This window comes from Stenotrophomonas sp. GW821-FHT01H02A (assembly GCF_059422145.1).
On the sequence record NZ_JBWKWI010000011.1, the window covers coordinates 57,144 to 102,722 of the forward strand.

The following is a 45,579-nucleotide window of genomic DNA, read 5'->3' on the forward strand; positions in this document are numbered from 1 at the left end:
CGCATGGGATCGTCTACGAGCCGTGGCACTGGTGCTGGCGCCGGCCCGGCTGACGCTCAATCCTGCGAACGGTTGGTCGTCGCTTTCGGATCCACCGTGAAATCGGCGATCCGCCACAGGTACAGGCTCGCATAGGTCCGGAACGGCCCCCACTTCTCGCCGCGGGCGAGCAGCTGCTTCGGGGTCGGCATCAGCTCGGCCCTGTCCACGCGCTGGGCGCCCTTGCGCACGCCGAGGTCATCCACCGGCAGGATGTCCGGGCGGCCCAGCCGGAACATCAGCATCATCTCCACCGTCCAGCGGCCGATGCCGCGGATCGGCACCAGGGCCTCGATGATCGCGTCGTGGTCCATCACCGACATCCGGCGAAGATCCGGGATTTCCCCGGCCGCCTCGCGCCTCGCCAGGTCGCGCAGGGCCAGTGACTTGTTGCCGGACACCCCGCACACCCGCAGCCCGGGATCGTCGATCCGCGACAGCGTATCGGCGTGCAGCCGGGTGCTGCCGATCGCCGTCTCCACCCGCCCGACGATGGTCGAGGCGGCCTTGCCGCTGAGCTGCTGGAACAGGATCGCCCGCGCCAGCGCATCGACCGGATCGAAGGTCTTCGCCCAGCCAGGCTGCGCCTCGATCGGGCCGAGCCGCTTCATCCAGGCACCCAGCCGCCGGTCGCGGCGGCTCAGCCAGTCGTGCGCCTCATCGACATCGAAACCGCGGCGGTAACGGGGCATGTCAGCGCCTCAGCGCATTCAGGCCGTAGGCCAGCCAGCCGACCATCAACGCGGTGCCACCCACCGGTGCCAACTGCGTGCCGAGCTTCCACAGCGCGCCGGCCACCAGGCTGCCGGAGAACAGCAGCGTGCCGATCAGCAGGACATACAGGGCCAGTCGCCCCAGCGTGTTCTGCTGGGTCGGGCCAAGCAGCGCCAGGGCCACGCCATGCCCGAACGCATACAACGCCGCCGTGGTCACGTGCGACTGCGCCAGCGGATCGGCGATGCCATGCGAGGCATAGGCGGACAGGCCGACCGCCGTGGCTGCCAGCAGGCCGCCCAGGCCGGCCAGCAGGGAGGGTTTGCGCGTGCGTCGTTCCAGATTGAGCATGCTTGCGTCCTTCAGACAGTGCCCCGCTGCCGGAGCCCAAAAAAAACGCGCCGCAGGAAGCGGCGCGTTTCAGGTCGTGCGTTACATCACGGCAACCGTCGGCTTACTTGACGGCCCAGTAGATGTCGTACGTGCCTTCCGGAGTGAACGACTTGTCCACGCCATCCTTCCAGGACTCGTACGGACGATCGATCACTTCGTTGCCGCCGGTCACCGACCATGCACGCAGGGCGTTGCGGGCGATGTCCAGGCCGGCCATGTGGCCGGTGTACGCCGCGTGGGCCGAACGGTGCGGAGCGACATGCACGTACTTGACCGGTGCACCACCGTCGATCTTCACCGTCAGGGCTTCGGCGGTCGCGCCTTCAGCACCCTTCTTCTTGACCGGCTGGGCCACGTCGAAGGCGTACTTCTCGGCGCCGAAATCGGTGGTGATGATGCGGAACGGACCGGCGGCTTCGAGGTTGTTGGCCTCCATCACGCGCTTGATCCACTCCTGGTTGTCCTTGATGGACTTGGTGATGGTCTCCTGGCCGCGGTCCACGTTGCCGGCGGTGACGACCAGCAGGTCTTCGGCCGGGACGTCCACGATGGCCAGATCGGTCAGCGGGGCTTCCGCGGTGCGGTAGTCCACGTTCGGCACGGTGGCCAGCATGTTGGCCATGCGCGACAGACCCAGCTTCAGGTCGTCACCGGCGTGACGGCTGACGTACAGGCCAGCGTAACGACCGAACAGGTTGAAACCGTACTTGACGCTGTAGTCCTGCGTGATCTTGACGTTGCGGCCACCCTTGCCGGTCGGCTCGAGGGTGAAGTTGGTCACCTTGTCGTGGCCCTTGCTCTGGTCCTCGATGGCGATGGCAACGTGCTTGTTCTGCTCGGACTCGGTGATCACCCAGCTACCCTGGCCCAAGGAACCTTCCTTGGAGGTGTAGTCCAGGCGTGCGCCGACGCCGGCAGCCGGGCCGGAGTGCTTCAGTTCAACGGCGGGATCGCGCAGCAAGAGCGGGTTCCAGTCCTTGAAGCGGCGCAGGCTGTTGACCGTGTCGAACACGATCGTCATCTTGCGGTTGGTCTCGATGCTTTCGGAAATATGGCGCTCGCCCGGCAGACATACGCCAATGATGACGAACAGGCCAGCCACGATCCCCAAGGCGATCAGGAACTCGATAATACGGGTCATTCAGGAGTCTCCGGGGCCGATCCCACGGCCGGGTTGATTGAAGCGAAGCGCCAATCCTAGCAGGCTTCGCCGGTGTTGTTGATCAGGGTTGGCACACCGGTTTCCATGTCGGCAGCGGTTTTGCATAGACAAGGAGCGGAAAGATAACGCATCGCGCGTGTCAGCACGTAGCGGATGGACAATATTTCTTTGCCGGATTCGGCCATCGGGCCCGGAAACAGCCCTGCATCGCTTGCGCGGCAAGGGTTTCACGAAATTCAGCAAATACCGCCGGGCCGGCGGTCGCCCGAAGGCATCCGCCGGTCGGGGCGGCTCAGACCAGTTGCAGTTCGAAGGCCTTGAGCACGGCCCGGGTGCGGTCGCGTACGCCCAGCTTGGACAGGATGTTGGACACGTGGTTCTTGATGGTGCCCTCGGCCACGCCCAATGAATTGGCGATCTCCTTGTTGGAGAAGCCGCTCGCCATCAGCCGCAGGATCTCCGTCTCGCGGTCGGTCAACGGGTCCGGCCGGTCCAGGCTGACGAACTCGTTGCGCATGTGCTCCAGCCCGGACAACAGGCGCTGGGTGACCGCCGGCTGGACCAGCGAACCGCCATCGGCCACGGTCCGGATCGCCCCCACCAGCTGGTCCAGGGTCACATCCTTGAGCAGATAGCCCTTGGCGCCGGCCTTGAGCCCGGCCAGCACCAGCTGGTCATCATCGAAGGTGGTCAGGATGATGGTCGGCGGCAGCTGGTTCAGCCGCGACAGCATCTGCAGCGCCTCCAGCCCGGACATCACCGGCATGCGCATGTCCATCAGGACCACGTCCGGACGGACCTGTGGAACCACCTCCACTGCCTGGCGGCCATCGGCGGCCTCGGCGACCACCTCGATGCCGTCATCAAGCGCCAGCAGTGAGCGGATCCCCTGCCGCACCAGGGTTTGGTCGTCGACCAGGCAGACGCGAATCATCAACGCACTCCTTCAATGACAGCGGTCAGCATCAATACTGGCACGCCGGGTACCGAGGCACGAAGGCGGAAGCCCTGTCCCCGGCGGGTTTCGATCTGCAGCTCACCACCGCATTGTTGCAGGCGCTCGCGCATCCCGCGCAGCCCGTTGCCGACCACGATGCCGTCGGCACCGACCCCATCATCATGCGCTTCCAGCACCACGATGCCCGGCGGCTCGCGCCGGACCTTGATCCACAGGTTGCGGGCGCCGGCGTGGCGCACCGCATTGGTGATGATTTCCTGGGTGCAGCGCAGCAGCACATGGGCCCGCTCGGGGTCTTCCACGCTCAGCGGCTCATCGATGTCCAGGTGGATCGCCAGCGAGGGGACCTGCTCGGTCAGCGGGCGCAGGGCGGCGGCCAGGTCGATCGCCCCGCTGTCACGCAGCTGGCTGACCGCCTCGCGCACGTCGGTCAGCAGCAGCTTGGCCAGGGTGTGGGCCTGGTGCACATGCTCCTGCGCCTGGCCCTCGGTGATGTGGCCGGCCACTTCCAGATTGAGGCTGAGCGCAGTCAGGTGGTGGCCGAGCAGGTCGTGCAGCTCGCGGGAGATCCGGGTGCGCTCGTTGACCCGGGCGCTCTCGGCAAGCAGCACGCGGGTGGCGCGCAGCTCGGTATTGAGCCGCCGCTGCTCCTCGCGGGCATCGGTCTGCTGGCGCGCGACCAGGCTGGTCACGAAGATGAACATGGAGAAGCCGCCGTACAGCAGCGACTGCATCACCGCTTCGAACAGCGAGAAATTGAGGATCAGGTAGTAGACCGGCAACACCGCCAGCTGGCTCAGCAGCAGCCAGATCACGCCACCGCGCACCGGCAGCATCCACGGGATGACCCCGGCCGCGACCATCATCAGGATGCTGCCCAGTCCCGACCCGCTCAGGTAGCTCACGCCGAGCGCCGAGGCGGTCAGCAGCACCAGCATGACCCGGTCGTACCAGCGCGAGTGACCGCCGTTGCGCAGCCCGCGGGTCAGCCAGAAGTAGCCGGCGCCGAAGGCCAGGTACGCGGCGAACAGCCACAGCGCCCAGGCATCGACGCCACCGCCGCGGCGCAGCAGCGCTTCGTACTGCGAATAAACCAGAGGAAGTCCGACCATGACCCAGGTGAACAGGCCGGCCAGTCGCAGTACTCGGGTGTGGCTGAGGTATCCCAACATGGACGCATAGTAGGCTGAACCTGTTCCCCTGCACTCCCACAGAAGTCATGCCTGTCGGCTCGCGGGGGGAAGCCACCCATGCAATAATCGGACCGAGGGCCCCTCGATGGGCCAACCGCGTTACCCCACGGAGTCACAATGTCGATTGTCATCCGCGACGTGCGCGAGCACGAGCTCGATTCCGTCCTGGCCCTGAACAACAATGCCGGCCTGGCCATCCTGCCGTTGGATGCCGCCCGCCTGCGTCTGTTCTATGAAACCGCTGAATATTTCCGCGTCGCCGAGCGCGACGGCAACCTGGCCGGCTTCCTGATCGGCTTCGGCAGCGACAGCCAGCACGACAGCAGCAATTTCGCCTGGTTCAAGCAGCAGCTGGACACCAAATTCTTCTATATCGACCGCATCGTGGTCGCCAGTCGCCGGCGCGGCGGTGGCGTCGGGCGTGCGTTCTATGCCGATGCGCAGAGCTATGCCGAGCTGCGCTACCCGCAGCTGACCTGCGAAGTGTTCCTGGACCATGGCGCCGATGCCGCCCTGCTCTTCCACGGCAGCTTCGGCTTCCGCGAGGTCGGGCAGAACAACATGGCCCACGTGGACGTGCGCGCCAGCATGCTGCTCAAGGACCTGTGCAGTTACCAGTGGGTGCACGACACCTACGGCGACCAGCTGCCGGATGTGCCCTGGGTGGGCCATCGCCGCGAGCCGCTGCGCGTCCAACGGCCGACGGGGACCTGATCGGTGGCAGCGAACATGGATTTTGAACAGGCCGGTGAACTGAAGATCGGCCAGGTCGGCATCGCCAATCTGCGCATCCGCACCCTCGACGTCGAACGCCTCACCCGTGAAATGCAGGAACGCGTCGCGCGTGCGCCGAAGCTGTTCGGGCGTGCCGCGGTGATCCTGGATTTCGGCGGGCTCAGCAGGATGCCGGACGTGGCCACCGCCAAGGCACTGCTGGACGGCCTGCGCAAGGCCGGCGTGCTGCCGGTTGCACTGGCCTACGGCACCACGGAAACCGACCTGCTCTCGCAGCAGCTGGGGCTGCCGCTGCTGGCCAAGTTCCGCGCCCAGTACGAGCGCGCCGAGGCCGAGCCAGTGGCCGCCGCCCCGGCGCCAGTCGCCGAGCCGCCGCGTCGTGCGCGCGCCGCGGCTGCGGTACCTGCCGCCCCTGCACCCACTGCCGTCGCCACCGGTGGCGCTCCCCAGCCGGGCCGCATGCAGACCAGCAACGTCCGCTCGGGCCAGCAGCTGTATGCGGAAAACTGCGACCTGACGGTCATGGCCACCGTCGGCGCCGGCGCCGAAGTGATCGCCGACGGCAGCATCCATATCTACGGTACGCTGCGGGGCCGTGCCCTGGCAGGTGCCCAAGGCAACACCACGGCGCGTATCTTCTGCCGTGAATTCCACGCTGAACTGGTCGCCATTGCCGGCCATTACAAGGTACTGGACGATGTCCCGGACTCCCTGCGCGGCAAGGCCGTGCAGGTGTGGCTAGAACAGGACCAGATCAAGATCGCTGCGCTGGACTGACGCAGCCCCCAAACAGAAGAATCAGGAGAAATCCTTTGGCTGAAATCATCGTAGTCACCTCCGGCAAGGGCGGCGTCGGCAAGACCACCAGCAGCGCCAGCCTGGCCTGTGGGCTGGCACGTCGTGGCAAAAAGGTGGCCGTGATCGACTTCGACGTCGGCCTGCGCAACCTGGACCTGATCATGGGCTGCGAGCGCCGCGTGGTGTACGACTTCGTCAATGTCGTGCACGGTGAAGCGACCCTCAAGCAGGCCCTGATCAAGGACAAGCGCTTCGACAACCTGTACGTGCTGGCTGCCTCGCAGACCCGCGACAAGGACGCGCTGACCCAGGAAGGCGTGCGCAAGGTGCTCGACGATCTGGTCGCCGACGGCTTCGAATACATCATCTGCGACTCCCCGGCCGGCATCGAGAAGGGCGCGTTCCTGGCGATGTACTACGCCGACCGTGCGGTCGTGGTGGTGAACCCGGAAGTGTCCTCGGTGCGCGACTCGGACCGCATCATCGGCCTGCTCGATTCGAAGACCCACAAGGCCGAATCCGGCAAGAACGTGCCGGCCTTCCTGCTGCTCACGCGCTACAGCCCGGTGCGGGTGGAAAGCGGCGAGATGCTCAGCATCACCGACGTGGAAGAAGTGCTCGGCCTGAAGGCCATTGGCGTGGTGCCCGAATCGGGCGACGTGCTCAATGCCTCCAACAAGGGTGAGCCGGTCATTCTGGACCCCGAATCGGCGGCGGGCCAGGCATACGAAGATGCGGTTGGCCGCATCCTTGGCGAAGAGCGTCCGATGCGCTTCACCACCGTGGAGAAGAAAGGCTTCTTCAGCAAGCTGTTCGGAGGGTAAGCATGGGACTGTTCGATTTCCTGAACCGAAAGAAGACCACTGCCGAAACGGCCAAGAACCGCCTGCAGATCATCATCGCGCAGGAACGCAGCCATCGCGGCGGCCCGGACTACCTGCCCCTGCTGCAGCGCGAGCTGCTGGAAGTGATCAAGAAGTACGTCAACATCGATGCTGATGCGGTCAAGGTCGATCTGGTCAAGGACGGCGAGCACGACGTGCTCGATATCTCCGTTGCCTTGCCGGAAGGCCCGCAGCAGCCCTGATCGACAGCGCCCCTTCCACCCGGAAGGGGCGGTTGAGCGACACCCCATGAACGACGCTGTCCCCACCGCCGAGCCGCAGGTCACCCGCGTCGGCGATATCCGCTTCGACGAGGCCCATGCCCTGCTCGCCGCCCACGATCTGCGCCTGCACCGCGTGGCCGATGGCGCGCCGATTCCGGGCAGCTATTGGGGCGAACCCGAGGCAGGGATCATCGGCAGCGATGTGTATGTCCGCGATGACACCCCCGTGCACTCGATGCTGCACGAGGCCTGCCACCTGATCGTGCTGCCGCCGGAGCGGCGTGCGCTGGTGCACACCGATGCCACCGATTCGGTGCCGGAAGAAGACGCCACCTGTTACCTGCAGATCGTGCTGGCCGGGCAACTGCCGGGTGTAGGCAGCGCGCGGTTAATGGCCGACATGGATGCGTGGGGGTATACGTATCGGTTGGGGTCTACCAGGGCGTGGTTCGAGCAGGATGCGGAAGATGCCAGAGCGTGGCTGGTCGAACGCGGCCTTCTTGCTGCGTAAATCCGTACGCGCGGTCAGTCCCGGGCGCGTGGCGACGCGCCAATCACATCGGCGCCTGGGGGTTCACTTGGCGCGGTTCGAGCAGGACGGTGAAGATGCACCTGCCTGGTTGATTTAGCGTAGGTTGCTTCTGCCGTAGAGCCGACCGTTGGTCGGCTGTCGTGCGCTGTGACGCGACGTTACCGCTGCCGACCAACGGTCGGCTCTACCCCGCCATCGCGCGCAGCGTGATGCCCACGATGTAGGCCAGGTACGTGCCCGTCGCGTAGCCCATCGTGCCCAGCAGCACGCCGACCGGTGCCAGCGAGGGATGGAATGCCGCCGCGACCACGGGCGCCGAGGCCGGCCCACCGATGTTGGATTGCGAGCCGATCGCGAAGTAGAAGAACGGCACCTTCAGCGCGCGCGCCAGCGCCCACAGCAGCACGATGTGCATTGCGATCCAGATCAGGCCGAGCAGGAACAGCCACGGGCGGTCCAGCAACGCCAGCAGGTCCATCTGCATGCCGATGCAGGCGATCAGGAAGTACAGCAGCAGCGAACCCAGCTTGGAGGCACCGGCGCCTTCCAGGTTGCGCGCCCGGGTGAAGCTCAATGCCAGCCCGCAGGTGGTCGAGATCACCACCACCCACACGAACGGCGCGTCCAGGCTGAACTGCGAGACCCAGGCGACGTGGCCCTTGAACCACGCCGACAGCGGGCCGGCGATCGCGTGCGACAGTCCCACCACACCGAACGCGACGGCGACGATCAGCATCAGGTCGGTCAGGCTGGCCACGCGCTCGTGCTGTGCCTGGAAGGCCTGGATGCGCAGCTTGAGCGCATCGATGCCCGAGGTATCGGCACCACTGCGCGCGTCGATCTTCGCCGAACGCCCGGCCATGAAGATCAGCACGGCCATCCACACATAACCGACACCGACATCGACCACCGCGAACTGCCCGAAGGTGGTCGCGTTGACGTCGAACACTTCGCGCATCGCCAGCATGTTGGCGCCGCCGCCGATCCAGCTGCCGGCCAGTGCGGCCATGCCGGCCCAGGTATCGCCGGCGACGGTGGCCGGGTGCAGCCACTTCATCAACTGGAACGCGACCACTGCGCCGATCATGATGCTCAGCGAAGCGCCCAGGTACATCACGATCAGTTTCGGGCCCAGCCGCAGGATGCCCTTGATGTCCACCGCCAGGGTAAGCAGCACCAGCGCAGCGGGCAGCAGGATGTCGCGGGCGACCGGGTTGTAGAGATGGGTGTTCTGGCCATCGATCAGGCCGACGGTGTTGTACACGCCGGGAATCAGGTAGCACAGCAGCAAGGCTGGCACGTAGGTGTAGAAGCGTTTCCACAGCCCCTGCTCGCGCGAGGCGGTCCAGAACACGGCGCCGAGGGTGGCGGCGATCAGGCCGAAGACGACGATGTCGTTCTGGATCAGGGCGGGTGCTTTCACGGGTGTGGAGTGCCTGGACGATGGGCGTGCGATTCGGCACGTTTCGGGAAACAATCACCGGCGACGATGGCCGGTGACACCACAGCCAACGAAACCCGGTGCCATGCAGAAGCGCCGCCCCTGGGGGCGGCGCTTCAAACCGGCTTACTCGCCGATGTGCTGTTTCAGCCAGCCGTTGACGGTGTCGTGCCACTGCACGCTGTTCTGCGGCTTGAGCACCCAGTGGTTCTCGTCCGGGAAGTACAGGAACTTGGACTCGATGCCCTGGCGCCGTGCGGCAGTGAACGCGGCCAGGCCCTGCTCCACCGGAATGCGGTAGTCGAGCTGGCCATGCACGATCAGGATCGGCTTCTTCCAGTCCGATACGTGGTTGACCGGATTGAACTTCTCGTAGTTGGCGGCCTTCTCGTAGGGCGTGCCACCCTGCTCCCACTCGGTGAACCACAGCTCTTCGGTGGCATAACCCATCATGCGCTGATCGAACACGCCGTCATGGTTGACCAGGCACTTCCACGGCTCGTTCCAGTTGCCGGCGATCCAGTTGACCATGAAACCGCCATAGCTGGCGCCCAGCGCGCACGCCTTGTCGCCATTGAGGAACGGGTACTGCTTCTGTGCCGCCGCCCAGCCCTTCTGCAGATCTTCCAGCGGGCGATCACCCCAGTGCTGGCTGATCGCATCGGTGAAGGCCTGGCCGTAACCGGTGGAGCCGTGGAAGTCGATCATGACCACCGCGTAGCCCTGGCCGGCATAGGTCTGCGGGTTCCAGCGGTAGCTCCAGCCGTTGCCGAAGCTGCCCTGCGGGCCGCCGTGGATCAGGAACGCGACCGGGTAGCGCTTGCCTTCCTGGTAGTTGTACGGCTTGACCACGTAACCGTGCACGGTCTCGTTGTTCCAGCCCTTGAACTGGAACTGCTCGTAATCACCGAAGGCGACGTCCGGCAGCATCTCACCGGCGCTCGGGGTGATCTCGCGCGGGTTCGCGCCGTCGAAAGCGGCCACGACGATCTGGTCGCCGCTCTTGAGGCTGTTCTTGGTGTACGCCAGGGTCGTGCCGGCGATCACCGGCGAACCGATGCTGCCACCGTCGACCACCACCTCGGCCTCGCCGGTGGCGATGTCGACGGCGAACAGGCGGTGCTCGCCCATGTCATCGGCGCTGGTGTAGATCAGGGTGCCGTCACCGGACAGCACGATCTCGCCGGCCGAACGATCCCACTTGGGTGCGATCTCGCGGGTCTTGCCGGTGGCCACGTCCATCGCCATCAGGCCGAAACGGTCCGCTTCGAAGCCCGGGCGCTTCATGGCGCGGTAGTACAGGGTCTTGCCGTCGGCGCTGAACACCGGGCCGGCATCCCAGGCCGGGTTGGACGCGGTCAGGTTGACCGGTGCCTGCTTGCCCTCGGCGTCCAGGCGGTACAGGTCGAAGTTGGTCGACCACGGCTCCTGCTTGCCGGCTACGCGGATCGCGGCGACCACGGTCTTGCCGTCCGGCGCCCAGGTGAAGTCATCGTTGCCACCGAACGGCTTGGACGGCGCATCGCCGGCCAGGGTCGCGCTGATCGCCGAGGCGCCCTTCACCGCGGCGGCCTTGGCGGCCGGCAGCGGCGCCACGAACAGGGTGTTGCGGCGGCCGTCGGCCCAGGTGTCCCAATGGCGCACGAACAGGTTGTCGAACACCTCGCCGGTGTTCTTGCGCGCCTTGTGGGCGTCCAGCTTCTTGCTGGTGCAGGCCAGGTCCGAACCGCAGTCCTGGAACACGCCGCTGCTGAAGGCCACGCGGTCGCCCTGCGGGGAGACGTGGAAGCTGTCCACATCGACCGGGAAGTCAGTCAGCTGGCGCGGGGTGCCGCCGGTGGTCGGCTGCGCATACAGCTGCTGGCTGCCGTTCTTGGCGCTCAGGAAGTACACGGTCTGGCCATCGGCCGACAGCGCGGCGGAATTGACGTTCCAGCCGGCCGGGGTCAGCGGCTTGGGCGGGGCCAGGTCACGCGTGCGCAGGTTGCGGATATACAGGCCGGTGCTGGCCTTGCTGTCGGTGCCGACCACGCGCTTGGCGAAAATGACGTTGCCGCCATCGGCGGTGAGCAGCGGGCTGGAGACCCGATCGAGCGCGATCATGTCGCGCACATCCAGGCCACGCGTGGCCGCCAGCGAGGGCATCGCGGTCAGCAGGCACAACGGCAGCAGGGCGTAACGAAGTTTCATCGGGGTCTCCGCGGAACGGCAAAACGCCGATGTTAGGGCCGCAAGGGCCGCACATGCAAAGGCCATCGGTCATGCCGGCGCTTCGGCTGAGGGCAGAAACGACAAACCCCGCCAAGGCGGGGCGTGTCGTGACCCGGATCGGGGTCGTTCTTGCTTAGACCGACCCCACGGCGCGCTTGCCGGTGCGATAGATCAGCCAACCGACCAGGAACAGCACGACCAGACCGATCCACTGTGCGCCCGGCAGGTGGAACGGCAGCGCCAGCACGTCGGCGCGGCTGCTGATCACGATCGGGATCGCGATGGCGATGCCCATCAGGGCTTCACCGGTGATCAGGCCCGCGGCGAACAGCACGCCCGGCTTGTGCACGCGGTCGCGGCCTTCTTCATCGTCGCCCCGCACCTTGTGGAAACGCTCTACCAGGTAGGCGATCAGGCCGCCCAGGAAGATCGGCACCATCAGCTCCAGCGGCAGGTAGATACCGATCGCGGCCGCCAGCACCGGCACGCGGAAGCGGGCATTGCGCGACTTCAGCCAGCTGTCGAAGGCGATGATCGCCGCGCCCACCACGGCGCCGATGCCGATGAAGGTCCACGGCAGCTCGCCACCGAACAGGCCCTTGGCCACCGAGGCCATGAGGTTGGCCTGCGGTGCGGCCAGCGCGTTGGGATGCAGCTCGGACTTGACGCCGATGCCGTAGGCGGTCGCCAGCAGGTTCAGCACCGGGGCCATGATCAGTGCGCACGAGAACGCACCGATGCCCAGCATCAGCTGCTGCTTCCACGGGGTGGCGCCGACGATGTAGCCGGCTTTCAGATCCTGCAGGTTGTCACCGCCGACCGCGGCCGCACAGCACACCACCGCACCGATCATGATCGCGGCCACCGCACCCAGCGGGGCGCCGCCGATGCCGACCGGGGTCAGGCCGTCCTTGCCGAGCAGCAGCACCAGCACCGCCGAGGCGAACAGGATGGTGGAGATGGTGATGCCCGAGACCGGGTTGTTGGAGGAACCGATCAGGCCGGCCAGGTAGGCCGAGACCGAGACGAACAGGAAGCCGGCCACGATCATGATGAGGGTCATCGGGATCGAGACGTGCCACTGGCCCACGATGGCCTGGTACAGCGCCAGCAGCGGCAGGGTGAACACCACCAGGGCCACCAGCATCCACTTCATCGGCAGATCGCGTTCGGTGTGCGCCAGCACCGGGCCACCGCTCTTGCGGGCTGCGGCGAAGCCACTCTTGACGCCGTTGAGCAGCGACTTGCGCAGCGAGATCAGGGTCCAGACGCCACCGATCAGCATCGCGCCCACGCCCAGGTAACGCATTTTCGCGCCCCAGATGGCGAATGCCGCCTCGGTGGAACTGGCGGTGGCAATCGATGCCGCCAGCGCCGGATCGGTGTTCATGAAGAACGCCTGGTACAGCGGAATGGCGATATGCCAGGTCAGGATCGAGCCGGACACCACCACGATGCCGACATTCAGGCCGACGATGTAGCCCACGCCCAGCAGCGCCGGGGACAGGTTGGTGCCGATGAAGGCGGTGATCTTCGAGGTGCCGACGTAGGCCGAGGTCGCCCAGGCGTCCGGAATCAGGCGCAGGCCGCTTTCCGCGGCCAGCTTCACGAAGGCGCCGATCACCGCCGAGACGGCCAGGATCTTCAGCCCCGGGCCCGGGTTTTCACCGGCCTTGAGCACTTCGGCGGCGGCCTTGCCTTCCGGGAACGGAAGCGGATCTTCCACGATCATCGAACGCCGCAGCGGCACCGAGAACAGCACGCCCAGCAGGCCACCCAGGCCGGCGATGCCCAGCACCCACCAGTACTTGAAGTCCGGCCAGTAGCCCATGATCACCAGCGCGGGGATGGTGAAGATCACGCCGGCGGCGATCGACGAACCGGCCGAAGCACCGGTCTGGACGATGTTGTTCTCCAGGATCGTGCCACCGCCGAGCAGGCGCAGCACCCCCATGGAAATGACCGCGGCGGGAATGGCGGTGGCGATGGTCAGGCCTGCGAACAGACCGAGGTAGGCGTTGGCGGCCGACAGAATCACCGCCAGCACGATGGCAAGCACCACCGCGCGGAATGTGAGCTGGCGTGGCGCAGCGTCGTTGTTCATGGAAGCCCCTGCTGGCAAAAAATCCCTGCCACGCTAGCGTTCATGTACGGGCAAGTCCAGTGTGGAACGGCCCTGCCCGCATCCGGTCGGCCCTCCATCGCCCCGTGCAGGGCCGCGCCGCAGCACTGCCGACCGGCCATTGCGCCCGAACCGGCACGGTCGGGGCGGGCCAAGGCTCCTATACTCGCCCCCTTGCCCGCCCTGCCCTATCCCTCGATGACCGCAGCCGCCCTGCCCGCCTCCGCAGCCTCGCCCGCCACCGACGACTTCCTCGGTCACCCCAAGGGCGTCTACATCTGCTTCTTCACCGAGATGTGGGAGCGGTTCTCGTTCTACGGGATGAAGGCGCTGCTGCTGCTGTACCTCACCAAGTACCACCTGTTCGGCGACAAGGCCGGGCTGGATCTGCTCGGTGCCTATGGTGGCCTGGTCTACTGCATCCCGGTGTTCGGTGGCCTGCTCGCCGACCGCTGGCTGGGCATGCGCAAAGCGGTGGTGTTCGGTGGCGTACTGCTGGTACTCGGCCATCTGGGCATGGCATTCGAGGGCCACGCGGCGGTCCGCATCGATGGTGCGGTGGTCCGCGATGACGCGGCGCTGGGCATCACGTACCTGTCGCTGGCCCTGATCATCATGGGCGTGGGCTTCCTCAAGCCGAACATCTCCACCATCGTCGGCAAGCTCTACCCGGAGAACGATCCACGCCGCGACTCGGGTTTCTCGCTGTTCTACGCCGGCATCAACCTGGGGGCGCTGTTCGCGTCGCTGGTGTGCGGCTTCCTCGGCGAGGCCTACGGCTGGAAATACGGCTTCGGCGCGGCCGGCATCGGCATGGTGATCGGGCTGGGCATGTTCCTGTGGGGCCAGAAGTATCTGCAGGGCCATGCCGAACCGTCCGATCTGCCCGCGCTGCGCCAGCGCGTGCTCGGCATCCGCCGCGAATGGCTGATCTATGCCGTGGCCGTGCTCGGCGTGATCCCGGTGGCCGCGCTGATGTGGGCGGCCGCCAACGGCGCGTTCGCGCTTGGCGGCGAAATCAGCCTGGCCTTGATGTTGATGATCGTCGTGCTCGGCGGCGTGCTGGTCTGGTTCGCCTGGTTCACCGGCACCCGCTGCACGCCGGTGCAGCGCCAGCAGATGATCGCGCTGATGGCGCTGATCTTCATGGCGCTGGTGTTCTTCACCCTGTACGAGCAGACCTACGGGTCCTGGGTGACCTTCACCGACCGTCTGCTGACCAAGGACCTGGTGCCCTCGCTGGTGATCCAGGGCGGAACCCCGCTGCCGTGGTCGATCGCCTCACTGCTGCTGGCGCCGCTGGGCTTCGTGGTGGCCGCACGTCTGTCCGAGCGCAGCCCCGGCTCATCGGCACCGCGCCATCTGTTCATCGGCATCGTCGCGCTGATGCTGGTGATGCTGATCCGGGACTGCCTGGTGATTCCGCAGACCGCCGGCTCGCTGACCTACCTGGGCGGCCTGTTCCTGATCGTGCTCGCCCCGCTGTTCGCCATGCTGTGGGCGTGGCTGGACCGACGCCGCATGGATCCGTCCAAGCCGATCAAATCCTCGATCGGGCTGATCTTCGCCGCGCTCTCGTTCGTGCCCCTGGCACTGGCCGCCCAGCAGGTCGGCGCGACCGGCCAGATGGCCAGCGTGTGGTGGCTGGTGCTGGCGTACCTGATCCTGGAGATCGGCGAAATGTGCCTGTCGCCGGTCGGCCTTTCGGCGGTGACCCAGCTTGCCGCGCCACGCGTGGTGAGCCTGATGATGGGCACCTGGTTCCTGGCCACCGCGTTCTCGGAAACGCTGGCGGCCCTGTTCGGCAAGCTCGCTGCGATCGAGGTGCCGGAAGGCCAGAGCATGGACATCGTCAGCGCCGCCGCCAGCTATGAACACCTGTTCTGGCTGCTGATGTGGATCGGCCTGGGCTGCGCGGCCGTCGCACTCATCTGTTCGCCGCTGCTGAAGCGGATGATGCACGGGGTGAAGTAGACGATCCGCGCGTGCTGTTTTCCGGACCCACGGACGCCGTCTTTCCTCCCAGGCTCCGCGACAGGAACGCGAGCAGCTTGCCGTAGTACTCGCGCTGGTGCTCCAGCGTGTAGAACCCATGGCCTTCCGTTTTGTAATACAGACTTTCCACCGGCGTGCCGGCACGCCTGAGGGCAGCCTCCATCCTTCTGGTGTGCAGGATCGGCGCGCGCTCGTCTTCGCCACCTGCCGCCAGGAACACCGGCACGCGGACCTGTCCGGCCAGGTTCACCGGCGAACGCGTCGCCAGCGCCTCGGGGGCACCGAGCCATTCGCGCAGATAGTTCCGCCCGGAGCGGGCATCGCGGATGTCCCCGCGCGCATGCATCATCGGCAGGTCGTAGATGCCCACGTAGCCAGCCGCACACTGATACAGACCCGGCTCCCGGATCGGTCCCATCATCGCGGCGTAAGCACCGTAGCTGGCACCATAGATACAGATGCGGGCCTGGTCCGCCACCCCCTGCGCGATCGCCCAGCGGGTGGCATCGGTGACATCGTCCTGCATTGCCGCGCCCCACTGCTGTCTGCCGGCCTGGGTGTGCGCACGGCCATAGTTGGACGACCCCCGGAAATTGACCTGCAGCACCGCATAGCCCGCGGCCGCAAGCAGCTGCGTTTCGCGATCGTAGGTGCCGTCGTCGAACACCCCGAACGGGCCCCCGTGCGGGACCACGACCATCGGCAGATTGCGCCCCGCGCTGCCGTGCGGAATCGTCAGGAAACCATGCAGCGGCAGCCCGTCGCGTGCGGTCATCGTGAATGAGCGGACCTCCGCGCTCTCCGCCGGATCGATCCACTCGCTGCGGCTGGTCAAATGCCTGGCCGCCTTTCCGACCGTATCGTACAGATAGAAATCGCCGGGATTGCGTCCCGACCAGGTCTCCACCAGCACGGTGCGCGCATCGCGGGTACTGGAGGTGACATACACCGGCCCATCGAACGCCGCCTGCAGACTGCGGTACAGGCGTGCGGTGGGCGCTGCCGCGTCGAAGAAGCGCGCCTGCGGTTGCGCCCCGAGGTAAAGCGCCCCCACCGGGATGCGCGAGCCGGGCTGATGGATCACCCGGGCCGGATCCACCACCTCATCGCGCAACAGCTCCTGCCGTTCGCGGGTCTGTGGATTCCAGCTCACGATCGCATCGGGTCCGCTGGATTGTTCGACCCACAGGTAGGCCAGGCTGCCGTCGGCCGAGAAACCCAGCGGCATCTCCACGCGATGGCTGACGGCCTCGTCGTTGAGTATTTCCCAGTCGGTACCGCCGCGGGCACGGTAGTAGAGCTTCCTCAGGTTGTCCGGGCCAGCGCCATGGGCGAAGCGCACCTCGCCGCTGTTGTCGGTCACGAAGTTGGCCCGCTGCACCGGCGACCGGGCCACGACCGTACGCCGCCCGCTGACGACGTCCAGACGCTCGATCCGCGTCTGGGGGTTCTCGGTGAATGGCCAGACGGCGATCAGTGCGTTGCGATCATCGTCGACCAGTTCATCGGTGAGAAATGCCGCCACGTTCTCGTTGTTCGCCCTTGCCCGATAGCCGACCAGCAGTTCGCCGCCCTTGCCATCGGCATTGATGGCGTAGAGCTCGCCGGTGGGCTGTGGTTCGTCCAACCGACCGGACTTCAGCGCCAGGCCGATCACCAGGCGCTGATTGCTGACCCAGTCGAAGTTGCTGGCATGGTTGTTGCGCGGCGGCCGGAAGGAGCCGATCAGGGTCATGTCCGCGGTACGCAGGATGGCCACCGCCGTGGCGTCCTGAAGGGGAATCGAGGCTGCGAGGTACTCACCTCCCGGCGAAATCTTGATGCTGTTGAACACGTCCTCGCGGAGGAAATGATCCAGCTCCACAGCGCTCCCCGTCGCCGGCAGCCATGCACAGCCCATGCACAGCAGCACGCCCAGCATCTCCTTGCGCATCCTTCCCCCCGATTCCGGACACCCTGTCCGGCTGGTCGATTCTAGGCAGAACGCCGTCGTGCCGGCCAGTGGCAAGGCGGGCGGAGACGACAACGGCGCCTTCCAGCGCCGTTGCCGCATCGCAAACGGGACGTCGACTTACGGTTGCGCAGGCGTCGACGCCATCGCCGTCTGCCCACCCAGGCTGTTGGACAGGAACGCCAGCAGCTTGGTGTAGTACTCGCGGCGATGCGGGTCGGTATAGAAGCCGTGGCCCTCGGTGGGGTAGTACAACGCGTCCACCGGCACCTTGATCCGGTCGGCGAGATTGACCGGTGAAACCGCGCCCAGCTGGGTGCGGTCGCCGATCCACTCCTTGAGGTAGGTTTCGCCCGAACCGCGGCGCTGGATGTCACCGGTGGTGAACATCATCGGCAGATCGTAGACCCCGACATAGCCCGCGGCGCACTGGTACAGCGACGGTTCCTTGGCCACGCCCATCAAGGCCGCATAACCGCCATAGCTGGCCCCGTACATGCAGATCTTCGACCCGTCGGCAATGCCCTCGGCCACTGCCCATCGGGTGGCGTCGGTCAGGTCGTCCTGCATGGTGCCACCCCACTCCCGGCCACCGGCATGGGCGTGCATGCGGCCATAGTTGGACGAGCCCCGGTAGTTGACCTGCAGCACGGCATACCCGGCAGCCGCCAGTAACTGGCTTTCCATGTCGTAGCTTCCGTCGTCGTAGACGAAGAACGGCCCTCCGTGCGGCATCACGACCATCGGCAGGCGCTTGCCCTCGCTGCCCTTGGGGCGGGTGACAAAGCCGTGCAGCGACAAACCGTCGCGGGCCTTCAAGGCGATCGGCGTCACCACCGCCGCCTGCTCCGGATCCACCCACTGGCTGCGGCTGACCACCAGGTCGGCCTTCCTGGCCTGCGTGTCGAACACGTAGAAGTCGCCCGGATTGCTGCCGGACCAGACCTGCACCATCGCCAATCGGCCATCGCGCGAGGAGGAGGTAATGAAGACCGCCTGCCCGAACGCCTGTTCCAGGCTGCGCTGCAGGCGTGCATCGGCCGAGGTTTCGTCGAAGAAGCGGGTCCGCGGCTTATCGCCCAGGTACAGCGCCCCGATCGGGATCGAGGTACCACGTTTGTAGATCACCCGGGCTGGATCGACCACCTCGTCGCGCAACACCTCACGGCGCTCGTTGGTCGACGGGTTCCAGGACACGATCACGTCCGGGCCACTGGGTTGCTCGACCAGCAGATAGGCCAGTGCACCATCCTCGGAGAAGCCCAGGGCCCGCTCGATCCGGCGGCTGACGCCTTGATCGTTGATCAGCTTCCAGGCCGTGCCACCGCCGTCGCGGTAGTACAGCTTGTTGATGTTGTCGGTGGCGGCCCCGTCGGCGAAACGCACCTCGCCCCGGCCATCGGCTACGAAGTCGGCGCGCTGCACCGGCGCGCGGGCGACCGGGGTGCGCTTGCCGCTGTTGACATCCAGCCGTTCGGCCGAGGTGTAGGAATCGGGCGAGAACGGCATCACCTTGACCAGCACCCGACGGTCCTGGTCGGGCAGTGCATCGATCAGGAAGGCGGCGACAGCTTCGACCTTCTTCGGCTGGATGCGCGTGCCCGGGCCGTTGCCCTGGACCCGGTAGCCGATCAGCAGTTCACCCCGGCCGCCATCGGCGTTGATGCCGAACAGTTCACCGGTGGGCTGCGGCTGGTCCAGCGAACCGAGCTTCTCGGCCAACCCGATCACGACGCGCTGGTCGTTGACCCAGGTGAAGTCATCGGCATGATTGTTCTTGGGCGGGACGAACGAGCCGACCACCTTTCCATTGTCGCGGCGCATGATCGCCAGCGCGGTGCGGTCCTCCATCGGTATGGTGGCCGCATAGAACTCACCGGTCGGCGAAATCTTGATATCCGCAAAGGCATCGCGGCGCAGATAGTGCTCCAGATCCACTGCACCGGCCTGGCCCGAGAGGGCCAGCAACACCGTCATTCCCCACACGCGTATGCGTTTCATCCTTCCCCCCTGCTCCCTTGGACATCGTGTCCGGAACGGCGATTCTAGGCAAAAAAATGGCACCGCGAACGGTGCCATTTTCCAGGACCTGCATCGAGGAGAGAGTTCAATGCATGCCGCGGAACGCGAGGCTGAGCGCCAGGATCGACAGGATCACCGCGATGGTGCCGTCGAGGATGCGCCAGGTCTTGGGCTTGGTGAACAGCGGGGCCAACAGGCGTGCACCCAGGCCCTGTGCGGTCAGCCACAGGCAGCTGGCGGTGAACACGCCGGCGGCGAAGGCCATCCGCGCGTTGCCGAAGTTCTCGGCGATTCCGCCGATGACCATCATGTCCAGCCAGAAGTGCGGGTTGATCAGCGAGAAACCGACCGCCGAGATCAGCACGGCGCGGCGCGAGGTGCTGTCGCCCTCGTCCACGTGCATGCCGCCGCCACCGGCCAGCGCGCGCCGCGCCGACTGCCAGGCGTACCAGGCCAGGAAGGCGACGCCGCCCCACAGCACCACGGTGGTGAGCCACGGCAGCGCCTGGGTCAACGTGCGCAGGCCGGCCACGCTGGCGAAAATGAAGATGCCATCGATGGCGGCGCAGGTCGCCACCACCGGAATGATGTGCTTGCGCAGGATGCCCTGGCGCAGGATGAACGCGCTCTGCGCGCCGACCACCGCGAACAGGCCGATGCCGGTCGCGGCACCACTGAGCCACGCGCTCAGCCCGGCGCCGCCGGAAATGATCGAAAACATGGGATACCACCTGTGTCTTGCCGGGGGGCGGTGCCTCGCCAAGGCGTACAGCACCGGATGGCGCATATTGTCGCGCCGCAACATGAAAAAGTAGAGCTAAACTTACTTAACCATCTTTAGCAGAACTTAAGATCATGCGCATCGACCATGCCCAGCTCCGCGCCCTGGCGGCGGTGATCCGCGAAGGCAGCTTCGAACGTGCCGCGCAGTCGCTCAATGTCACCGCCTCGGCGGTCTCCCAGCGGGTCAAGGCGCTGGAAGACCGGGTCGGGCGGCTGCTGGTCAAGCGCTCGTCACCGGCGGTGGCCACGACCGAGGGCCAGGTGCTGGTCCAGCTGGCCGAGCAGACCGCCCTGCTCGAGCATGACGCCCTGCACCGGATGGGCATCGCCGACGAGGACCTGCCCCATGCCAGCATCCCGGTTGCAGTCAATCACGACAGCCTGGAAACCTGGTTCCCCGACGCGGCCCTGCAGTTCGCGCGGCAGACCGGCACCACCCTGGACCTGCGCTCGGAAGACCAGGACCACACCGTGGCCCTGCTGCGCCAGGGTGCCGTGCTGGGCGCGGTCACCACGCTGGACGAGCCGGTGCAGGGCTGCCAGATCCACGCGCTGGGCAGCATCCGCTATGCCGCCACCTGCACCCCGGCGTTCCATGAGCAGTACTTCGCCAAGGGTGTCAACGCGCAGTCGCTGGCCCAGGCACCGGTGCTGGTGTTCAACCGCAAGGACGACATGCAGGCGCGTTTCGCCCGGCGCCTTGCTGGCAACGACCTGCCGCTGACCGCGCCGACCTGGTGGATTCCCTCCACCCGCGCGTTCGTCCAGGCCAACCTGGGGGGGCTCGGCTGGACCATGAACCCGCTGCCGCTGGTCAAGCGCCACCTGGACGCCGGGCGCCTGGTGCACATGAAGCAGCGCGCGTGGGAAGACGTCCCGCTGTACTGGCAGCACTGGAAGGGCGACGTGCAGACGATGGCGCTGCTGACCCGCGCGGTGCTGGCGGCCTCGGCGACGCTGGTGCGGAAGAAGCGCTGACCCCGCCCACCGGTAGCGCCGACCGTGCGTCGGCTGCCGTACCGGAGCCGTGCCGGGGCACGTATCCGGGCCCTACACGACCCGACGACCCGCCCCGATGCAGCATCGGTGCATTCCAGCCGTGGGCACGTCGATGGACAGCGATCCGGTCTACCTGCATATCCGGGTAGTGCTCAGCATCATCCTGGGGCTGAGCATCACCACCCTGCTGCGTGGGTTGGCCTCGATCATCGAGCACCCGAAACGGCGCGGCTGGTCGTGGATCCACCTGTGCTGGGTGGTGTGGGCGCTGCTGTCGGTGGTGACGTTCTGGTGGTGGGAGTTCCGTCTCGGCGAAGTACGCCACTGGAACGTCGAAACCTACCTGTTCGTGATCGGCTACTGCGCTTCGTGGTTCATGCTGTGCACCCTGCTGTTCCCCGACGACGTACGCGAGTTCGGCAGTCTGGAGAACTACCTGCTGCAGCGGCGTGGCGGGTTCTTCGGGGTGCTGGCACTGATCACCGTGCTGGACCTGGTGGACACCGCGATCAAGGGCCACAGCCGCTGGCAGATGCTGGGCCAGGCGTACTGGGTACATACGGTGCTGATGCTGGCCATCGCCGCGTTGGGCATGACGATGAAAACGCGGCGGGGGCACCTGTGGCTGGCACTGGCGGCGCTCGGCTACCAGTGCGGGTACTTCGCCGCGGAGTACTTCACGCTGGGCAGCGACTGAGCCACCCCGCGCCAGGCCTCACATCCCGACCCGGCCGTCCACGATGTGCAGCTTGGCGCGCACGATGGTGGCATCGGCGCCCTTGCGCTCGGGCGTGATGTTCAAACCGAACACCGCGTCCAGATCGACCGGGCGCAGCGCGAAGTCGGTGATTTCCTTCGGGGTGATCGGCCAGGTGAAACGCACCGACTGGCCCGGTGCCAGCGTCTGCAGGTCCTTGAGCATCAGACCGTCGACGGGATTGCGCCGCAGCTGCTTTTCCTTGCCCGAATGGCGGTCCACCAGGCGCACCGCCGGGCCACGCTTGCGCAGGAAGGCCACCGGCAGCGCCACCTCGCTGCGACCGCTGTTGCGCAGTTCCAGTTCGACACGCACATCATCGCCAAGGAAACGGCACTGGGCATCGTCGATGCAGCGGGCGTGGAGTTCGATCATGGGGGCGGGTTCCGGGGTCTGGGCAAACGTGGGCGAAGCGGCAAACAGGGCAATCAGCGGAATCAGGAAACGGTGCATGTTATCTCCCGGCCAAGGTCGCGGCTGAGCAGCTCCTGCACCTCGCGACCGATGTTCCAGGCGTGCCTGGGGTGGGTGCGGGTGGCATGGTAGGTGGACATGAGGGTGGCCAGCGCATCGGTACTGTCGCGGAACGCCAGCGCTTCCACCGTGGCCGGATCGACACTGCCGTCCGGGCGCATGTAACGCACGGTGTCCGGCGCGTCGTCTTCGTTTTCCGAGTACTCGTCGGGCAGGCCCAGGCAGTGGGCGAATTCATGCGCGTAAGTCCACCCGTCGGTCGTGGTGGCAACGTAGACCGTGGGCGGATCGACCATTTCACGATCGTATTCCTTGTGCAGCAGCAGCGTGTAGTCCTGCCCGGCATCGACCCAGTGGATCTCGTAGCGGATCGGGAACGAACGCGTGCCGCACTGCGGGTCATTCACCGCCAGGGTGAACTTGCCGTTCCAGTGGCTGGCCACGCCTTCCATCATGCGCAGTTTGGCGCTGGTGACATCGCCCGGCGTGACCCCGGCCAGCGCGGTGACGCGTGCCTTGATCGAGACCACCACATCGCCACCGGACTTGGCCGGCACAGCGATGTGGTAAGACACCGGGAACGGACCTTCGTACTTGCTGCCCTGCGGGTCGAGGGTTTCGAAATAGCGCCCATCGGCATCCACCGCGATCTGCGCTTCATGGTCACGCACCCAGCACTGCGGCGGTGGCGGGCTGGGCGAGGGTGGCGGCGTGGCGGCATCCGTTTTTTTCAACAGCGCCCCAGCCAGGGACACTGCCGCGGCGATCACCGCCGCCTTGCCCGCGCCACTGCTGCCCTTGGCGCCCCCGCCACCACCAGCATCCACGCTGACCATCGCCTGTTGGCCGGCCAGCAGCGTGCAACCGCAGCTGGCCTTGTCGCCGTGGCGGGCCACCGGATTGCCGTCGATGATGAGAGTGGCATCGCCGCTGGCGATCACCCCGGGGCCATGCACCTTGCACACCACCCGATCGTTGACCCGGGCAACGGCGCGCCCATCGATATCCGTGAAGGGGGAGCCGGCCACCACCGTACCGCCCAGATGGAGGTGATCACCGACCACGACCAGCATCCTTGCCATTGCGTACCTTCTTATCTTGAAGTATTCAGCCTTGTCAGTTTAACCGGAGAGCGCCCGCGACCGGCACCCAGTCGGATGCTGCGTTGCACCAAATCCGTACCGGAAAGGGCTAAAATGGCGATCAAGGTACCGCTGTGACGCCCGTCTTCACGGGCGTTCCCGGCAGCGGCGGCATCCTTCCCATGTCTCCCTACCTGAGATCCCCATGAAAAAACTAGCGAAGGTCGTCCTCGGCCTGCTCGTGCTGTTGCTGTTGGCAGCGGCCCTGTTCCTGTACTGGCCACTGCATCAGCGCTCGGTCCCGGCCGCCGGCAACGACAAGCCGGTCGACGTCGTGCTGGTCGGCGGCGGCATCATGAGCATCACGCTCGCCACCTTCCTCCAGGAGCTGCAACCGGACTGGAACATCCAGGTCTACGAGCGCCTGGACGGGGTCGCGCTGGAAAGTTCGGACGGCTGGAACAACGCCGGCACCGGCCATTCCGCGTTCGCCGAACTGAACTACACCCCGGAACTGCCGGATGGCAGCATCGAGACCAAGCGTGCGGTCGGCATCGCCGAGCAGTTCGAGATCTCGCGCCAGTTCTGGTCCCACCAGGTACGCGAAGGCCGCCTGAGCCAGCCCAGCGACTTCATCAACCCGACCCCGCACATGAGCTTCGTCTGGGGCGATGAGAACATCGCCTATCTGCACAAGCGCCAGCAGGCACTGGTCAAGAACCCGCTGTTCTACGGCATGCAGTACTCCGAGGATGCCGCGCAGATCAAACAGTGGGCACCGCTGCTGATGGAAGGCCGCGACCCGAAGCAGAAGGTCGCCGCGACCTGGATGCCGCTGGGCACCGACGTGAACTTCGGCGTGATCACCCGCCAGCTGACGGCCGGCCTGGAACGCAGCCCGAACTTCTCGTTGCACCTGAACCATGAAGTGCGCGCCCTGCGCCAGAACGATGACAAGAGCTGGAACGTGACCGTCAAGGACCTCAAGTCCGACAACGAATCCACCCTCAAGTCGCGCTTCGTGTTCATTGGTGCAGGCGGCGCCGCGCTCAAGCTGCTGCAGCTGTCGGGCATCCCGGAGTCGAAGAACTATGCCGGCTTCCCGGTCGGCGGGCAGTTCCTGGCCTTCCAGTCGCCGGAAGTGGCCGGGCGTCATTCGGTCAAGGCCTACGGCATGGCGGAAACCGGCTCGCCGCCGATGTCGGTCCCGCACCTGGATGCGCGCAAGCTGGATGGCAAGCCGGTCGTGCTGTTCGGGCCGTTCGCGCTGTACAGCACCAAGTTCCTCAAGCACGGCTCGTGGTTCGACCTGTATTCCTCGGTCAACCACAACAACGTGGCGGGCATGGTCGATGTGGGCCTGGAGAACCTGGACCTGGTGAAGTACCTGATGGGCCAGGCGCGCCTGAACGATGACGACCGCCAGGCCGAGCTGGTCAAGTACTACCCCAATGCCAAGCGTGAGGACTGGAAGCTGGTCACCGCCGGCCAGCGCGTGCAGATCATCAAGAAGGACCCGGAAAAGGGCTCGATCCTGCAGTTCGGTACCGAAATCGTCACTGACCAGGACCACACCCTGGCCGCCCTGCTCGGTGCTTCGCCGGGTGCCTCCACCTCGCCGCCGATCATGCTGGACCTGCTCAAGAAGGCCTTCCCCGAGCAGATGGCGGCGGGCTGGGAAGCACGCCTGAAAGAGATCGTGCCGTCGTACGGCCGCAAGCTCAACGACAGCCCGGCGCTGACCAACGAGATCCGCCGGCTGACCAGCGACACCTTGAAGCTGCCGTATCTGGACGTACCGGTCGAGACCAGCCCGGCCGTGATGCTGACCCCGCCGCCGGCCGCCAAGCCGGCCGAGGCCAAGCGCAACGCCAACGAAGAACTGCAGGCGCTGTAAGCCTGCCCCGGCAGGGCCTGCGGACCCTCGCCACGGTTTCCCTCCGGCCACCCTTGCGGTGGCCGGTTGCGTTCCGGGGTCCATCGCCGAGCTCCGGCTCCTACGCCGACGCGACCGATTGTTCAAGAATTGTAAAGCGGCTGAGAACGATTTACATTTACACCTCGCAGGGTGATCGCGTCGGCGCTTGACGGTCTCAATGGATTGCCGTCGCCCCGCCGCTGCCCCACCCCCTGCTTTCCCAGGATGGATCTAGCCGTGCCTGGCGCCTGTGCGCCGGCGTTGCCTGCCTGTTGCCCTTCATTCCCTGCTGCCGCCCAGAGACCCCCCATGTCCCGTTGCGCCCACCCGCTCCGCTCCCGCCGTGCCCCGCTCGCCCTGGCCCTGCTTTCCGCCCTCTCGCTGACCGCTCCGCAGGCCTTTGCCGATGCGCTGGCCGATGCCGCCGGCACTGCCGATGCCAAGACCCTGGACAAAGTCAGCGTGGTCGGTGACCGCGCCACACCGTCGAGCACTACGCGTCTGCCGATCACGCTGCAGGAGACCCCACAGTCGACCAGCGTGCTGGGCCTGGAGCGGCTGCAGACCGAGTCGCTGTTCAGCATCAACGACGTGATGCGCAACATCACCGGCGTCAATGTGTCCTTCTACGACACCCAGCGCCCGCTGTATTACGCGCGTGGCTTCACCATCACCGACTTCCAGGTGGACGGCCTGCCGACCTACAGCGGTTCGACCAACCAGGAGTACGACACCGCCTTCTACGATCGCGTGGAAGTGATCCGCGGCGCCAACGGCCTGCTCAGCGGCGCCGGCATCCCTTCGGCCACGGTCAATCTGCTGCGCAAGCGGCCGGGCCGTGATTTCGATGCGTCCTTCGCGATCAGTGCCGGCAGTTGGGATTTCCGCCGCATGGAGGCGGACGTCAACGCCCCGCTGACCAGCGATGGCCGCTTCCGCAGCCGTGTGGTCGCCGCCTACCAGGACCGCGACTACTACTACGACCGCTATACCGAAGACAAAATGTCCGGCATGGCCGTGGTCGAAGGCGATCTGACCGACAGCACCACCGTCACCCTGGGCTATCAGCGCCAGGACAACAACCCGGTCGGCTCGACCTGGGGCACGGTGCCGTTCTTCAACAGCGACGGCAGTTTCGCCCATCTGCCGCGCTCGACCAACATGGCCCCCAAGTGGACCCGCTGGCAGCGCGAAACCAGCACGGCGTTTGCCAACCTGGAACAGCGCTTCGGCGAGAACTGGCTGCTGAAGGTCAATGCCGCGCATACCGAAGGCAACGTGCAGAACGTACGCGTCTACGGCAGCGGCTACCCCGATCCGGTGACCGGCAGCGGCACCTACCTGCTGGCCGGCGCCGGCGATGCCGAAGACACCCGCGATGGCGTGGACGTGTTCCTGTCGGGCAAGTTCCCGCTGTTCGGCCAGGAACACGATGTCGTCGTCGGTGGCAGCTGGTCGGACCTGGAATCGACCACCTGGACGCTGACCTCGGTCGCACGCTGGCGCTATGACATTCCCAACATCCACACCTGGAACGGCGACATCCCCGAGCTGACCGCTTCGCGAACCGGCGCCAGCCGCATCGCGCGCACCCGGCAGAGTGGTGTGTATGCCTCCACGCGGCTGCGCCTGGCCGATCCGCTGTCGCTGATCGCCGGTGCCCGCCTGAGCCGCTGGGAAACGATGACCCGTTCCTACAACACCGCTGGCGCATACACCGGCACCAGCGGCCAGTACAAGGTCACCGATGAGGTCACTCCGTACGTGGGCGTGGTGTACGACGTCGTGCCGGACTTCTCGGTCTATGCCAGCTACACCGAGATCTTCAATCCGCAGAACTACAAGGACAAGAACGAGAACCTGCTCGCCCCGGTGGAAGGCTCCAACCTGGAAGCCGGCATCAAGTCGCAGTGGTTCGATGGCCGCCTGACCGCCAACGCGGCGATCTTCGAAGCCAAGCAGGACAACTACGCGGTGCGCGACATGAGCCAGCCGGACGGCTCGCTCAGCGACGGCACCTCGGCGTACGTGGGGGTCAACGGCACCAAGTCGCGTGGCTGGGAACTGGACGTCAACGGCGAGATCCGCCCGGGCTGGACGGTCAACGCCGGCTACACCCACGTCAAGGTCACCCGCGCCGCCACCGACCTGATCTACGCCAACCTGCCGGAGGACTTCCTGCAGTTGAACACCACGGTGCAGCTGCCGGGCAGCTGGGATCGGTTGAGCATCGGCGGCGGCTTCTCCTGGCAGAGCAAGGTGCAGGCCTTCAACGTGCCACACCCGTCGGGTGTCGGCGTGACCGTCAACCAGCCGGCGTACATGCTGGTCAACCTCAACGCCAACTACCGCATCAGCGACAACTGGCTGGCGACGCTGAGCGTGCGCAACGCGCTGGACAAGACCTACTGGGCCAACCTGGATTACAACAACTACGGCGAGCCGCGCTTCGTCTCGGTGAGCCTGCGCTGGAAGTACTGAGGCCGGACGCCCTGCGGCAGGTTGGGACAGACGGGTCGCCTCCGGGCGGCCCGTTTTCTGTTCGCCCACCCGGCACTAGCGCGGCCGCGTCTCGCGCAGCGTCCACGTCACCGGGAGTACCAGCACGGCGACCAGGGCGATCATCGCGCCGGGTGCCGATGACCAGCCGGTGTGCCGCACCAGCAGCTCGGCCAGCAGCGGCGTGGCGCCGCCAAAGAACGCGGTGGCCATGGTGACGCCAAGGGCCAGCCCGCTGAGCCTACCCTCGCCGGGGAACTGCTCGGCGGTGGCAGGTGCCGCTACTGCGCTGACCCCACCGGCCAGGCAGGCCAGCACCACCGCGGCCAGCCCGATCGTGACCGTGCTGGCGCCGGCCATCACCGAGAACATCGTCAACGGCAGCAATGCGGACAGGCCCGCCAGCGCGATCAGTACCGGCCTACGACCCACCCGGTCCGACAATGCACCGGCCAGCGGCGTCACCACGATCACCGCCACCGCCGCGACCGTGGACAACCACAACGCCTCCGATTCACTCACCTGCCCCACCGAACCGAGGAACGCCGGGACGTAGGTGATGCCCACGTAATAGGTGATCGAACCCAGTGCGGAAATCGCGAAGGTGCGTGCAATGGCCGCCTTGTGGTGCCGCCAGGTGTCGCGGATCGGCGATTCCGGCACGGTGCCTTCGGCCTGTTGCCGCTCGAATTCGGGTGACTCGTGCATGGTCGAACGTGCCAGCAGGATCGCACCGGCCAGCGCCGCACCGACAAAGAATGGAATGCGCCAGCCCCAGCCATCCAGCTGGGCCGGGCTCAGCAGCGCGACCGTCAGCGCCGACAGCGCCACCGCCAACAGGGCTCCCACCTCGCTCGCCGCAGAGGCCAGCGAGGTCACCAGGCCGCGCCGCCGCGCGGGGGCGGTTTCCAGCAGGTACGCCACCACCCCGGTGTACTCGCCGCCGACCGAGAAGGCCATCAGGCAACGCAGCAGCAACAGCAGCACACCGGCAGTGGCCCCGATGCTCCCGAAGGTCGGCAGCAGGGCCGTGGCCAGCATGGCCAATGTCATCAGCAGCATCGAGGCCAGCAACATGTAGCGCCGACCGAAGCGATCGCCGAGGTGGCCGAACACCAGCGCGCCCAATGGCCGCATCAGGTACGACACCGCGAATCCAGCCAGGGTGGCCAGCAGCGCGTTCTCGCCACCGCCGAAGAACACCCGTGACAGCACCGTGGCCAGATACAGATAGAGCGTGAAGTCGTACCACTCCACCACGGTCGACAGGCCAGCGATGATCATCGAGCGCGTCCGCGGTCGTGCATCCGGCAGGGGGGTGGCCGAGCTCAAGCGTGCGTCCTGCTGGCTCGCAGGTCATCGCGGCTCGACCGTGGTCGACAGTGCATCGCGTACTCCGGGCCACCTGGGCCGCATCTGGACGGCGACAGCCTACGACAGCCGATCTGCACGCCGCGTCACGGCAGGCCGCCAGTGTCGCAACGCGCCCGGCCCGTGCTCAGGCCACGACCGCCGGCTGGACAGCGCCGCGTCGATAGCTCAACAGCCGGCCGTTGCCCGGCGCATTGCCTTCGTCCTCGAACAGGCCCAGCGCTTCGGTTACGCCGAAGCCCTGCAGCGCCATGCCGCGCGAGAATGCGCCAACGTTGCCGCGCCCGGGATCGGTGATCAGCAGTTCGGCATCGGGCTTGGCATGCCGCAGCATCATCGCCGCGATCTGATGGGCATGGCCACGTTCGTAGAGGATGTCGCTGCCGATGATCAGGTCGAAGCGCCCCAGCGAGCCGTCGGGGACTTCCCAGGGCAGGTCGCGGTAGGTCACGGCCGGCAGGTCGTTGAGCCCCGCGTTGTAGGCCAGGAAGGATTCGGCCAACGGGTGGTGATCCGTCGCGACGACGTCCGCGCCACGGTGCGCCAGCACCAGACTGGACAGCCCCAGCCCGCAGCCCAGCTCCAGGATGCGCTTACCCGCCACGTCGAAGTGGCTCATGGTCTCGGCCAACGCGCGGCCGGCCGGCCAGATCTGGCCGAACAGGCTCCACAGCGAGGAGTGGATGCCGGCGCGTTCGGCGCGACCGGTGGGATCGGAGAACTGCTGCAGATCGCTGAGCGCGCGGATACGGAAGTCGTGACCGCCGACCGGGATGGTGAGGATGCGGGTGGTATAGCCCGGCATGAGCGCTCCGTGGGACACGGGAGCCTTCATCCCGGGATCGGCAGGAAGGACTCGGAGAAGGGAGCGAGGGCGATCGGACATCGATCGCGCAGGACGCGCGTATGTGCGGGTGACAGCCCATCCTACGCCATGCGCGGGGACCTCGCTGAACGCGCCGGTGCCGCCTTGCGTGCGCGCGGTGCGGTCTTGCGTACCGCTTTGGGTGCCGCCGGGACCGGACCGTAGCGTACCTGGCAGACTGGGCAGAAGAATGTCCGCCGCCGGGTCGTCCCCGGGTAGGTCTTGCCGAGCGGGCCACCGCAATGGGGGCAGGTGCGCTTGGTGTGCACCAGCCAGTGCTGGCGAAGCACGAATGCCCGTTTCCACGCCAGGAAATCGACACTGTACTGCCGCGCCTGTTTGATGACCTCGCCCAGCTTGCGCGGCGGCAGCGCGCCGACCGTGGATTCGGGATGCACGCGCGTGCGGAACAGCACCTCGTTCTTGATGATGTTGCCGACGCCGGCAAAGATGTCCTGGTCCAGCAGCGCGTCGCAGATCAAGGTGTCCGGGTGTTGCTTGAGCTTCCTGCGCGCCCGTCCGGGATCCCACGACGGGTCCATCACATCGCCACGCCAGTCGTAGGTGTCCTCCAGCGCGCCTTCGATGTACTTCACCGACGAGGCATAGATGTTGAGCTCGCCGTTGTCGAACTGCAGCGACACCCGGGGCGGTGATGGCTTGCGCTCATCGATGCGGTAGCTGCCGAACATCAGCATGTGCACGCGCAGACTGAAGCCACGGAACTCGATCAGGAAATGCTTGCCCCAGCTGCGCAGGGCGACCACGCGACGGCCTTCCATGCGGGTCAGATCGAGCGAGCTGTTGCCGGTCGCCAGGCGCACGGTCTTGCCGCGGAATTTCGCCGCCGCTTCGCGCAGGATGACGATGGAAGGACCTTCAGGCATGTGCAGGCTCCAGCAGGGATGCCCTCCGAGCAGGTCCTGCAGCCGCGCCGCGTTGGCAACCGCGAACCCGTGGGCGGTGTTGTCGAAGATGACCCAGCGCGTACCGGAACGCTGCGCAGCAAGCTCCGTCGCCAATGCATTGAGCGCCACCTCGCTGTACGCGCTGTAATACATCCGCGGCGCGCCATGCCAGCGCCAGTAGCGCCACCTGGCATCGCCGCCGGGTGTTGCCGCCGCGGGGACGCGCGCAGGATCGGCTGCAGCGCGCGCCACCGCGTGCCGTTGCAGCATCCGCTCGGCCTGCGGGGTGAACCAGCTGGCATGGCGCGGCTCGCAGACCACGGGCGCCTGCGTGCGCCGGCGCAGCATGCCGAAGAAGCTCGCCGCCACCCGCGCATCGTATGCATGGCTCGGTGGCAGCTGCAGCAGGAGTCCGCCCAGCGTGCGACCGAGCCCGCCGACCTCCTCCAGGAAACGGTCCAGGGCGGGGCCGCACCCTCGCAGCGCCGCCTCATGTGAGATCGCCCTGGGCAGTTTCACCGAGAACCGGAAGTCCGCCGGCACGCTCGCCGCCCAGCGTGCATACGTGCGCTGCTGGTGCGGGCGGTAGAACGAGGAGTTGATCTCCACCACGGAGAATCGCGTTGCATAGCGCGCCAACATGCTCTCGCCCTGCCCGGTCAGCGCCGCATGACGGCCGGGGATCGACCAGCCTGCACATCCGATCCTGACGGAGGCTGCCCCCATGGCTTACAGCCGGATCTCACCGTCGTCTTCGCCGGACCAGTAGTGGATGCGGGTCGCCTTGACCTGGATGAGCACGATCCCGGGGGTATCCACGCCCTGCTTGAACCAGCGCTCCAGGTCCGCGACCCAATGCGCCTGCAGGGTCGCGCGGTCGCGGCTCAGCGTGGCATGCCCTTCCACCGCCACGAACAGCGGCGGCTTGCCCAGCAGCGACTTGCTGCCGGTGAAGGACAGCGCGACCTTCGGGTCGCGCTCGATCTCGGTCACCATGTCGGCACTGTCGAAGGCGAAGAAGTAGCTGTCACCGTCGTAGTCCACGTCGCCGTTGTTGCTCATCGGCCGGCCGGCGATCTCGCCGCTGGCGGTGTGGGTCTGCAGCATGGCGAAATCGATGCCGGCCATCTTCTTGGCCAGTTCGGGCAGGGTCAACGTGGTCATGGAATCTCCGGGTGGGCGTGGCGTGTGCGCCCAGCCTCCGCGCAGCGCGGTGACCGAAGCGTGCACGCCCACTGCCGGAAATTTCACACGGCCCGGGAGGTGCTCCCGCTGGGCAACAGCGCCAGCGACATCACCCCCTCCGCAGCGTGATCAGGGTGATCTCCGACGGCACGCCGATACGCGCAGCGAAGCCCGGCCACAGCCCGGCACCGTTGCTGACATACAGCGTCATCCCGTCCACCTGATAGCGGCCGGAAACATAGCCACCATTGGCACGCTTGACCAGTTGATCCATACCGAGGATGTGCCCGCCATGGGTATGACCGGACAGCTGCAGCGCCACGCCGTGCGCGGCATTGGCGCGGGCTTCGACCGGGCGATGGTCAAGCAGGATCACCGGTGCCTGCGGATCCGCCCCGGCCAGGGCAGCGCCGAGGTCCGGCATGGGCAGGCCGTAGCGCGCGGCCACCGGATCGGTGACCCCGGCGATGGTCAGCGTGGCGCCGTCGCGCTGCACCTGGGTGTGGGTGTTCTCCAGCACCTGCATGCCCTGCCCGCGGAAAGCCTGCATCCAGTCGGCGTACTGCGCGTAGTACTCGTGGTTGCCGGTGATCGCGATGACGCCATCGGGCGCATGCAGCCTGCCGAGTGGGGCGAAGTCGTTGGCACGGGCGCTGACACTGCCGTCGATCAGGTCACCGGTGATCACCACCAGGTCCGGTTGGAGGGCATTGCTTTCGGTGACCACCTTCTCCACCCAGGCACCGGTGAGCAGGCGGCTGGCGTGGATGTCGGTGAGCTGCAGCACGCGGTAGCCGTCGAACGCGGCCGGCAGCCCCTTGATCGCCACGTCGATCTGGCGCGGCTTGGGGACCGCCATGCCCTGCCAGATGCCATAAGCGGACAACAGCAGCGCCAGCGCGCCGGCCATGGGCCGCAACCCTGCAGCGCGCAGCGTCGGCACCACGCGCTGCCAGCGCAGCAGGCGCGCGATCAGCAGCAGCGCATCCAGCAGCAGTACGAACACCGCGCTCAGCAGCAGCGTGGTGAAGCCGGTGGCGAGCACGGCGATCATCGCCTTGGGAATCTCGGGCGAGGCCATGGTGCCGGCGAACTGGGCCACGATACGATGGTGCAGCGCCAGCGCCACCACCAGCAGGCCCAGCCCGATCCGGACCGGAGCCGGCAGTCGCAGCGGCCAGATCACCCGCCACACCAGATACAACGCAAGCAAACAGCCGATCGCACTCAGCACGGGCACATCCTGGAAAACGTTGGGGGAGTCAGCCGCCCATCGTTCCTGATTCAGGCCGTGTGTTCCAGTGCAGGAGGTCGTGTTGATTCAGGCAGAGCGCTTGGTCGCCTTCGGGCGCGACGCAGGAACATTGGTCTTCGCTGCCTGGTTCAGCGCCATCGCCGCCCGGATCAACGCCTTGAACGCGGCCGCATCGAGCGTCTCGCCTTCATGCAGATCAATGGCGCGGCGGGTGTTGCCGTCCAGGCTGGCATTGAACAGGCCCTTGGGATCGGCAAGCGACGCGCCCTTGGCGAAGGTCAGCTTCACGGCCGTTTTGTAGGTCTCGCCGGTGCACAGGATGCCGTGGTGCTCCCACACCGGCACACCACGCCACTTCCAGGTCTCCACCACGTCCGGAGCGACCTGGTGGATCAAGCCGCGGATCCTGGACAAGGCCGCGCCTCGCCAATCGTCCAGCGATTGGATGCGGGCATCGATCTGCTGCGATGCGGACGGCCCGCTGGCCGCGCTGGCAGCTGCGGTCTTGCTGGCGTTGGGCTGGGTCATGGGCTCACCGGTCACCATGGGCGGCCCGGTCGGCAGCGCCCTTCGTGCGCGTTATAGACCTGATCGGAGGGGGCTTCAAGCCGGCGCTTACATCCGCTCGCCGGGGAGCCGGCTGGCCTGCGTCACCCACGCGCGGAACTGCGCCTCATCCCATGGGACGCCCTCCTCGATGTGCAGGTAGCGCGTGTCCTGGCTCTTGGAGGCGACCGGCGGGAGCGGCTGCAGGGCCATCCCTCTGAAAAATGCCACTTTGATGTAGCGGGTGAAGCAATGCAGGCTGAGAAACCAGCCGTCGCCATCAATGCCATACAGCGGTGAATTCCATTTGACCGCTTTGTGTACGCCGGGAACGGTGGCCACGATCAGCGCATCCAGCCGGTCGCCGACGGCACGCTTCCAACCCGGCATGGCGGCGATGTAGGCCTGCACCGGGCCATCGCCATCGCCCTTGGGAATCTGCGGATTGCCGCCGGACAGCAGCCGGGGCTCGCCGGACGCCAGCGGAGGCAGCGACGTCTTTCCTGATGCGCAGGGTCGGTTCGCGGCCATGCTGCCGTTCCTGTGTGAGACCTGCCTGCGTTATAGACCGCGCCGTACCAGGCAGCAATGCACGGCCACGGAAATTTGAACATTCTTCTATGGCATCGTGGCAGCGGGTTCTCCAGCATCCTAGCACAAGATCAACAGGAGAGTCCGCCTTGCAGCAGAAGCACCCGTGGCGCGCGGTCCGCCATTTCAACCTGGCCTACGACAAGGCGCGTCAATGGCAATGCCCCCCCGTTCAGGCGTGGCTGGTCGCGGTGCGGTTTGCACTGACCGGCAACAGTGGCCGCTTCCTGAGCCACGGCGGCTACCGGAAATCACGCATCTTCAGGTCCGTCTGACACGGATCCCGGGCCGGCGCGCAGCACCGCATGCGGCCGGTCAGACCTGCACCGGGCTCCCGTAACGGTAGACCAGATCCGTCGGGTCGCTTCGTGCGGCTGCCGCATCCAGCACCCCGCCAAGGCGGCACGCGACCTGCGCCGACGCGGTATTGGCCGGTGTCATGTAGCTGACCAGGGTAGGCAACGCCAGTGCGGAGAACGCCCACTCACGCAGCGCTGCAGCGGCTTCGGTGGCATATCCCCGGCCTTCATGGCCGTCGTACAACAACCAGCCCAGCTCTTTCTCCGGGAACAGCGGCCCATGGTTGATCCCCACCTGCCCGACGCACTCGGCGGTCGCGGTCAGCTCGATCATCAATGCGCCATGCCCCAACAACGGCCACTGCGCCAGGTCATGACAGAACAGCCCCCAGGCCGCGCGTTCGTCCATCGGCCCGCCCACGCCGACCGCGCGTGGTGAGGACAGGAAGGCCGCATAGGCGGGAAAATCGGCCATGACCTGCGGGCGCAGGGTCAGGCGCGCGGTGCTGAGGGTGATGATGTCGTAAGACGGCATGGGCGGTTCCTGACTCAGATCCAGCGCTGGTCCAGCAGTTCGCGCTTGATGTAGGCATAGAACACCGGCGCCGCGACCAGGCCCGGCAGACCGAATGCCGCTTCCATCACCAGCATCGCCAGCAGCAGTTCCCAGGCACGTGCCTGGATTTCGCCCCCGACGATGCGTGCGTTGAGGAAGTACTCCAGCTTGTGGATGACCACCAGGTACAGCAGCGCGACCACGGCCACGTAGAACGACACCGACAGCGCGACGATGGTGATGACCGTGTTGGAGATGATGTTGCCCACCACCGGCAACAGGCCAGCCAGGAAGGTGATCAGCACCAGGGTCTTGGACAGCGGCACGTGCACGCCGAACAACGGCAGCACGCCGAGCAGGAAGATCGCGGTGAACAGTGTATTGAGCAGGGAGATCTTCACCTGCGCGAACACCACCTGCCGGAACGCCGTGGCCATGCGGCTGGTGCGCCCGATCAGCTCCTGCGCCAGCGGCCCCATCTTCGGCAGCGGCAGTTCGTCGTACAGCGCGATCATCGCGCCCAGCACCATGCCGATCAGGATCCGCACGCTGATCTGCACGGCCGAGGTGCCGGCGATACCAAGCTGCTGGCGATGGGTGGCGGCCCAGTCGTTCATCGCCGTGCGCAGCGCCTGCAGATCTTCCGGGATGTAAGGCTGCAGCAGGTCCGGAACCTGGTGGCGGGAGGTATTGAGGATGTCCATCAGGCGCATCAGCAGCGCATCGGGGCCGCCGGTCTCATTGCGGAAGAACGAGGCGATGCCGATCGCCGCCAGGGTCAGCGCGCCAATGATCAGTGCCGACAGCACGATCACCGAATAGGCGCGGGCGCGACCGGGCGGCAGCCTGCCTTCGACGGTGGAGGCCAACAGATGGGTCAGGTGGAACACCAGCAGGCCCGACAGCAGCGTCACCACCAGGCCCAGCTTCAAGGTCAGCCACATCCCCAGCAGCATCAGCAGCCAGGCCGCGATGCGGGCGGTGGGCGGCTTGGGCAACGCGGGGATCACGAGGGACATGCGGGCGCATCCTGACGGGTGGCCCATGGTAGTGGATCACGCTCGGAGGAACGTGGACCGCCGGCACGAACGGTTCATCCGGCTCAGCCGGGTTTAACGTTAAACCCGTTCCAATACCCGCTGTTCTCCAGCAGGCGTTTCGATGGCGCACCGTCCAGGCCCAGGCCAACCTCCGCACCGCCCTGCAACGCTGAAGACGGTTGCCGATCGCACCGGCGTCTCGACGATGACCGTATCCAACGTGATCAACGGCACCGGCAAGGTGGGCGCGGAAACGCGCGCGCGGGTCAGGGAAGCGATCCGTGCGACCGGCTACGTCCCCAATCTTGAGGCGCGGCGTCTCGCCGGTGCGGCGGGAACCCGTCTCGCACTGATCCATTCCGGTGACCGCTCGCCCTTCCTGACCGACGCACTGCTCGCGGTGCTGGCCAGCTCCAACGCGGCAGGCGCCGGACTGATCGTCTGCGAAGGCACCTCGCCGACGCTTGAACATGCCGAACAGCGGGCCATGGATGCGATCAAGGCCGGCGCCGAAGGCTTGATCCTCATCCCACCGTACGCGGAGCTGTTGTCCGGCTCGGACGCCTTCATGCGGCTCGGCATTCCCACCGTTGCCCTGGCCGGTGCACAGGTACTGCCGGGCATGCGGACGATCCGCATCGACAACCGCCTGGCGGCCGATCAGCTCACCTTGCACCTGATCGACAGCGGCCACCAGCGGATCGCGTTCCTGGCCGGTCCCATGGAGCATGGCGACAGCCGGGAGCGTCTTGCCGGATTCGAGGAGGCGATGGCGCGGGCCGGACTGCCGATCCCGCCGGAGCTGATCCGCCATGGCCGCTTTTCGTTCCAGTCGGGCTGCGACATCGGCGAAGCGCTGCTCGGCATGTCCTCAGCACCGACGGCCGTGCTGGCCAGCAATGACGACATGGCGCTGGGCGTGCTGTGGATCGCGCATCGCGCGGGCCTGCGGGTTCCGCAGGATCTGTCACTGGCCGCCTTCGATGACACTGCCGCCGCGCGGCGCGCCTGGCCACCGCTGACCGTGGCCAGCCAGCCGATGGCCGGGATGGCGGCCGCGGCGACCCGGGCGCTGCTCGACTGCCTCACCGGCAATGCCGGGCTGCCCTGCGGCGAGCAGATCCTGCCCCACCAGCTGCTCATCCGGACCTCCTCGCAGTCGACCCCGATCGCCTGCGACTGACCGTCGCCGCGCTGGCGGTTTACCGATCAACCTCTTTTCATAGCCTCATGTAACCGATTTCATGAGGCTCCAATGACATCCCGTATCGATGCGCTGATGGCGCAGATGACCATCGAAGAAAAGGTCGGCCAGCTCAACGTCACGGCCGACATGGTTCGCCCCTTCGTTCCGGATATCAATCCGGTCGCCAATGAGCAGAACGCCGGGCAGGTGCTCGAGCTCATCCGCCAGGGCAAGGTCGGCGCCCTGTTCAACGGCAAGGGCCGGCAGGGCGCGGTGGCGCTGCAGCGGGTGGCGGTGGAAGAGAGCCGCTTGGGCATTCCCCTGATCCTGGCAGCCGACGTGATCCATGGCATGGGCACGGTGTTTCCGATCCCGCTGGGCGAGACCGCGACCTTCGAACCAGACCTGGCGCGCCGGACCGCCCGCGCCACCGCCGTGGAAGCGACCGCCGCAGCGATCCACTGGACGTTCGCACCGGCCATCGACGTGACCCGCGACCAGCGCTGGAGCCGCGGCGCCGAAGGCACCGGCGAAGACACGCTGCTTGCGTGCCGGTTTGGTGCCGCACGCGTGCAGGGGTTCCAGGGCGACGACCTGCGCCGCGAGGATGCGCTGCTCGCCACGGCCAAGCACTATGTTGCCTACGGCGCCTGTCTGGCGGGCCTGGATTACAACACGGTCGATATCGCCCCGCAGACCTTGCAGGATGTACACCTGCCCCCGTTCAAGGCGGCAGTGGATGCCGGCGTCGGCAGCATCATGACCGCGTTCAACGATATCAACGGCGTACCGGTCAGTGCCAACAAGCCGTTGTTGACCGACCTTCTGCGCGGCGCGTGGCGGTTCGATGGCGTCACCATTTCCGATTACACCTCGGAAATGGAGCTGGTCGCACACGGCTATGCCGAGGACATGCAGGACGCGGTGCTCAAAGCCTTCATGGCCGGCCTCGACCTCAGCCTGCAGAGCGGACTGTACCTGCAGCATCTGCCTTCGCTCGTCCGCGACGGCCGCGTGCCGATGTGGCGCCTGGACCAGGCGGTCCGGCGCATGCTGGAACTCAAGGAGCGCACCGGGCTGCTGGACAACCCGTATCGCTCGCTGGAGATGGACGATGTCTCCGACGCATGCCTTGCGCGGCATGAGGAGCTCGCGCGCGAGTCGGCGCGGCGCTCGATCGTGATGCTCAAGAATGCGGGTGACGTGCTGCCACTGGCCAGGACCGGGCAGCGCATCGCGCTGATCGGACCGTTCGCCCGCGACCGCGACAACATCGAAGGCTGCTGGACGCTGTTCGGCGATGCCGATCGGTACGTTTCGCTTGAAGAGGGCCTGCGCGACGCGCTTGGCGACATCGCGCAGCTGGAGATTGTCGACGGGTGTGGCATGGAGGACGCGATCGACGGCGGTCTGGCGCTCGCCGTCCAGGCCGCCCAGCACGCGGACGTGGTGATCCTGGCCGTGGGCGAGCCGCAGCGCTACTCCGGCGAGGCGCAATCGCGCATCGAGATCGTGTTGCCTGCCGTCCAGCAACAACTGGCCGATGCGGTCGCCGCCGCTGGCACCCCCGTGGTGGCCTTGGTCCGCAATGGCCGCGCGCTGGCCCTGCAGGGCGGCGTGCGGGATGCCGATGCCGTACTGATCACCTGGTTCCTGGGCTCGCAGACCGGCCATGCCATCGCTGACGTGCTCTTTGGCGATTACAGCCCGTCGGGCCGGCTGCCAGTGTCCTTCCCGCGCGCATCGGGGCAGCAACCGTATTACTACAATCATCCGCGCACCGGCCGTCCCGAACTGCCGGAAATGAAGGAGTTCAAGACGCGCTGGCGCGAAATTCCGCATGAAGCGCTGTACCCGTTCGGGCATGGCCTGGGTTACGGCAAGGTCGACTACGGTCCCACCCAGGTGGACTCAGCCGTGCTTCGGCGGGGCGAGTCGGTCCGGGTCAGTGCGCGCGTGCGCAACCTCGGCCAGCGGACCGTCGAGGAGGTCGTGCAGTTGTACATCCACGACCGGGTCGCCAGCCGGGTCCGGCCGGTCCGCGAGCTCAAGGGCTTCGACAAGATCACCCTGGCAGGCGGGGAGTCACTGGACGTCGCCTTTCTGTTGAACGAATCGATGCTTGAGTTCACTGGCGTGGATGGCATCCGCCGTGCCGAAGCGGGTACATTCGATGTGTGGATCGCGCCGTCCTGCACGACCGGCGAGGCGACACAGGTCACCCTGGACTGAGTCGACTCCATCCGCGCGCATCGCTGCCCCTCCCCTCGTCCACACGCGCGTGACACCACCGGCGCCACCGTGTCGCGGCCGCCGTATGACGCTCTGCCTCAACTGCGTCTGGGGGAGGCAGTCGAGCCGCGCAGCATCAAACTGAAATCCAGCGTCTGCTGAAGCGGCACGTCGGCGCGTTCGATGATCGCGAGCAGCAGGTTGACCGCGCGGGCACCGATCTCCCGCATCGGCTGCCTGATGGTCGTCAACGGAGGCGTGAGGTAACGCGACGATGCAAGGTCGTCGAAGCCGACGACAGACAGATCACCAGGCACCTGGAGGCCCAGATCACGGCAGGCCGCCAGGACGCCCAACGCCATCTGGTCGCTGAAACAGAACATCGCCGTCGGCACCGGCGCGCGGGCCAACAGCGCCATCCCGGCCGCGTGACCGGATTCGACGGAGAAGTCGCCCGGCACGATGCCGAGCTGGCGCAGGCGGCCGCGCGCCTTGGCGGCGGCCCGTACGCCTTCCAGTCGTTGCTGGTGCAGGGGATTGTCCGGCGGCCCACCCACCACGGCGATCCGCTCGTGCCCCAGCCCGTAAAGGTGTTCCATCACGGCGCGTGCGGCGGCCGCGTTGTCGATATGGACGCTGGGGATGCCCAGTGCGGGATCGAATTCGCAGCCATTGACCACTGGCGCGGCAGCCCCCTGCTGCTGGACGATCGCGCGTGCCGTGGGCGGCAGGCGATGGCCCAGCACGATCAGACCGTCGGCCTCGTTGCGCCGGAGCATCTGCGCGTAGCGTTCCTCGCGCTCCGGCAGGTTCTGGGTATCGCCCAGCAGCACGGCGTAGCCAACGGCCTGCGCCGCGTCTTCCGCGCCCTGCAGGATCTGCGCGAAGAACGGGTTGGCGATGTCCGGCACGGTCACCAGGATCTTCCCGCTGCGCTGGGTCTTGAGTGTCCGGGCAACCGTATTGGGGACATAGCCCAGCGCCGCCGCAGCCTGTTCGATGCGCGTGCGGGTGGCCGGCAGGACCTTTTCCGGCCGGGACAGCGCCCGCGACACCGTGCCGGCGGAAACACCAACGTGCTTTGCGATGTCGTAGATGGTGGCCATGGCGCTACCTCTTCCTTCCGCTGTGCAGTGCACAACAGCTCTTTCGAATGCCCCTGCTAGGATAATGCAATCGATTGCATCGAGGGCGAATCAGCTTGAAAACGCTCAAGGGTCCAGCACTGTTCCTGGCGCAGTTCATCGGCGACACACCTCCCTTCGATCGGCTGGACACGCTGGCCGGATGGGCCGCGGCGCTGGGCTATTCTGGCGTACAAGTGCCGACCGGTGCTCCCGCGCTGTTCGATCTGGCCGAAGCTGCGCGCAGCCAGGGCTACTGCGACGAGGTCATCGGCATGCTGGACGGACATGGCCTGCAGATCACCGAACTGTCCACCCACCTGCAGGGGCAACTGGTCGCCGTCCATCCCGCCTATGACACGCTGTTCGACGGATTCGCGCCGCCGGACAAACGCGGTGATCCGGCGGCCCGGCAGGCTTGGGCGGTGGAGCAGTTGCTGCTGGCCGCCAAGGCCAGCCAGCGCCTGGGCCTGACCGCGCATGCCACGTTCTCCGGGGCGTTGGCCTGGCCCTACTTCTATCCCTGGCCGCAACGCCCTCCCGGGCTGGTCGACGAAGCCTTCGCCGAACTCGGCCGCCGTTGGCGCCCCATCCTGGACGCATTCGACACGTGCGGCGTGGATCTGTGCTTCGAGATCCACCCGGGCGAGGACCTGCATGACGGCGCGACCTTCGAGCGCTTCCTCGAGGTGGTCGACCATCACCCCCGCGCGAAAATCCTGTACGACCCCAGCCACCTGCTGCTGCAGCAGATGGACTACCTGGGTTTCATCGACCGTTACCACGATCGCATCGGCATCTTTCACGTCAAGGACGCGGAGTATCAGGCCAGCGCGCGCAGTGGCGTGTATGGCGGCTACCAGGACTGGATCGATCGTCCTGGGCGGTTCCGCTCGCTCGGGGACGGCCAGATCGATTTCAAGGCGATCTTTTCGAAATTCGCGCAGTACGACTTCCCGGGCTGGGCAGTGCTGGAGTGGGAGTGCTGCCTGAAGCACCCGGAGGACGGCGCGCGGGAGGGGGCTGCCTTCATCCGCGACCACATCATCCACGTGACCGGGCGCGCCTTCGACGACTTTGCCGACAGCGGGACCGATCCGGAATCACTACGCCGCATGCTGGGGATCTGAGCCATCACTGCCTGGGAGGGCAATCCATGACGCACACCATGTCGCGCTTGGGCGCGATGATGTTTCTGCAGTTCTTCATCTGGGGAGCATGGTTCGTCACCCTGGGAACCTATCTGGTCCAGGGGCCGCTTCAAGCCAGCGCCAGCCAGGTGGCAACGGCCTTCCTCAGCCAATCCATCGGTGCCATCGTGGCACCCTTCCTGGTCGGGCTGATCGCCGATCGCTACTTCGCGGCGCAGCGCATCCTCGCGGTCCTGCACCTGGCCGGCGCGGTGCTCATGTGGCTGGCGTCCACGGCCACCAGCTTCAGCATGTTCTCCGCCTGCGTGATGGGCTACATGCTGCTGTTCATGCCGACGCTGGCACTGGCCAACAGCGTGGCGATGCGGCACATGCAATCGCCGGAGAAACAGTTCCCGCTGGTGCGGGTGGCCGGCAGCGTCGGCTGGATCGTGGCCGGCGTCCTGATCGGCTGGCTGGGCTGGGAGCAGGCGCACCGGCTCGAGCTGACGTTCCGCATGGCGGCGATGGCCTCGCTGGCGCTGGGCCTGTATGCATTCACCCTGCCGCACACGCCCCCCCTGGCGCAACAGCGTGATGCCGGGCTGGGACAGATCCTGGGGCTGGACTCGCTGCGGCTGTTGAAGTCGCGCTCCTACCTGGTGTTCTTCCTGGCCTCCATCGCCATCTGCATCCCGTTGGCGTTCTACTACAACTTCACCAACCCATATCTCAACGATCTGGGCGTGCGCGGTGCGGCGGGCCTGCAATCGCTGGGACAGGTCTCCGAAGTCCTGCTGATGCTGGCCATGCCGTTGCTGTTCGTGCGGCTGGGGGTCAAGACGATGCTGGCGGTGGGCATGGCCGCGTGGGTGGTGCGTTACGTCATGTTCGCCTTTGGGGATGCGGGCAGCGGCTTCTCCCTGCTGGTGATCGGCATCGTGCTGCACGGCATCTGCTACGACTTCTTCTTCGTCACCGGCCAGATCTACACCGATGCGCACGCCGGCCCCGCCGCGCGCAGCAGCGCGCAGGGCTTCATCACCCTGGCCACGTATGGCGTGGGCATGTTGATCGGCACGTTCCTGTCCGGCGCGGTGGTGGAGCACTTCACGACGGCGGCCGGACCGGACTGGCAACGGATCTGGCTGTTCCCGGCAGGCGTCGCGTTGCTCGTGCTGATCGCCTTCCTGCTGTTGTTCCGCGACCGGCCAGTGGTCGCGGCCACATCGTCCACGCCCTGAGGACCGCAGCTGATGCCAAAACTTGGAATCGCCATCATCGGCACCGGCATGATCGGCGCGGTGCATCGTCGCGCGGCGCTGCTGGCCGGTGCCGAGATCCGCGGCGTGGCCGCCTCGTCACCGCAGCGCGCACAGGACATGGCGCAGGCATGGGGCATCCCGCGCGCCTATCGGAACATCGAAGAGGTGGTCGCCGATCCACAGGTGCAGGTCGTGCACGTGTGCACGCCCAACCACCTGCACCGTCCCATGGCACAGGCCGCACTGGAAGCCGGCAAGCACGTGGTCTGCGAGAAGCCGTTGGCCACCACGCTGGAAGATGCCAAGGCGCTGGCGTCGCTGGCCGCGGCGGGCGGACTGGTCGCCACGGTACCCTTCGTCTACCGCTACCACCCGGTGGTCCGCGAGGCGCGTGCACGCATCGCCAGCGGTGAACTGGGGCCATTGCACCTGATCCACGGCAGCTACCTGCAGGACTGGCTGCTGGACCCTGCCAGCAACAACTGGCGCGTGGATCCGGCGCTGGGCGGCGCGTCGCGCGTGTTCGCCGACATCGGCTCGCACTGGTGCGACCTGGTGGAATGGGTCAGCGGCGAGCGCTTCGCCGAGGTCAGCGCGGCGTTCGACACGGTGATCGCCGAACGCAGCACCGGCACCGGGCAGAGCTTCACCACCGCGGTGGCCGGTAGCGCGATGCAGCCGGTCAGCAGCGAGGACGTGGCGGCGGCGATGTTCCGTACCGGCGCCGGTACGCTGGCGTCATTGACGGTCAGCCAGGTGTCGGCCGGACGCCACAACCGCCTCTGGTTCGAGATCGATGGCGCCAGGGCCAGCGTGGCCTTCAACCAGGAAGATGCCGAACGGCTGTGGATCGGCCAACCCGACCAGCGCGAGGAAGTCTTCGTGCGTGGGCCGGGCGCCGGCAGTGCCGAGCAGCGCCGGCTGTCGGTGTTGCCGGCCGGGCACGCGCAGGGCTACGGCCACTGCTTCGAGGCATTTGTCGCCGACACCTATCGCGCCATCGACGGCGAGCGACCGGACGGCCTGCCCACCTTCGACGACGGTGTGCGCTCGGCGCTGATCGTCGATCGCGTCATCAGCTCGGCCAGGACGCGCGCCTGGACCACCATCGGTTGAATCCCGGGAGGATATCTTGATGAACACGTCTGCACGCAGAACCGCAACCCTCGCACTGCTGCTCCTCGCGTCCCTGCCCGTCTTCGCACACGAAGCCGTCAGCCCGCCGAAGCCCATCGCCGTGCAGATGTACTCACTGCGCAACGCCGGGACGCTCGACCAGCAGTTGAAGATCGTCCACGACGCGGGCGTGGATGCGGTGGAAACGGTGGGCACGCAGGGCGTCAGCGCCACCGAACTGAAGCAGCTGCTGGACAGGTATTCGATCCGGGCAATTTCCTCGCACGTGCCACTGGCCGAACTGCGCAACGACCTGGACGGCGTGATTGCCTTCAATCGGTCGATCGGCAACACCACGCTGGTGGTGCCTTACCTGGACGCAAAGGATCGGCCGACCGATGCCGCAGGCTGGACCGCGCTGGGCCAGGAACTGGGCGCGATCGCCAAACAGGTGCGGGGCAAGGGCATGCGCCTGGCCTACCACAATCATGACTTCGAGCTGGTCGACTTCAATGGCAGGACCGGCCTGGAACTGCTGTTCGCAGCGGCCGGGCCGGACCTGCAGACCGAGCTGGACCTTGCCTGGGTCGCGCGTGCAGGCCTCGACCCGGCGGTGATGCTGGCGACGTTCCGCGGCCGCATGTTCGCGGTACACGCCAAGGACAATGCACCCAAGGGCCAGGCCGAAGACGAGGGCGGCTTCGCGGCCGTTGGCCAGGGCGTGCTGGACTGGGATGCGATCCTGCCAGCCGCAGCCGCTGCCGGCGTGCAGTGGTACATCCTCGAGCACGATCAGCCACGCGATTCGGCCAAGGTGATCCAGACCGGCGCGGACTACCTGCGTGAACGCCTGTCCGCCAACGTATCCGCCCGAGCGCAGCACTGACGCCTGAAGGAGGCCCCACATAAAGACGATCCTGGCAATGGCCGTGGCCCTGGGCAGCATGAGCGTTGCGACACCAGCATGGTGCAAGGATGACCCGGCCGCCGGTGCGAAGCTCTACACCGTCAACTGCACGGCCTG

General features: G+C 66.6%; 41 protein-coding genes and 1 pseudogene (1 of these 42 cut by a window edge). 18 read left to right on the top strand and 24 right to left on the bottom strand.

All coding sequences use genetic code 11. The features are described from left to right. Positions 1 to 53 carry the 3' end of a M15 family metallopeptidase gene (locus AC07WC_RS16075; RefSeq protein WP_495210883.1) on the top strand. It extends 754 nt beyond the left edge of the window, so the window shows 53 of its 807 coding nt (coding positions 755-807); the start codon falls outside the window, past its left edge; the stop codon is at positions 51 to 53. Positions 54 to 56: 3 nt separating this feature from the next. Here the strand turns inward: AC07WC_RS16075 and AC07WC_RS16080 are convergent, their stop codons facing one another. From AC07WC_RS16080 to AC07WC_RS16100, 5 genes are all read right to left on the bottom strand, one after another. Further along, positions 57 to 731 carry a DNA-3-methyladenine glycosylase family protein gene (locus AC07WC_RS16080; RefSeq protein ID WP_495210884.1) on the bottom strand — a complete coding sequence of 225 codons (675 nt, stop codon included), beginning with the start codon at positions 729 to 731 and terminating at the stop codon, positions 57 to 59. Position 732: 1 nt separating this feature from the next. Then, positions 733 to 1,104, bottom strand: a complete 372-nt coding sequence (locus AC07WC_RS16085; RefSeq protein WP_495210885.1) for a DUF423 domain-containing protein — start codon at positions 1,102 to 1,104, stop codon at positions 733 to 735. 103 nt (positions 1,105 to 1,207) lie between these two features. Beyond that, a complete protein-coding gene (locus AC07WC_RS16090; RefSeq protein ID WP_495210886.1) occupies positions 1,208 to 2,287 on the bottom strand; it encodes a polyketide cyclase in 1,080 nt (359 codons plus the stop codon). 313 nt (positions 2,288 to 2,600) lie between these two features. Continuing rightward, the gene (locus AC07WC_RS16095) at positions 2,601 to 3,242 is read right to left on the bottom strand and encodes a response regulator (RefSeq protein WP_019184539.1); all 642 of its coding nucleotides are present in this window, start codon (positions 3,240 to 3,242) and stop codon (positions 2,601 to 2,603) included. Further along, complete coding sequence (locus AC07WC_RS16100; protein WP_495210887.1) at positions 3,242 to 4,438, bottom strand: sensor histidine kinase; 1,197 nt, start codon at positions 4,436 to 4,438, stop codon at positions 3,242 to 3,244. The genes AC07WC_RS16095 and AC07WC_RS16100 overlap by 1 nt, the downstream gene beginning before the upstream one ends. Before the next feature lie 138 nt (positions 4,439 to 4,576). Here AC07WC_RS16100 and AC07WC_RS16105 point away from each other — a divergent pair, with 138 nt between their 5' ends. From AC07WC_RS16105 to AC07WC_RS16125, 5 genes are read left to right on the top strand one after another with little or no spacing between them, the layout of a single operon-like run. Next, positions 4,577 to 5,173, top strand: a complete 597-nt coding sequence (locus AC07WC_RS16105; protein ID WP_495210888.1) for a GNAT family N-acetyltransferase — start codon at positions 4,577 to 4,579, stop codon at positions 5,171 to 5,173. Between the two features lie 15 nt (positions 5,174 to 5,188). Next, positions 5,189 to 5,971: a septum site-determining protein MinC gene (gene minC / locus AC07WC_RS16110; protein WP_495210889.1), complete on the top strand. Its 783-nt coding sequence runs from the start codon at positions 5,189 to 5,191 to the stop codon at positions 5,969 to 5,971. A gap of 35 nt (positions 5,972 to 6,006) precedes the next feature. Continuing rightward, positions 6,007 to 6,816 carry a septum site-determining protein MinD gene (gene minD / locus AC07WC_RS16115; RefSeq protein ID WP_019184543.1) on the top strand — a complete coding sequence of 270 codons (810 nt, stop codon included), beginning with the start codon at positions 6,007 to 6,009 and terminating at the stop codon, positions 6,814 to 6,816. Between the two features lie 2 nt (positions 6,817 to 6,818). Next, the gene (gene minE, locus AC07WC_RS16120) at positions 6,819 to 7,079 is read left to right on the top strand and encodes a cell division topological specificity factor MinE (RefSeq protein WP_017355894.1); all 261 of its coding nucleotides are present in this window, start codon (positions 6,819 to 6,821) and stop codon (positions 7,077 to 7,079) included. Between the two features lie 46 nt (positions 7,080 to 7,125). Beyond that, positions 7,126 to 7,611: a hypothetical protein gene (locus AC07WC_RS16125; protein WP_495210890.1), complete on the top strand. Its 486-nt coding sequence runs from the start codon at positions 7,126 to 7,128 to the stop codon at positions 7,609 to 7,611. A gap of 205 nt (positions 7,612 to 7,816) precedes the next feature. Here the strand turns inward: AC07WC_RS16125 and AC07WC_RS16130 are convergent, their stop codons facing one another. The 3 genes from AC07WC_RS16130 to AC07WC_RS16140 form a co-directional block, all read right to left on the bottom strand. After that, positions 7,817 to 9,055: a DUF819 family protein gene (locus tag AC07WC_RS16130; RefSeq protein WP_495210891.1), complete on the bottom strand. Its 1,239-nt coding sequence runs from the start codon at positions 9,053 to 9,055 to the stop codon at positions 7,817 to 7,819. Positions 9,056 to 9,199: 144 nt separating this feature from the next. After that, positions 9,200 to 11,263, bottom strand: coding sequence for a dipeptidyl-peptidase 5 (locus tag AC07WC_RS16135; protein WP_495210892.1), 2,064 nt, complete (start codon positions 11,261 to 11,263; stop codon positions 9,200 to 9,202). 154 nt (positions 11,264 to 11,417) lie between these two features. Continuing rightward, positions 11,418 to 13,388: an OPT family oligopeptide transporter gene (locus tag AC07WC_RS16140; RefSeq protein WP_495210893.1), complete on the bottom strand. Its 1,971-nt coding sequence runs from the start codon at positions 13,386 to 13,388 to the stop codon at positions 11,418 to 11,420. 216 nt (positions 13,389 to 13,604) lie between these two features. Here AC07WC_RS16140 and AC07WC_RS16145 point away from each other — a divergent pair, with 216 nt between their 5' ends. Further along, a complete protein-coding gene (locus AC07WC_RS16145; RefSeq protein ID WP_495210894.1) occupies positions 13,605 to 15,380 on the top strand; it encodes a peptide MFS transporter in 1,776 nt (591 codons plus the stop codon). On the opposite strand, the gene AC07WC_RS16150 is transcribed toward AC07WC_RS16145, so the two are convergent. The 3 genes from AC07WC_RS16150 to AC07WC_RS16160 all read right to left on the bottom strand — a co-directional run bounded on the left by AC07WC_RS16150 (position 15,334) and on the right by AC07WC_RS16160 (position 20,095). Continuing rightward, positions 15,334 to 17,334 (bottom strand): alpha/beta hydrolase family protein, encoded by a 2,001-nt coding sequence (locus AC07WC_RS16150; RefSeq protein WP_495210895.1) that lies wholly within the window; start codon positions 17,332 to 17,334, stop codon positions 15,334 to 15,336. The genes AC07WC_RS16145 and AC07WC_RS16150 overlap by 47 nt on opposite strands. A 138-nt stretch (positions 17,335 to 17,472) precedes the next feature. Beyond that, positions 17,473 to 19,353, bottom strand: a complete 1,881-nt coding sequence (locus AC07WC_RS16155; protein WP_495210896.1) for an alpha/beta hydrolase family protein — start codon at positions 19,351 to 19,353, stop codon at positions 17,473 to 17,475. Between the two features lie 106 nt (positions 19,354 to 19,459). Continuing rightward, positions 19,460 to 20,095, bottom strand: coding sequence for a LysE/ArgO family amino acid transporter (locus tag AC07WC_RS16160; RefSeq protein ID WP_019184554.1), 636 nt, complete (start codon positions 20,093 to 20,095; stop codon positions 19,460 to 19,462). 134 nt (positions 20,096 to 20,229) lie between these two features. Between AC07WC_RS16160 and AC07WC_RS16165 the strand changes: the two genes are divergently transcribed. Both AC07WC_RS16165 and AC07WC_RS16170 read left to right on the top strand, forming a co-directional pair. Continuing rightward, positions 20,230 to 21,135 (top strand): LysR family transcriptional regulator ArgP, encoded by a 906-nt coding sequence (locus tag AC07WC_RS16165; protein ID WP_495210897.1) that lies wholly within the window; start codon positions 20,230 to 20,232, stop codon positions 21,133 to 21,135. Between the two features lie 121 nt (positions 21,136 to 21,256). After that, on the top strand, positions 21,257 to 21,853 hold the full coding sequence (locus AC07WC_RS16170; protein WP_495210898.1) for a hypothetical protein: 597 nt from the start codon (positions 21,257 to 21,259) through the stop codon (positions 21,851 to 21,853). Positions 21,854 to 21,871: 18 nt separating this feature from the next. Here the strand turns inward: AC07WC_RS16170 and AC07WC_RS16175 are convergent, their stop codons facing one another. Both AC07WC_RS16175 and AC07WC_RS16180 read right to left on the bottom strand, forming a co-directional pair. After that, positions 21,872 to 22,366 (bottom strand): hypothetical protein, encoded by a 495-nt coding sequence (locus AC07WC_RS16175; RefSeq protein WP_495210899.1) that lies wholly within the window; start codon positions 22,364 to 22,366, stop codon positions 21,872 to 21,874. After that, a complete protein-coding gene (locus tag AC07WC_RS16180) occupies positions 22,351 to 23,469 on the bottom strand; it encodes a PAAR domain-containing protein (RefSeq protein ID WP_495210900.1) in 1,119 nt (372 codons plus the stop codon). The genes AC07WC_RS16175 and AC07WC_RS16180 overlap by 16 nt, the downstream gene beginning before the upstream one ends. 205 nt (positions 23,470 to 23,674) lie before the next feature. On the opposite strand from AC07WC_RS16180, the gene mqo reads away from it, so the two are divergent. Both mqo and AC07WC_RS16190 read left to right on the top strand, forming a co-directional pair. Continuing rightward, positions 23,675 to 25,366: a malate dehydrogenase (quinone) gene (mqo, locus tag AC07WC_RS16185; RefSeq protein WP_495210901.1), complete on the top strand. Its 1,692-nt coding sequence runs from the start codon at positions 23,675 to 23,677 to the stop codon at positions 25,364 to 25,366. 330 nt (positions 25,367 to 25,696) lie between these two features. Further along, a complete protein-coding gene (locus tag AC07WC_RS16190) occupies positions 25,697 to 27,868 on the top strand; it encodes a TonB-dependent siderophore receptor (RefSeq protein ID WP_495210902.1) in 2,172 nt (723 codons plus the stop codon). 75 nt (positions 27,869 to 27,943) lie between these two features. Here the strand turns inward: AC07WC_RS16190 and AC07WC_RS16195 are convergent, their stop codons facing one another. From AC07WC_RS16195 to AC07WC_RS16230, 8 genes and pseudogenes are all read right to left on the bottom strand, one after another. Continuing rightward, complete coding sequence (locus AC07WC_RS16195; protein ID WP_495210920.1) at positions 27,944 to 29,170, bottom strand: MFS transporter; 1,227 nt, start codon at positions 29,168 to 29,170, stop codon at positions 27,944 to 27,946. A 214-nt stretch (positions 29,171 to 29,384) separates the two neighbouring features. Next, on the bottom strand, positions 29,385 to 30,062 hold the full coding sequence (locus tag AC07WC_RS16200) for a class I SAM-dependent methyltransferase (protein ID WP_495210903.1): 678 nt from the start codon (positions 30,060 to 30,062) through the stop codon (positions 29,385 to 29,387). Between the two features lie 122 nt (positions 30,063 to 30,184). After that, positions 30,185 to 31,009 carry a DNA-formamidopyrimidine glycosylase family protein gene (locus AC07WC_RS16205; protein WP_495210921.1) on the bottom strand — a complete coding sequence of 275 codons (825 nt, stop codon included), beginning with the start codon at positions 31,007 to 31,009 and terminating at the stop codon, positions 30,185 to 30,187. A gap of 27 nt (positions 31,010 to 31,036) precedes the next feature. Next, a pseudogene (locus AC07WC_RS16210) lies at positions 31,037 to 31,756 on the bottom strand (DUF72 domain-containing protein); the annotation flags it as partial. Between the two features lie 3 nt (positions 31,757 to 31,759). Further along, complete coding sequence (locus AC07WC_RS16215; RefSeq protein ID WP_495210904.1) at positions 31,760 to 32,194, bottom strand: pyridoxamine 5'-phosphate oxidase family protein; 435 nt, start codon at positions 32,192 to 32,194, stop codon at positions 31,760 to 31,762. Between the two features lie 130 nt (positions 32,195 to 32,324). Then, on the bottom strand, positions 32,325 to 33,449 hold the full coding sequence (locus AC07WC_RS16220; protein ID WP_495210905.1) for a metallophosphoesterase: 1,125 nt from the start codon (positions 33,447 to 33,449) through the stop codon (positions 32,325 to 32,327). Positions 33,450 to 33,536: 87 nt separating this feature from the next. After that, positions 33,537 to 33,998, bottom strand: a complete 462-nt coding sequence (locus AC07WC_RS16225) for a DUF1801 domain-containing protein (protein ID WP_495210906.1) — start codon at positions 33,996 to 33,998, stop codon at positions 33,537 to 33,539. An 87-nt stretch (positions 33,999 to 34,085) separates the two neighbouring features. After that, positions 34,086 to 34,547 carry a DUF1801 domain-containing protein gene (locus AC07WC_RS16230; RefSeq protein WP_495210907.1) on the bottom strand — a complete coding sequence of 154 codons (462 nt, stop codon included), beginning with the start codon at positions 34,545 to 34,547 and terminating at the stop codon, positions 34,086 to 34,088. Between the two features lie 149 nt (positions 34,548 to 34,696). Here AC07WC_RS16230 and AC07WC_RS16235 point away from each other — a divergent pair, with 149 nt between their 5' ends. Then, complete coding sequence (locus tag AC07WC_RS16235) at positions 34,697 to 34,882, top strand: hypothetical protein (RefSeq protein ID WP_495210908.1); 186 nt, start codon at positions 34,697 to 34,699, stop codon at positions 34,880 to 34,882. Positions 34,883 to 34,922: 40 nt separating this feature from the next. On the opposite strand, the gene AC07WC_RS16240 is transcribed toward AC07WC_RS16235, so the two are convergent. Continuing rightward, the gene (locus tag AC07WC_RS16240; protein ID WP_495210909.1) at positions 34,923 to 35,441 is read right to left on the bottom strand and encodes a GNAT family N-acetyltransferase; all 519 of its coding nucleotides are present in this window, start codon (positions 35,439 to 35,441) and stop codon (positions 34,923 to 34,925) included. A gap of 14 nt (positions 35,442 to 35,455) precedes the next feature. Continuing rightward, the gene (locus AC07WC_RS16245; RefSeq protein ID WP_495210910.1) at positions 35,456 to 36,481 is read right to left on the bottom strand and encodes an AI-2E family transporter; all 1,026 of its coding nucleotides are present in this window, start codon (positions 36,479 to 36,481) and stop codon (positions 35,456 to 35,458) included. Positions 36,482 to 36,623: 142 nt separating this feature from the next. Here AC07WC_RS16245 and AC07WC_RS16250 point away from each other — a divergent pair, with 142 nt between their 5' ends. Both AC07WC_RS16250 and AC07WC_RS16255 read left to right on the top strand, forming a co-directional pair. After that, positions 36,624 to 37,685, top strand: coding sequence for a LacI family DNA-binding transcriptional regulator (locus AC07WC_RS16250; RefSeq protein ID WP_495210911.1), 1,062 nt, complete (start codon positions 36,624 to 36,626; stop codon positions 37,683 to 37,685). Between the two features lie 72 nt (positions 37,686 to 37,757). Beyond that, positions 37,758 to 39,920 (top strand): glycoside hydrolase family 3 N-terminal domain-containing protein, encoded by a 2,163-nt coding sequence (locus AC07WC_RS16255; protein ID WP_495210912.1) that lies wholly within the window; start codon positions 37,758 to 37,760, stop codon positions 39,918 to 39,920. Between the two features lie 98 nt (positions 39,921 to 40,018). Here AC07WC_RS16255 and AC07WC_RS16260 read toward each other — a convergent pair whose 3' ends face one another. Further along, positions 40,019 to 41,026, bottom strand: a complete 1,008-nt coding sequence (locus AC07WC_RS16260; RefSeq protein WP_495210913.1) for a LacI family DNA-binding transcriptional regulator — start codon at positions 41,024 to 41,026, stop codon at positions 40,019 to 40,021. A 95-nt stretch (positions 41,027 to 41,121) separates the two neighbouring features. Between AC07WC_RS16260 and AC07WC_RS16265 the strand changes: the two genes are divergently transcribed. From AC07WC_RS16265 to AC07WC_RS16280, 4 genes are read left to right on the top strand one after another with little or no spacing between them, the layout of a single operon-like run. Continuing rightward, complete coding sequence (locus tag AC07WC_RS16265) at positions 41,122 to 42,174, top strand: sugar phosphate isomerase/epimerase family protein (protein WP_495210914.1); 1,053 nt, start codon at positions 41,122 to 41,124, stop codon at positions 42,172 to 42,174. A 26-nt stretch (positions 42,175 to 42,200) separates the two neighbouring features. Continuing rightward, a complete protein-coding gene (locus tag AC07WC_RS16270; protein ID WP_495210915.1) occupies positions 42,201 to 43,418 on the top strand; it encodes a nucleoside permease in 1,218 nt (405 codons plus the stop codon). A 12-nt stretch (positions 43,419 to 43,430) separates the two neighbouring features. After that, positions 43,431 to 44,555 (top strand): Gfo/Idh/MocA family protein, encoded by a 1,125-nt coding sequence (locus AC07WC_RS16275; RefSeq protein WP_495210916.1) that lies wholly within the window; start codon positions 43,431 to 43,433, stop codon positions 44,553 to 44,555. Between the two features lie 19 nt (positions 44,556 to 44,574). Next, complete coding sequence (locus AC07WC_RS16280) at positions 44,575 to 45,441, top strand: sugar phosphate isomerase/epimerase family protein (protein ID WP_495210917.1); 867 nt, start codon at positions 44,575 to 44,577, stop codon at positions 45,439 to 45,441. Positions 45,442 to 45,579: the final 138 nt, after the last annotated feature.

What these genes read in the sequence shown, in the direction of transcription:
- AC07WC_RS16080 (WP_495210884.1), bottom strand. Translation starts at nt 731, where the DNA reads ATGCCCCGTTACCGCCGCGGTTTCGATGTCGATGAGGCGCACGACTGG.
- AC07WC_RS16085 (WP_495210885.1), bottom strand. Translation starts at nt 1,104, where the DNA reads ATGCTCAATCTGGAACGACGCACGCGCAAACCCTCCCTGCTGGCCGGC.
- AC07WC_RS16090 (WP_495210886.1), bottom strand. Translation starts at nt 2,287, where the DNA reads ATGACCCGTATTATCGAGTTCCTGATCGCCTTGGGGATCGTGGCTGGC.
- AC07WC_RS16095 (WP_019184539.1), bottom strand. Translation starts at nt 3,242, where the DNA reads ATGATTCGCGTCTGCCTGGTCGACGACCAAACCCTGGTGCGGCAGGGG.
- AC07WC_RS16100 (WP_495210887.1), bottom strand. Translation starts at nt 4,438, where the DNA reads ATGTTGGGATACCTCAGCCACACCCGAGTACTGCGACTGGCCGGCCTG.
- AC07WC_RS16105 (WP_495210888.1), top strand. Translation starts at nt 4,577, where the DNA reads ATGTCGATTGTCATCCGCGACGTGCGCGAGCACGAGCTCGATTCCGTC.
- minC (WP_495210889.1), top strand. Translation starts at nt 5,189, where the DNA reads ATGGATTTTGAACAGGCCGGTGAACTGAAGATCGGCCAGGTCGGCATC.
- minE (WP_017355894.1), top strand. Translation starts at nt 6,819, where the DNA reads ATGGGACTGTTCGATTTCCTGAACCGAAAGAAGACCACTGCCGAAACG.
- AC07WC_RS16125 (WP_495210890.1), top strand. Translation starts at nt 7,126, where the DNA reads ATGAACGACGCTGTCCCCACCGCCGAGCCGCAGGTCACCCGCGTCGGC.
- AC07WC_RS16135 (WP_495210892.1), bottom strand. Translation starts at nt 11,263, where the DNA reads ATGAAACTTCGTTACGCCCTGCTGCCGTTGTGCCTGCTGACCGCGATG.
- AC07WC_RS16140 (WP_495210893.1), bottom strand. Translation starts at nt 13,388, where the DNA reads ATGAACAACGACGCTGCGCCACGCCAGCTCACATTCCGCGCGGTGGTG.
- AC07WC_RS16145 (WP_495210894.1), top strand. Translation starts at nt 13,605, where the DNA reads ATGACCGCAGCCGCCCTGCCCGCCTCCGCAGCCTCGCCCGCCACCGAC.
- AC07WC_RS16150 (WP_495210895.1), bottom strand. Translation starts at nt 17,334, where the DNA reads ATGCGCAAGGAGATGCTGGGCGTGCTGCTGTGCATGGGCTGTGCATGG.
- AC07WC_RS16155 (WP_495210896.1), bottom strand. Translation starts at nt 19,353, where the DNA reads ATGAAACGCATACGCGTGTGGGGAATGACGGTGTTGCTGGCCCTCTCG.
- AC07WC_RS16160 (WP_019184554.1), bottom strand. Translation starts at nt 20,095, where the DNA reads ATGTTTTCGATCATTTCCGGCGGCGCCGGGCTGAGCGCGTGGCTCAGT.
- AC07WC_RS16165 (WP_495210897.1), top strand. Translation starts at nt 20,230, where the DNA reads ATGCGCATCGACCATGCCCAGCTCCGCGCCCTGGCGGCGGTGATCCGC.
- AC07WC_RS16175 (WP_495210899.1), bottom strand. Translation starts at nt 22,366, where the DNA reads ATGCACCGTTTCCTGATTCCGCTGATTGCCCTGTTTGCCGCTTCGCCC.
- AC07WC_RS16180 (WP_495210900.1), bottom strand. Translation starts at nt 23,469, where the DNA reads ATGGCAAGGATGCTGGTCGTGGTCGGTGATCACCTCCATCTGGGCGGT.
- mqo (WP_495210901.1), top strand. Translation starts at nt 23,675, where the DNA reads ATGAAAAAACTAGCGAAGGTCGTCCTCGGCCTGCTCGTGCTGTTGCTG.
- AC07WC_RS16190 (WP_495210902.1), top strand. Translation starts at nt 25,697, where the DNA reads ATGTCCCGTTGCGCCCACCCGCTCCGCTCCCGCCGTGCCCCGCTCGCC.
- AC07WC_RS16195 (WP_495210920.1), bottom strand. Translation starts at nt 29,170, where the DNA reads ATGATCATCGCTGGCCTGTCGACCGTGGTGGAGTGGTACGACTTCACG.
- AC07WC_RS16200 (WP_495210903.1), bottom strand. Translation starts at nt 30,062, where the DNA reads ATGCCGGGCTATACCACCCGCATCCTCACCATCCCGGTCGGCGGTCAC.
- AC07WC_RS16205 (WP_495210921.1), bottom strand. Translation starts at nt 31,009, where the DNA reads ATGCCTGAAGGTCCTTCCATCGTCATCCTGCGCGAAGCGGCGGCGAAA.
- AC07WC_RS16215 (WP_495210904.1), bottom strand. Translation starts at nt 32,194, where the DNA reads ATGACCACGTTGACCCTGCCCGAACTGGCCAAGAAGATGGCCGGCATC.
- AC07WC_RS16225 (WP_495210906.1), bottom strand. Translation starts at nt 33,998, where the DNA reads ATGACCCAGCCCAACGCCAGCAAGACCGCAGCTGCCAGCGCGGCCAGC.
- AC07WC_RS16230 (WP_495210907.1), bottom strand. Translation starts at nt 34,547, where the DNA reads ATGGCCGCGAACCGACCCTGCGCATCAGGAAAGACGTCGCTGCCTCCG.
- AC07WC_RS16240 (WP_495210909.1), bottom strand. Translation starts at nt 35,441, where the DNA reads ATGCCGTCTTACGACATCATCACCCTCAGCACCGCGCGCCTGACCCTG.
- AC07WC_RS16245 (WP_495210910.1), bottom strand. Translation starts at nt 36,481, where the DNA reads ATGTCCCTCGTGATCCCCGCGTTGCCCAAGCCGCCCACCGCCCGCATC.
- AC07WC_RS16250 (WP_495210911.1), top strand. Translation starts at nt 36,624, where the DNA reads ATGGCGCACCGTCCAGGCCCAGGCCAACCTCCGCACCGCCCTGCAACG.
- AC07WC_RS16255 (WP_495210912.1), top strand. Translation starts at nt 37,758, where the DNA reads ATGACATCCCGTATCGATGCGCTGATGGCGCAGATGACCATCGAAGAA.
- AC07WC_RS16260 (WP_495210913.1), bottom strand. Translation starts at nt 41,026, where the DNA reads ATGGCCACCATCTACGACATCGCAAAGCACGTTGGTGTTTCCGCCGGC.
- AC07WC_RS16270 (WP_495210915.1), top strand. Translation starts at nt 42,201, where the DNA reads ATGACGCACACCATGTCGCGCTTGGGCGCGATGATGTTTCTGCAGTTC.
- AC07WC_RS16275 (WP_495210916.1), top strand. Translation starts at nt 43,431, where the DNA reads ATGCCAAAACTTGGAATCGCCATCATCGGCACCGGCATGATCGGCGCG.
- AC07WC_RS16280 (WP_495210917.1), top strand. Translation starts at nt 44,575, where the DNA reads ATGAACACGTCTGCACGCAGAACCGCAACCCTCGCACTGCTGCTCCTC.